Below are 57,671 nucleotides of genomic sequence, written 5' to 3'. Positions count from 1 at the left end.
GACATCACTCCCGGACAATCTGCACCTTTCGTCGGATTTCATTTCCGAAGCTGTCCACTACAGTAATCCAATGGAACCCGCTAGTGGCGTTAACCGGCATTTCATGGAACGTTTTGGTTTTCCCTACATAGACTTCATCCAAATACCAGAAAAGTTCCGTCTCCCTTTGGGAATGCGCTACTTTTAAAATCACCGGCTGAATCTCGCTGTTGAAATTTTTGGTCAGGTAGATTTTGGTATTCGTTTTCGGGTAAATAAAATCCATATAGGTAGATTGCGAAGCCTGACAATCACTGCGGAAAGGAGGCAAAGTCTTATAGTCGATATGCTGGTTTTTGTAGTACCATTCCATTACCGGAGGCAATACAAACCAGCTGTGTGTAGCAATATTTTCGATGTTTTCGCAGCTGCTGTTCACACGGAATTGTCCGGTTTTGTCCAAATGCACCGTTTTATGGTATGGGCAAACCGAACTCGATTTTCCTTTCAAAGCCACCAGTTGCTTCACTTTCGGGCATTCGTTTTTGGCCAGATGACCGCTTAGCCTGCACACCTCTACTTTCTCTAAATCGCGCTCCGGTGTGGCAAACCATTGGGTTCTGGGTAACAGGTTAAACACGTCGAAAAGGATAGGAGCAGCGGTAGAAACCCCGGTCAGTTCCGGTCTTCCTTCACCAGTCGCATTGCCAACCCAAATTCCAACCACATACCGCGAATTGGTTCCGATGGCCCAGGCATCCCGGTTCCCGAAACTGGTTCCGGTTTTCCAGGCTATTTTCAGGGAACTGTCGTAAAACTTCCAGGCTTCGTCGCCTTCCGGTCGGTTTACTTCTTCCATCGCGTTATACGTTAACCAAATGGAACCGGCCCCTAAAATGGTTTTCTGGTTGCTTTCTTTACCAAAATCGGGGGTAAAACCCTGTTCGTAATTCAGTTCGGTAAATTCTTTGGTTCGGTACTTTCCTTTGCTGGTATTGAAATAATTAACCGTTGACGACATCCCGGCATATGTTCGGCACAAATCCCACAGGTTGCTTTCCGCGCCACCAAGAATCAAGGATAAACCATAATGATCAGGTGGTCTGGAAATGTCTCTCAGTTTGAATTTCTGCAATTCTTCGTAAAATTTGTTCACGCCAAAATCCTTAAGCATCAAAACCGATGGGATATTAAGGGAACGCGACAATGCCCGGTGTGCCGGAACAGCTCCGTCATACGTCAGGTTAAAGTTTTGAGGCGTGTAACCTGATATTTGAGTTGGGACATCTGCAACCAGCGTATTGGGCAGCAATTCACCTTCGTCCAACATGCCGGCATACAATAACGGTTTTAAAATACTTCCGGTGCTTCTCGGTGCGCTGATGATGTCCACGTCTTTCTGATGGTCCCTGTCAGTTGGCGCATTTCCCACATAACTCATCACGTTTCGGTTTTTTACATCGATAACCAATATCGCCAGATTGTTCACTTCATTCTGTTTGTACTGATTATGATAATACCCGGCAATCTGATTGATACGATGCTGTAAAGCAATGTCTAAAGTGGTTTTTACCCGAGTGCCTTCCTGCTTTTTGGCAACCCGTTGCAGTAAATGCGGTGCAATCTGCGGCAAATCATACGGTTTTTGTGGTAACGGTTCGGCAATGGCCAATTCATAGGTTTGGCTGTCGATAATGTTTTCGTTCTTCAATTTCAGCAAAAGAGTATTGCGTTTCTGAAGCAATCGCTGTTGGTTTTTCCCAGGATAAATCAAGCTCGGGGCATTTGGTAACACTGCTAAGGTTGCGCTTTCCGCCCACGACAACTGATGCGACTGCACGCCGAAATAGCGCCAGGAAGCCATTTCCAATCCCACTACATTTCTCCCGTAAGGCGCATGGGCAGCATACAATTCAAGGATTTTTTCTTTTGAATGTCTGAATTCCAAACGGGTAGCCAACACCATTTCGATGATTTTTTCGAAATAGGTTCTGTTTTTGCCTTTTCGCGATAAGCGGATAACCTGTTGGGTCAGCGTACTTCCCCCGCGCATGACTTTTCCGGCTTTGGCATTCTGCTTGGCCGCATTGAACATCGCCATCGGATTAAAGCCGGGATGGTTGTAAAAATACTGGTCTTCAAAATAAATAATACACTTTTGGAATTTGTAAGGCACGCTGTCCTGCGCCGGAAACCGCCATTGGCCGTCTTTGGCAATTTTAGCACCCAGCAGTTCACCTTCTTTGCTCTCAATAACAGTGGCATAAGGCTCCTGAAACAAAACGCGCGGCAACGAAAAATAGTAGACAACCAAAAGCAATACGCTGATGGCTGTCTTTTTTTTATTCCGTTTTACCCAATTGCAGACGCGTTGCCACATCTTTTTTATTCTTGCCTTCAAGGGAAAATTCCGTTTTAATTCTTTACAATCAGATTGTTATAGTTACTATTTTACAACTTGCACCCACATGCCTTTAGTACGGGCAAGGAAGGAATGGTCGTACATCGCCTCACATTGTAATCCCGGCAGATAGTAATTGCCTAAATAAGAAGCGTTTAACAGGATGCGGAATTTCTTCGTTTCGTTGGCCTTCATGCTGAAGTAGAAATTGGTTCTGTCGTCGCGAATGTCGATATAATCGGCTATGTTTTCCGTGGCGTTGCCGTAATCCGTGAAACGGGTGTTCACGATTTCAAAACCGGATGGTAAAATTTGGGTAAGTGCCACATTTTCCACTCTTTCGTTTCGTTGGTTTCTTAGTGTAACTTCTGCAATGAATTCGGTTCCCTGGGCAATTTTACTTATGTTAAGAATTTCACCTTTTCTGTTTGTGAATACCACATTAGCCGAAATATTACTTTGCAGCACCTGCTCTTTACCAACCGGAAGAATACCCGTATTCAGTACGCGCACAAAAACAGTATTGTTTCGGTTGTTTTTCAGGGTGATGCTGTTGTTTCCGTTTTTAATGCTCAAACTTCTTTCCACTAACGATTTTGATGTTTTAACCATTTGGTTTTTACCGCCGTTACTATAGTTTACATCGATTCCTTTTCCACCGTTAGATTGGGCAAATTTCGACATCGAATACAAACAGTAAGCGGTAGTTTGCGTACTCATCCACTGGTTGGCACTCATTTGTTTCGCCAGTTTTGTTGCCATGGTGAAGGCTTTCTGTTTCTGGCCTAAAAGAATCAGGGTTTCTAACGCCATGGCGCGGTTACGGTCACTCGAACCGTAATAGTAATACTGATAACGGTTGGCTTCTTCATCAATTTTGCTCTTCTGTAGTAAAGCCATACCAGCCGATTTTTGTCCTGCTAACACATAAGTCGCAGCCAAACGCAATTTGCTTTCATTGGAAATGCCGCTGGTTTCGCGCAAACGGTTCATCGACGGTAAATCAGGCGAACCTACCAAAGCCAAGGTGTACAAACGATAAGCCTGAGCCAGGTCGTTCCCATATTGTGGAAGGAAGCGCCATTTTTTGGCTTCTTTCTGCTGGTAGGAAATCCATTTTGTTTTGGCGTTGATAGGTAGTGCATAGCCTTTCTTTTCGGCTTCAATCAGGAAATGTCCAGCGTAGGAACTTCCCCAATCGTCAGCGATATTGTTGCCCGGCCAATAGGAGAAGCCTCCGTTGGACAATTGATAGCTTTCCAAACGTTTGATACCGGCAATTACATTGCGCTGGATGGACTGTTTTCGGGCAGCATCGATATCCACTACATCGTTCAAGAACAATTGTGGGAATACCGCCGAAGTGGTTTGTTCCACACAACCGTGTGGATAAGTGATAAGATATTGTAATCTTCCGCTGAAATCCATAGTCGGCATGGAGGAAACTTCAAGTGTGGCTTTATTACTGCCACTCACGCCAAAAGTCGACCAGGAAATCGTTTTGGAACTTTTCGGCTCTAAAACAATATCGGTATATGTACTTGTAATAGGATTAGGGTTCATTACGTCAATTTCCACATCATAAGAGGATTTTTCCTTGCCGGAAGTGGCGATTACCTGAATTTTTCCGATTCCGGTTGCAGCACCAACTTCAAGATTGAAATACACCATTTTTTCATCCGGTGATGTAAAGGATGCTTTTTGAACCGGTTGTCCGATTACGCGTATACCGTTACTCGTTTTCAGTTGTACGGTTACATTTTTGACATGTTTTTCCATAGCGAATACCGTTACCGGCACCGTTACTTTTTCAGATGGCGATATTTTTCTTGGTAAGGAAGCCAAGGTCATTAACGGACTTCTTACCGGCGTTGCTTTTTCGGCACTTCCGTAAGCACTTGCTTCACTGTTGGCTGCTACGACCATGGTGCGAACCGAACCGATGTATTTCGGTAATTTCAGCTGATGGGTTTTCGTCTGGCCTTTTTCCAGTTTGAAAGGGCCAAAGTATAACACTACAGGCTTGAAACGGTTGGCTTTTTTCGCTTTTCCGCCGCCTAAATCTTCGTCACCTCCAATGCTGAAAACCTGATTGACTTTTCCGCCGTACGCCCCGATTACATCATCATAAATGTCCCAGGTTCTTACGCCCAAGGCTTCACGAACGTAGAAATTGTCCCAGGCATTCGGGGTTTTGAAACGGGTTAAATCCAATAAGCCTTCGTCTACAACGGCAATAGTATAGGTCATTTCCCTTCCGGTGCTTTCGCTTACTTTTACATTGAAAGCCTGTTCCGGTTTTAAGACATCCGGCATTGAAATTTTAGGCTGCAGAATCGTGTTTTTGTCTACCACTTCAACCGGAACAATCCCGTACATACGTATCGGGGAATCGTTTTTGGTGGAGGCATGCGGTTGTAACAACGTGATATTAAAGTACACGTTCGGTGCCATTGCGGCAGTTATCGGGATCTGTACTTTTGTTTCACCTTTTTGGGTTTCCGCCCACACCGATTGCAATACTCTTGAACCGTTTTCGATGGAAATCAAAGCTCTTCCGCCTTCACTGGACGGGAACGAAATCTGTGCTTTTTCTCCCACGGCGTATTCTTTTTTGTCTGTGGAAAAAACAAGCATATTGGCTGTAGAAGCATCTGTGTTTTTTGTTTTTCCGGACCAGATTGGCCAATCGATATTTACCGTTAAGGAAGAAGCATGACCGTTTACAGGATCGATTACGCGAATCAGGTAGCGGCCCCAGTCTTCATCGGTTACCGTAAACTGTACAGCTGCTTTTCCGCTGGCATTGGTAGTAACACGATAAGCTTTGTATGCTGTTGTAGCACTCGACGAATTGTAATTGGACAAGTCATCCGATGCGGAATCCCACCACCAGCGCCATTCTACTTTGTAGACTTTTACTTCCAGATGCTGGTTGGCTTTCGGTCTTCCGTTTTCATCGACGGATACGATGTCGAATTTATTGCCCACTCTGGTTTCCAGCATTCCGTATTTGTTGGGCTCCGGTGCTTTTACACCCACATAAGCCATATAAGGTGAATAGGTTGTGGCCATCACATCGGTACTGAAATCACCGCCTTCTTCATATACTTTGGTGATGAAGGCTGCTTTCAGCATACCGGGCGACTGTCCGTCCAACTTTGGCTGAATGGTGGCTGTTGCGCTTCCGTTAGCATCGGTTCTTCCGGAAAATACATTGATTTCTTCGGTGCTGAACTGGCGCGCCAAATCATCAAAAGTATATTTCTCATAGTTTTTGAAGGTGGTTACCTGCTGTGAGAATTTCGCCTGCATGTCCACTTTCAGATTTTTGCCCACGGCACCGTGCAGCCAATTCACCTGCAAATTGCTGATGTTAGGCTGTGACGAGGACAACACCGGATTGCGGAAACTGTTTTTTATTTTTAAACGATTCGGTTTGATCGTTTCGATTTTTATGTTTTTATAAAATTTAGCGCCTCCTACGCTTACCATGGCTTCCCAACTGCCTGTCGGCGCATCGTAATTGGTCGGTACTTCGAAAGCGTAATGGTTCATCGCGTTCGATTTCTGAACGGTCTGATAATGGATTTTTCCGTTGGGATCCGTAAGTCGGAATTTGATCGGATGAGATTCCGGCAATTTGTTTGCGGCATCATTCAAAATAAAGGAGAGGTACAGATTGTCGCCCGGACGCCACACGCCGCGCTCGCCATAGATGAAGCCTTTTAAACCTTTCTGCAGGGTTTCGCCGGATACGTCAAAATTACTCACGGACAAAGCATTACCGTCGTCAAGTTTCACGTAAGTGGATTGCGTCCCCAAGGTTACTATGGCGAAATAGGCAAATTTGTCGAGCTTGAAATTCGCAATTCCTTCACTGCTGGTGGCTGCGGTTGCCAATTTCTGTTGCTGAAAACTGTACAAATCGATTCTGGCGTTCGAAACCGGTTCGGTGGAAACGATGTTGCTTACGGCAAAGAAATAAGATTTGTTTTCTCCGCGTTTGGCGATAACACCCAAATCCGTAGCTAAAATATTGGTCCCTATTTTGGTGTTGTAATAATAGGAATTGCTGCAGGGATCCTGGCTTTCACGCCACTCGTAATCGTCAAAATAATAATCGTCGTAATAATTGTCGCTGTAATTGACGTCGTTTTCATCCACTTCTTCCTCTTCCTGATCGGAATTTTCATCCGTTGAAGTTTCACATTCGTATAAAGAATAGGCTTTTTTGAAACTTAATTCCACACGGTAAATTGCACCCGGTTCCGGGGTGATGATTTTGGACAGATCCAGGGCAAACGTATTCCATTTGCTGTGTTCCGTCAGCGGATTTTCCTTTAAATCGATGGTGGTTTTAGCCACGGGCTGGGAAACCCTTTTCAGATTTTGGGTGCCGTTGAGTTCGTTGTCCTGCAGGAACTGAAGGATGTTGTTTTTATAAATCTTATATACTTTTACATCAACCGCTTTCAGGTTTACGGCTTCAAAATTCAGTTTCAGATTGTTGGAGCTCGGTAAAATGGTTCCGTTTTTAATAAAGCGGATGTTGGGTTTGATCGGTTCGAAGGAAACGGTCGAAACATAGTTTTTGGATAATTTCTGACCGTACTCGCTTTCGATTCCTTCAAAAAAATCGATGGTGATGCTGCCTTTTAAAACGCTTTCGACTACGGTTTTTTGTTCATCTTCTGCTTCATACTCCGGATCAACGGTTATTTCGTTATAAAGTGTTGTTGTATCCACTGCTACCGCAACGGAATCCACTGCAGCAGCGGCAGCTTCTACTACAGCAGCAGCCTCTTCTGTCGCATTTTTTGGTTCTTCTTCCGGCAAATCATTGTTAAAATAGACTTTCAACAGGTTGCCCTGAGCGGAAAATTTCAGGTTTTGGGCATTCTGAATGGATACCAGACCATTAAAATCCTGTCCTCTTCGTAAAGGTTCCGAAAAATTCACCAGCACCATTTGATTGTTGCCTTCCGGAACGGAAACTTTAACGATTTTAAAATGGTTTTTGGCCGGAACATTATAATTGATGGTGCCTTTCTGGTCGATATCGGCATCGTCACCGTCATAGGTGATTTCCAAAACGCTTTCCGTAGGATAACGCTGGATACTGTCGACGATGAAACGGAATTCGGTAGCCAGTTTCGCGGATTGTGTGAATTTTATTTTTACCGCTTTGTCTCTTTGTGTGGCGGAAATCAGTTTTTTAGCGGTTTCAAAATCAATTTTATCGGCTGTTTTAAGGGTTCCGTTTAAATATTGATAGTCGGGGCTGTAGGATTGGATGTCTTCCGTTTCCACTTTAAAATCTTGTTTAAAGGTTTTTATGGTAAAATTGAATTCTTCAAGCCCTTTTTTAGTGTTGATCAATTCGTTCAGTTTCAGGGTAACCTGATATTCGGTATCCTGATCCAGTTTGTCTTCCGGAATGAAGGCAATCGTGTTGTTGGAAAGCGCTACGACTTTACCATCCACATTAGGTGAAATGTTGAATAGACTTCTGTCCAGTTCCTGGTTGGCCTTCCATTCTTTTTTGTCGAAAGCCAGCACAACCCTTATGTCGGAATAGGACGAAACCATCCCGCCTGAAAAATTAGAAATGTAATCCTTGAATAATGAAAAATCAGAGTTAAAATCGGCAGCCGATTTTTTGGCACAAGATTGCAAAAGCAAGAACATAACAAACGCGTAAACCAATGTTTTCGTTTTCATTTTAAAAGAGGGATTAAAGGGTTATGAATATAAAAAGGATCAGTGTTGCCAATTAATGCCATAACTGTAAAACCCTATTTTATATTGTAGTAAAAATAGGGGATTTTGAAAATTATTTTAAGAAGAATTTTCAGAAACTTTCGGAAAGATTTTTTGGAGTGATTATTTTCTTCTTCGGGCGAAAAATTCTTTCATCAAAATCGAGCATTCGTTTTCCATCACCCCGCTAACAACAACGGTTTTCGGGTGTAACTGTGTGCCCATTTTCATAAAGCCGCGCTGTTCGTCCCGCGCGCCGAACACGATTTTGGAAATCTGTGCCCAGTAGAGTGCACCGGCGCACATCTGGCAAGGTTCTAAGGTTACATATAAAGTACAGTCTTTTAAATACTTTCCGCCTAAAAAATTTGCTGAGGAGGTAATTGCCTGCATTTCCGCATGTGCCGTTACATCGTTGAGCATTTCTGTGAGATTATGAGAGCGGGCAATCACCCTGTTGTCAATTACAACGACCGCACCCACGGGAATTTCGCCTTTTTCGTAAGCCGCTTCAGCTTCCTGCAGGGCTTTTTTCATGAAATATTCGTCGGTGAAAATGTTTTCCATAAAGCAAAAATACGATTTCAGACGTATCTTCGTTTTAGAAAGAAAACTATTTATGGAGAATTTTAAAATCAGCATTCCAAAACCCTGTCATGAGAATTGGGATAAGATGACTGAAAATGAAATAGGGCGTTTTTGTAACCAATGTGCTAAAAGTGTTGTTGATTTTTCAAGCATGAAAGCCGCTGAGATTCAAACGTATTTTACCCTTCATAAAGGTGAAAAAATATGCGGCCGTTTTAAAACCGAGCAGCTTGACACTATAATCATCCAGATTCCGCAGCAAACCCTTTTCTCCCAAACCAGGTTCCGGAAAATGTTTTTACTGGCAGTTTTAATCGCCATGGGGACAACCCTTTTAAGTTGTTCCGATGAAAACGGAAACAAGCAGAAAATAGATAAAGTGGAAATCGTCGAGGAAACACAGGAACTTACGGTTGGTAAACCGATATATTCAAACGACAGTACTGTTAAGGATCCTGAAGCGCCGAAAACAATTTCTAATCCGGTCAAATTTCCGCCTCCTTCCAAAATGGCCGAAAAAAAATGTTCCGTAGCGAAAAGCCAAACCATAGCCAGCGAAGGGCATCTTACCGGGGATGTTGAAATAGAACCGATTACAGATTCTCTGTCAAAATAAATATATTTAACGTAATTTTGTCGGAACACACACTGCTATGTCCGAAAAACTACTGCAAAACATTCAAAACCCGACCGATTTACGGAAACTTACTCCCGAACAATTACCTGTTGTAGCCAAAGAACTTCGCGACTTCATTATTGATATAGTTTCCCGAAAAGAAGGACATTTAGGGGCAAGTCTGGGTGTGATTGAACTGACAATTGCTTTGCATTATGTTTTCAATACTCCTGAAGATTTATTGGTTTGGGATGTGGGACATCAGGCGTACGGCCACAAAATCCTGACCGGCCGAAAAGAGGTTTTTCATACCAATCGTCAGTTGCACGGCATTTCCGGATTTCCCAAACGAAGCGAAAGCAAATACGATACGTTTGGCGTGGGGCATTCTTCTACGGCTATTTCTGCGGCTTTGGGCATGGCTTTGGCTTCCAATTTAAAAGGTGAAACCGAAAAGCAGCACATTGCGGTAATCGGTGACGCTTCGATTGCCTCCGGTATGGCTTTTGAAGGGTTGAATCACGCGGGGGTAACGGATGCCAACCTTTTGGTGATCCTAAACGACAATGCCATCGGAATAGATCCAAGCGTCGGAGCCCTGAAAGATTATCTCACTTCGGTGAAAGAAGGGAAGAACCCGAGGGACAACAACATGATCAAATCGCTCAATTTTGAGTATTTCGGTCCCATCGATGGCCACGATTTTGACGCGTTGCTGAAAGAGTTAAACCGATTAAAAAATAAAAAAGGACCCAAATTCCTTCACATTATAACTACCAAAGGGAAAGGAATGCAGCTGGCGGAAGAGGATCAGGTAAAGTACCATGCCCCCGGGAAATTTAATCCGGAGACTGGTGAAATCCTGCCGAAATCCGAAGAAAACCTGCCACCGAAATTTCAGGATGTTTTTGGTTTGACTTTGGTAGAATTGGCTAAGCAGAACCAAAAAATCATTGGGATTACCCCAGCCATGCCGACCGGATCTTCCATGAAATTTATGATGGACGCCATGCCGGATCGTGCTTTCGATGTCGGTATCGCTGAACAGCACGCGGTAACACTGGCCGCCGGAATGGCAACGCAGGGTATGACTGTTTTTTGCAATATTTATTCCACGTTTCTGCAAAGGGCTTACGATCAGGTGATTCACGATGTGGCATTGCAGCATTTGTCTGTGGTGTTCTGTCTTGACCGTGCCGGATTGGTCGGGGAAGATGGCGCTACCCATCACGGTGTTTATGATCTGGCTTATTTAAGTTGTATACCGGATCTGATTATCTGCGCGCCTAAAGATGAAATCGAATTGCGTAACATCATGTATACTGCACAGCTTGGCCTGAACCATCCGATCGCCATCCGATACCCAAGAGGAAGAGGCGTTACCGTAGATTGGCAGCAGCCGTTTGAACCACTGGAAATCGGTAAAGCTGTTGCACTGAAAAAAGGTACTGAAGTTGCCGTTTTGTCGACCGGTTTTATCGGTAATAATGTTACGGCAGCATTCGGTGATATTTCAAATTCCGATAAATTTTCACACTATCATTTTCCCTTCGTAAAGCCTTTGGATCTGGAAAGTCTTACTGAAATCTGTAACACGCACAAACATCTTATCACCCTTGAAGATGGAACCATAACCGGCGGTTTTGGAAGTGCGGTTGCTTCTTTTGTTACGGAGCATAATTTTTCCGTTTCTGTAAAAAAACTCGGAATTCCCGATGCGTTTATTGAGCAGGGTACCGTGGCGGAGCAACAACAAATTTGTGGTATTGACGTTAATACTTTGAAAAAAATTTTTTCAACTTATTGAAAATGTTGATTTTTGCACCGAATTTAACCTAACTACTATTATGGATTGCTTTAAAAAATGTCTTTTTGGGCTTTTTTGTGTATTGTTTTTTCAACAGGGATTTTCACAGGATGTTGTCAGAACCGCAGTGCCCGATACCATTAAATACTGGGAAAGTAAAAATGTCGTAGGACTTGATTTGACACAGGTTTCTTTTGTGAACTGGAATGCCGGTGGAGAGAATTCCGTTTCAGGGATTTTAAAAGGCGCTTTTATGCGGAAATATACCAAAAAGCGTTTTCTTTGGCACAATGAATTGATTGCCCGTTACGGGTTGAACAAACAGGACGGGATTCCGGCACGAAAAACGGATGATATGGTGCAGCTGAATTCTTCGGCAGGCTTTAAAACCGATTCAATTTCCAACTGGTATTATTCGGCGAAATTCAATTTCAGTACCCAATTTACCAATGGATATGCCTATCCCAATACTGATTTTGCAATTTCCAAACCTTTTGCCCCGGCTTATATTTTCCTTGGGGTGGGAGCGGAATACATCAATAAGGATGAAGGCTTTAAGGCTTATTTTTCACCGTTAACACAGAAAACAACATTGGTGTTGGATCAGCGATTGGCGGATCAGGGGGCTTTTGGAGTCGACAAAGCAACCTATGATATAGACGGAAACATGATTTCCCACGGGAACAAATCGAGAACAGAATTAGGTATTTTGATTACCAATCAGTATAAGAAAGAAGTGTTTAAAAACATAACGGTAGACCACCGTTTGGCGTTGTACAGTGATTATATCAATAAATTCGGGAATATTGATGTGGATTGGCAACTGCAGTTAGATATGGTGGTGAACCAATATGTCCGCGCCAGTGTGATGACCCATATGATTTATGATGACGATATAAAAACCAAAGAAGATTTTGAAGGGGCACAGGTAATACGAGGTCCAAAACTTCAGCTGAAACAGATTTTAGGTGTCGGCTTGAGTTATACGTTTAAATAAAAAAAACCGGAATCACTGATTCCGGTTTTTTTATGTCATTTTTTTAAAGGTAATCTGCATGGTGGTGCCTTTGCCGACTTCCGACTGTGCTACTTTAATGCGTCCGTCGTGGTATTCTTCCACAATTCTTTTTGTTAGCGATAGCCCAAGTCCCCAGCCTCGTTTTTTGGTGGTGAAACCCGGTTCGAAAACACTTTTGAACTGGTTTTTAGGAATCCCGCTCCCGGTGTCGCTTACTTTGATTTTTACAAAACGATCCGTCTCTTCTATGGATACGGCCAACTTGCCTTTGCCTTTCATGGCGTCGATGGCATTTTTTACCAGGTTTTCAATGGTCCAGCTGTGCAAAATAGGGTTCAGGTTGATGAAAATGGCATGCTGCGGTGCGGTAAACGAAAATTCCACCTGCTTGGACGTTCTGGATTTCAGGTAGTCGAAGGATTGTTCCGTTTCCCGGATCAGGTCGCGGTTTTCCAGTATCGGTTCCGAACCAATTTTGGAGAAACGGTCGGTGATGGTTTGCAGGCGGTGAATGTCTTTTTCGATTTCGTTGATGGTGCTTTCCTCCACGTTTTCCGATTTTAAGATTTCGAGCCAGCCAATTAAGGAAGAAAGCGGCGTTCCGATCTGATGCGCGGTTTCTTTGGCCATACCCGCCCACAATCGGTTTTGCGTGGCCATTTTGCTGGCGCGGTAAAAGTTGAAGATCATCCCGCTGAAAAACAGGGCAATCAGTACCAGGGCCAAGGGGTAATATTTCAGTTTGGTCAGCAAGGAGGAGTTGCCGTAATAATATAAGTGGACCTTTCCGCCAATGTTCATCACGATAGGTTGGTTTTCCGATTTCAGCCGGTTGAAAAAAGCCAGGGTTTTGCGTTTGTCTTTGCTGATTTCCTCTTCGACGTTGGTCATGTTCAGGATACTGTCATTTTCCGTGGTCTGGATGATGGGAATAGTGGTGTTGTTGCTCAGGATCTGAAAGGGCAATTCCACATCGGTATTTTCGTCGGCATTGTTAAGGGTTTTGGAAGCGGCGGCCCAAAGCTCCATTTTCAAGCGTTCTTCGTTTTTGAAAGTTTGGAAAAAAGTATAGGTGTTCCACAGAATCAGCACCAATAAGTTAAAGGCGGCGAGTATGATTACCCAGCGGACCAGATTGCGTCTGTCGGAAGAAAAATTCATATTTGATTTTGAATGGCACGGTTACTATGTAGCTAAGTTACTAAGTTTCCCGGTATGTCCCAAGTTTATTTTTAGCCCGGGTAGGAGCAGCATCCTTTTTACTCTTGCCGAAAGAGGAAAAAGATATCGCGGATGACCGGAAAATGGCTTCCAAAAACGCCGAAAGTTTGCTCCAAAAAAGTATCTTTGTCAAAATTTTTACAACATGATCAGTGTTAATCCTAAAGAGGTTACTCCGGTAAAATTACAAGCGTATCTGCAAGGCGCGATTGGCCCGAGACCGATTGCTTTTGCCAGTACTTTAGACGAAAACGGCAACCCGAATTTATCGCCGTTCAGTTTTTTCAACGTGTTCAGTTCCAATCCACCGATCCTGGTGTTTTCACCGGCGCGTCGTGTGCGGGACAATACGATTAAGCATACATTAATTAATGCGGAAAAAACGCGTGAAGTGGTAATTAATGTTGTGAATTACGATATCGTACAACAAGCTTCACTCTCCAGTACGGAATATGGCGACGGGGTGAACGAGTTTATCAAATCAGGATTGACCATGGTGCCCTCGGATATCGTAAAACCATTCCGTGTAGCGGAAAGCCCGGTGCAATTCGAATGCAAAGTGAACGAAATCATCGCTTTGGGAACTGAAGGCGGTGCCGGAAACCTAATCATCTGTGAAGTGGTAAAACTGCACATCAGTGAAGAGATTTTAGATGCCAACGGAACGATTGACCAGCACAAAATCGACTTGGTAGCACGTATGGGCGGCAACTGGTATTCAAGAGCGAATCAAGGTTTGTTTGAGGTGGAAAAACCACTAACGACTTTAGGAATCGGGGTAGACGCCATTCCGGATTTCGTAAAAGAAAGCCCGATTTTCGACGGAAACGACTTAGGCAAACTAGGAAACGTAGAAGCCTTACCAACAGACGAAGAAATTGCTATATTTGTAAAAGAAGATTTCGCCATTAAAGCCGTTTTAAGTGCCGACGACATCGAGAAACAATTTATAAAAGCCAAAGAACATTTAGACAACAACGAAGTGACCACCGCCTGGAAGGTCCTTCTAGCAAAACAGTAAACAGTATGGAAGTTACAGGAAAAATTAAAGTGATTAACCCGGCGCAACAAGTAAGCGCGAGTTTTAAAAAGAGAGAAGTGGTAGTAACTACCGAGGAGCAGTATCCGCAGCACATCATGATTGAGTTCACTCAGGATAAATGTGATTTGCTGGACAACTACCGTGCAGGAGAAGCTGTAAAAGTTTCCATCAACTTAAGAGGAAGAGAGTGGGTAAACCCTCAGGGCGAAACCAAATATTTTAACTCGATCCAGGGTTGGAGAATCGAGAAAATGCAGGCAGAAGCTCCGGCGGCACCACAAATGCCACCAATGCCTGCAAGCCAGGCGTTCGAACCGGCTACGAACTTCAACGAAGAAGAGCACGACGATTTACCGTTCTAATTTCAGAGCAAAAATAGAAAAGAAGTCAGAAGTTTAAGGATCCTTGAATTTCTGGCTTTTTTTTTGGAGCGAAGGGTTTGGGCTTTTTTTGGAGGCCTTGTTCCCGCTTTCCGCTCTATCTTTTTCCGGTGGCTTCGAGAGTCTCAGCCACCGGAAAAAGGATGCCGCTGCAATCGGGGCTATTGGAGAAACTTTTCGCATCTTTGCATACTTAATTAAAATTCGTGACTAAAAAAATTTATTTGTTAACTGAGGAACTTTGGTTTCCACCCGTTTCCGAAACCCATGATTCGGGGATACTTGCCGTGGGTGGTGATTTGTCCACGGAACGTTTGCTGTTAGCCTATAATTCCGGGATTTTTCCTTGGTTTGAAGACGGTGAACCCATTACCTGGTGGTCACCCGATTGGCGTATGGTTTTGTTTTTAGACGATCTGAAAATCTCCAAAAGCATGCGGAAGATTCTCAACCGGAATATCTTCAAAGTTACCTTCAATCAGCATTTTAAAGAAGTGATTTCCAGTTGCCAGTCCGTGAAACGCGAAGGCCAAAACGGCACCTGGATTACCGATGACATGATTGACGCTTATTGCAAACTCCACGAACTCGGGCATGCAAAATCGGTAGAAATCTGGCAAAACGACGAATTGGTGGGCGGTTTGTACGGTATTGATTTAGGTCATGTTTTCTGTGGGGAAAGTATGTTTTCTAAAGTGTCCAACGCCAGTAAAGTGGCGTTTATTTACTTGGTTGAATATCTGAAGGCAAATAAGTATTTACTGCTTGACTGTCAGGTATACAACGAACACCTGGAAAGTTTAGGCTGTGTGGAAATCGAGCGGGAGGACTTTATGATGATTTTAAATCATCAAAAAAATAATTAACGGTCGTTTAATTTCGGAAGGGTTTTGATGTACAATTCTTCCACCTTTTTTCGGGCCCAATCTGTTTTTCGTAAAAACGACAGACTTGATTTTACCGACGGGTTTACTTTAAAACAGTTGATTGGGATCAGTTCCTCCAAGGTGTCAAACCCGTAATAGTCCACCAGTGTTTCCACTATGGTTTTTAGCGTAATGCCGTGTAAAGGATCGTTGCTCATTTGTTGTTTTTAATTCGTTTTAGAGGATGGAATGTTTCTTTTCATTCTAAGTTTTCTTCGGGTGTAATTATAATAAAAAATCAGATTGTCCATAAGTAAAGCAATGACAATCAGCAGGGAAGCTACAAGTAGTGTTTTGATACCAATCTGGAAAAACAACAACGTGCCTGAAATACACCCCGTAAAAAAGAAAATGATAATAGAAAGTTTTAAGTATATGTTTTTTTTCAGTTTGCCGGCATCCGGATGCTTTCGGTAAAAAAAGAACTGGGAGGTTTCAATCCCTAAATCGGTGAAAAGCCCGGTCAGGTGGGTGGTGCGAACCGTTGATTGTGATATTTTGGTCACCAGGGCATTTTGTAACCCCATGGAAAATAAAAGAATATAAGCAATTTGGTTGGCATTTTCAGTTTCGCTGAAATTCCACTCGTTCCAGAAACCAACCACTACGAGCAGGAATAGTTCTAAAAACATTGGAGCCGTGTGGATGTATTTCTTCTTTTTGATAGCGGCGATTTCAATAAAAAAATTCGAAACAAAAGCCCCTAAAAAGAAAAAGAAAATGTAAAGAAGAAACGGAATGGCTTTGGCAAATTCTCCGACAATCAATTCTTCTGAAAAATAGGCAAAATGACCGGTTACATTAGTGGTTAACGTACTGATAGCCAAAACGCCAACACTGTTGACAATACCGGCAACCAATGACAGATTGGAAGCGAGACGCAGGTTGTGTCGAAACGTTCTGTTTTTGCCTTGGTGTCTAAACATTTACAAACTGGGAATTTAGTGCTTCCATTTCCAGATATAAAAGTACTAAAATTTAAGCTTGGTGAACTGCCAGTTTAAAGTGGAGAATAAAATAAATTCGTTGTGTAAAACCGGTAAATCCATAAGCAGTTTCAGGGTTTCCTGTGCCATCATAGTGCCAATAATGCCAGGCAATGTTCCCAAAACCCCATTCAGGCTACAATTCGGGACATCTTCCGGATTGGGTGGTTCGGGAAACAAATCACGCAGGTTTTTAGAGCCGTTATGGTTGAAAACACCCATTTGGCCGTTAAAACCAAGGATACTTCCCGATACCAACGGTTTTTTTAAAGCTACGCAAGTATCGTTTACCAGATAACGTGTGGCGAAATTGTCACAACCGTCCACAATCACATCAAAGCCTGAGAGTAGCTCTTCAGCATTTTCAGGGGTCAATTTTTCTTCGAAAACTATATAATTGCTATTTGGGTTGAGGTTTTTCAAAACAGTTTTCGCGCAATGTACTTTCGGTAAGCCAATCTGCGCTTCGGTATATAAAATCTGTCGGTGCAGGTTGTGCAGTTCGACTTTGTCAAAATCAATCAGGCCAATTGTTCCAACACCGGAAGTTGCCAAATATTGCAGGATCGGACAGCCTAAACCGCCCGTTCCAATTACGAGCACTTTTGCCTGTTTGAGTTTGAGTTGCCCCTTTTCCCCGACTTCTGGTAAGAGCATCGGTTTTCCGTAGCGGAGGTAATCTTGTATCGTAATCATTGTTGTGTTATTTGTTTCCCCTCCTTTGGAGGGGTGGCCGAAGGTCGGGGTGGTTTATTGTTGTTGTCAGTTATTTTACTGTAAAACTTTTATCCCAATCTTTCCAAACCGGTTCATAGCCTTTTTCGGAAATGATTCTTGAAATTGCTGCCGCAGAACGTTCGTCGCTGGTTTCAAATTGTTCCAGTGATTCGACATCCACCACATAACCGCCCGGATTGGTTTTGGAACCGGCACTCATACTGGTTACGCCAATCGGGATGATGTTGTCGCGGAACTTTTCATTTTCTCTGGTGGAGATGGAGATTTCCAAATCTTCATTCCAAAGTCGGTAAGCGCAAATCAGTTGCAGTAAATCTTTGTCTTCCATGATGAAATTCGGTTCAATGATGCCTTCCGCCGGACGCAATCTCGGGAACGAAACCGAATATTTGCTCTGCCAATACGTTTTTTGTAAATAATAGATGTGTAAGGCGTTGAAAAAACTGTCGGTGCGCCAATCTTCCAAGCCTAACAATACGCCCAAACCGATTTTGTGAATGCCTGCTTTTCCGATGCGATCCGGAGTTTCCAGACGGAAATCGAAATTGGATTTTTTACCTTTCGGATGGTACTGTTTGTAGACTTCCCGATGATAGGTCTCCTGATATACCAAGACCGTATGCACGCCTGCTTGGTGTAACTGTTCATATTCTTCCTGGGAAAGCGGTTGTACTTCCACGGAAATATTCGCAAAATCCTTTTTGATCTGTGCAACAGCTTTAAGAAAATAATTGATGTTTACCGTATAATTTGCTTCTCCTGTTACCAGTAAAACATGGTCGAAACCGGCTTTTTTGAGCTCGGCTACTTCCAGTTCGATTTCACTTTCGGTAAGTGTTTTTCTTTTGATTTTGTTGTCGAGGCTAAAACCGCAGTAAGTGCAAATGTTCTGGCATTCGTTACTTAAGTACATCGGCGCGTACATCTGGATGGTTTTACCGAAACGCTTTTTGGTCAGCTGATGGCTGCGTTGTGCCATTTGTTCCAGATACTGTTGTGCGGCAGGTGAAATCAGGGCCAGAAAATCATCCAGATTTCTTTTGTTTTTGGACAAGGCGATTTCAACCTCTTTGGCTGAGGTCTGGTAGATTTTGGCTTGCACCGAATCCCAATCGTACGCTTCAAAAACGGATGTGAAAGTATTCATGTTTACTCGTATAAAAAGGCTGTCAAAGGGCTTGAAGCTACTGCTTTGTTAACGGTTTGTGCTAATTGGGCTTCGTAAGCTTTTCGTCCGGCGATAACGGCTTCTTTAAAGGCTTCGGCCATTAGTTTCGGATTTCCGGCTACTGCGATGGCTGTGTTGACCAAAACGGCATCGGCACCCATTTCCATAGCTTTGGCTGCATGCGAAGGCGCTCCGATTCCGGCATCCACAATCACCGGGACTTTGCTTTGTTCGATAATGATTTCCAAAAAGTCATCGGTTTTTAAGCCTTTATTGCTTCCGATGGGTGATCCTAAAGGCATAACGGCTGCTGTTCCCACATCTTCCAGACGCTTGCACAATACAGGGTCCGCATGGATATAAGGCAGGATGATGAAGCCTAATTTGGCCAGCTCTTCCGTAGCTTTTAAGGTTTCTATCGGATCGGGTAACAAGTATTTCGGATCGGGATGGATTTCGAGTTTCAGCCAATTGGTTTCCAGGGCTTCTCGGGCTAATTGTGCGGCAAAAACGGCTTCTTTGGCATTGCGGGCGCCGGAAGTATTTGGTAATAAGTTGATGTGCGGATGGTTGATGTGCGATAAAATCGCATCAGTTTCCGTTTCTAAATCCACGCGTTTCAGGGCTACGGTTACCAATTCACTTTCCGAGGCAAGAATCGCTTCTTCCATCTGTACATTGGAACCGAATTTTCCGGTGCCTAAAAACAGGCGTGAGGTAAAGGTTTTGTCGGCTATTTTAAAGGTTGACATATAATTTATCGTTGAGTTGTGCAATCAGTTCGGGTTGTTGGGTGAGGATACCGGAAACGGCAATTCCGTGCAGGCCGACTTCCAGCAAAGGTTTGATATCGTCTGCTTGAATTCCGCCAATGGCATAAATTGGAGTTTTTCTGTTTTGCTCCGTCATTTTGTTTAGGATAACGCGATAACCCTCTAAACCCAATATTGGGCTCAGGGCTTCTTTGGTAGTGGTAAAACGGAAGGGCCCCAATCCGATGTAGTCGCATTTTTCGTCTATGCGCTTTAGTACATCTTCTAAAGTGTTGGCGGTGCCACCGATGATTTTCCGGTCACCGAGAATTTTCCGGGCATCTTCAACTTTCATATCGGTTAAGCCTAAATGAACTCCGTCGGCATTGACTTCCTGTGTTAAATACACTTTGTCGTTGATGATGAAAGTAGCTAAATATTCCTCACATAAAATTTTAACGGCTTCGGCCAATACAAAATCGTTGTGAAGGTTGCCGTTTTTGAAACGAAGCTGGATCCAGTCGCAGCCGTGGTCAAGCGCTTTGTGGATGTTGTAGAGTTGCTGTTCTACCGTATCGCCTTGCGAAATGTACTGTAATTTGCTAAACATAATGGTATCCTAATTTAGTGTGGTTAGAGTTCAAATAGTGTTCAATGTAAAGCTTGGCCTTTTTGCAGGACACAACCAGACTGTGGTTCATGGCCAGATTTGCGGTAATAGCCGAGGACAGCACACAACCCGAACCGTGTTTTTCGAAAATGCGATTAGCGGTCGGATGGAGTTTGGTGATCTTGTCTTCGGTAAACAGGTAATCGGTTCCTTTTTCCTGCGGATGATGGCCGCCTTTGAGCAGTACGGCACAGTAACGCGACAGTTCTTTGGCAACGGTCTCGGCTGAGGTTTCTTTAAGGTCGAATTTTAGTATTTCCTGATAATTCGGTGTAATCAAATCGATTTGCTTCAGGATTTCCAGGAGGTCGGCTTGGTTTTCGAGGGTGGTGAATTCAAATTCCGTGGTCGATTTCAAAACCGGATCCCAAACGATTCTGGTTTTTGGCGACAATCGTTTGATTTCGGAAACGATTTCTTTTAAATAAGGCAACGAAGGCACAATGCCGATTTTTACGGCTTCGATTTTGTAATGGTCAAATAATGTTCGGATCGATTGCAATACAAAATCCAACTCGGTCCATTGCAGACCGATAAACTTGTTTTCCGTCTGAAGGGTGTTGCCGGTTGTAATAGCCAAACCATACACCTGATGCTGCTCAAAGGTTTTGACATCCGCCAAAACTCCTGCACCGCCTGAAGGATCAAATCCCGCAATAGTTACAACGAAAGAACGCTCTGCTGACATTTTTTAAAAGTTTCTAAAGGATTATTGCTTTGCCAGATAGTGCCCAATAGAGCAACATCGTCAAAACCACTTTCTAAGGCTGTCGGAATGTTCTCGGGATGCAATCCGCCTAAAGCAATCAGTTTTGTTTTGAAATTGGTTCGCTTCTTGATTTCGCTGACGATATCGATTTCCGGCAAGTATTCCGATTTTGAAATGCTTTGGAATACCGGGCTGATAAACGCATAATCATAGCAGTCCGCTAATGCATTGAAGTTCTCTATGGCGTGTACTGAAGTAGATTTTTTTGCGTCACCGCAGATTTTAAAATGCGGCCGGTCTTTTTCAGGGAAATGAATGCGCTCGATACCCAAATCTTCTGCCAAATGATGGTAATGATGTAAAACTAGTTTCGACCGAAATTCCCATCCGATTTGCGAGACAAAAGCCTGCAGTTCTGCAACCGTAAACTCCGGCTTACGGATATGCAAAAGCTCAAGCCCTTCCCCGAACAGGGAATGAACAAGCTGGATTTCGCTTTCCACAGGTTTTGGATAGGTGATTACGATCATTGCTGTCTGTATAAAAGAGACAAGAAACAAGAGATTGGTTTTTTATCTTTTTTACTTGCTTCTTAGGTCATTGATTTTTATAAATAAATTTCTTTGCCGCTTTCCACAAATTCTTCCGATTTGGCTTTCATGCCTTCTTCTGCTGCAGCCACATCACGGATTTCCTGTGAAATTTTCATGGAACAGAATTTCGGGCCACACATCGAACAGAAATGCGCCACTTTCGCACCATCTGCCGGAAGGGTTTCATCGTGGAATTCCCTAGCCGTATCCGGATCTAAAGCCAAATTAAACTGGTCTTCCCAACGGAATTCGAATCGCGCTTTGCTCAGTGCATTGTCCCGGTATTGCGCTCCCGGGTGTCCTTTGGCTAAATCGGCGGCATGGGCTGCAATTTTATAGGTGATTACGCCGTCTTTTACATCTTTTTTGTTGGGTAAGCCTAAGTGTTCTTTCGGTGTTACATAACAAAGCATAGCACAGCCGTACCAGCCAATCATTGCGGCTCCGATGGCAGAGGTGATATGATCATAACCCGGTGCAATGTCTGTGGTTAGTGGGCCTAACGTATAGAAAGGTGCTTCCGAACAATGCTCCAATTGCTTGTCCATATTTTCTTTGATCATGTGCATCGGAACGTGTCCCGGACCTTCGATGAAAACCTGTACATCGTGTTTCCAGGCGATTTTGGTCAATTCACCTAAAGTTTCCAATTCAGCAAATTGTGCGGCATCGTTGGCATCGGCAATAGAGCCCGGACGTAAACCGTCTCCAAGAGAAAAAGCGACATCGTATTGTTTCATGATTTCGCAGATTTCCTCAAAATGAGTGTACAGGAAATTTTCTTTGTGATGAAATAAACACCATTTGGCCATAATTGAACCGCCACGGGAAACAATTCCGGTAACGCGGTTAGCTGTTAAGTGGATGTAACGCAATAAAACTCCTGCGTGGATAGTGAAATAGGAAACCCCTTGTTCCGCCTGTTCGATTAAGGTGTCACGGAAAATTTCCCAGGTCAAATCTTCGGCAACCCCTTTTACTTTTTCCAAAGCCTGATAAATCGGAACGGTTCCGATGGGTACCGGTGAATTTCTAATGATCCATTCACGGGTTTCATGGATGTTTTTTCCGGTGGACAAATCCATGATAGTGTCTGCTCCCCAACGACACGCCCAAACCGCTTTTTCCACTTCTTCTTCGATGGAGGACGTTACGGCGCTGTTCCCGATGTTGGCGTTGATTTTTACCAAAAAGTTGCGCCCGACAATCATGGGTTCGCTTTCCGGATGGTTGATGTTGTTGGGGATGATGGCACGTCCGGCTGCTACTTCACTGCGCACAAACTCTGGCGTGATTTTGTTTTTAGGGGTGTTCGCTCCAAAACTATGACCAACGTGCTGGCACTGCATCGCTTTTTGAGCCGTTTCCAATTGTTCGATGCGTTGGTTTTCACGGATGGCGATGTATTCCATTTCGGGGGTGATGATGCCTTTTTTTGCGTAGTGCAGTTGGGATACATTGACTCCTTTTTTGGCACGCATCGGTTTGTGTAAGTATTCGAAACGCAAATGGTCTAGTTTTTCATCATTAAGACGTTCTTTTCCGTAGTCGGAGGAGATTTCGGTTAGTTCTTCCACGTCGTTTCGGTCCAGAATCCATTGTTCACGAATTCTGGGTAAACCTTTGCGAACATCGATTGCAATGTTGGGATCGGTGTAAGGTCCTGAAGTGTCGTAAACGGTTACCGGCGGATTGTGTTCGGTGCCGCCACTGGCCAGTTTGGTATCGTGTAAACTGATTTCGCGCATGGCGACTTTAATGGGATGGATTTCACCGTCGATGTATACCTTTTTGGAATTTTGGAACGGTTTTCTTGATATTTTTTCTTCGTTATTCATGAGATTTATGAGTTTGTAAATTTTCGTGTTATGAATTGATGCCTGCCAGGGATGGAAGCGGAAAGCCCGTAAAGGCAAAAACTGTTAAAAACAAGTGCTGTGAGTAGCGACCGGCGGAAGCTGCTTGCAGGGCTGTGTTTTTTTAGCTTTTGACTGCGGACTTAGAGCGGACAGCCCGACCGTGCAGCCAATTATCCTCCCTGTGTGGCTGTAATGATTAGAATTTCGTCGGCTTCGGATAGGGGTGTAGTTGCCCAGTCGGTTTTGGGAATGACGGAGTTGTTGATGGCGAACGCGAGGCCGTTTTGTTTGTTCGGAAATTCAAGATCGAGCAAGGCCTGAACGGAAAGCGTTTCGGCTGCGAACTGTTTGTGCTGGTTGTTGATTTTTAGTTCCATTCCTGTTGGTTTAGTATAAAAAAATACTTTAGGAATGGCTGCAATACGTGCGTGAAAGCACTCGAATGAAGTCATCTTACTTTTCCCTACGCTGGTATTAACCAGATCAGGTTCAGAGGGTAAAATCTCAGCCTGCGTGTTGCAGACACCCCTAAAGTGAGACAAATGTATTAAAAATTATGAATTATGAGTTATAAATTATGAATTATAAGTTATACCCTGTGACTGCGACTGAAAACTGTTTACTTCTTCTTCGTCCAGCAATCCTCTATATGGTCATTCACCATGCCTGTTGCCTGCATATGGGCGTACACGACGGTAGAACCTACGAATTTAAACCCGCGCTTTTTTAAATCTTTACTGAGTTTATCAGAGATTTCGGTAGTGGCGGGAACTTCTTTTAGGGTTTTGCAGTTGTTGTCAATGGGTTTTCCGTTTACGAAGCCCCAAATGTAGTTGGAAAAAGTGCCGAATTCTTGCTGGACTTCCATAAAGGCAATGGCATTGGTCACGGCGGCTTTGATTTTCAGGCCGTTGCGGATGATGCCGGCATCTTGTTTTAAGGCTTCAATCTTAGCTTCGGAATACTTTGCTACTTTTTTGTAATCGAAATTATCGAAGGCTTTACGGAAGTTTTCGCGCTTGGCCAAAACCGTGTACCAGCTCAATCCGGCCTGGAAGGTTTCCAAAGTCAGGAATTCAAAAATTTTTTGATCGTCGTAAACGGGAACGCCCCATTCGGTATCGTGGTAGTTGCGGTACAGATCGTCTTTTTCGCACCAGGCGCAGCGGATTTTAGAGGGCATCGGCTTCGGTTTTGTTTTCGTGTAAATATTTTTCAATCAGGTAATGTCCCAAATAAATCAAAGGCGTAAGTAAAACTGCTAGGATCAGTTTGAAAGTATAACCTGTAAATGACATGTTGAGGTATTGGCTGGTGGTGATTTTTCCGGTCATCCAAAAGGCAATTCCGGAGACGATAAAACTGTCGATCAGCTGCGAAATAATCGTAGATCCCGTACTGCGGAGCCAAATCATTTTTTTACCGGTTTTGTTTCGTAAAAACCAGAAAATAGATACGTCAATCAGTTGGGAGACTAGAAAGGCAATGATGCTGGCCACCATGATAAACAAACCTTGTCCGAATACCGCATAAAACTGCTCGTCGTTCACGGTTTCACCCGTTTCAAAAGCCGGTATTTTGGTGCCGATGAAAAGGATCAGTATGCAATAAGCAATCAGTCCGGCAGTGATGAAGGAGAGTTTTTTTACCCCGTCACGTCCGAAATGTTCGTTGATGATGTCCGTAGTGATGAATACAATCGGCCAGGGCAAAATCCCGATGCTCATGATGAACGGCCCGATCTCGATGAGTTTTCCTCCGGTCAGTTCGGCTACGATGGCATTGGTGATGAAGATTCCGGCTAGTATGATGTAGACGATGTCTTTTTTGGTTTGAAACATAAGGTGTTTTCTTATTTCTCAAATTTATGCAATTATGCGCTACGATTTTTGATTACATTTGATAAAACACATACGGATAATGAAAAAATTAATTTTAACCTTACTCATGAGTACTCCAGTTTTTGTTGCCAATGCTCAGAACAATCCCAATCCTTTTTTGAATAAATGGACGGGGCCTTATGGTGGTGTGCCGGCCTTTTCCCAGTATCAGTTAAAAGATTTGAAACCGGCTATTGAGGCGGCGATTCAGGAAAAACTGTACGAATACGATAAAATTGCCAATAATCCGAAGCCACCGACTTTTGCTAACACCATCGCAGCGATGGAAAAAGCGGGTAAGCTCCAAAGTCAGGTAAAAGCTGTTTTTGATGTCTACAGTTCGAATTTGAACGGCCCCGACTTTGAACCGATTGAAACCGAAATGACACCGAAATTTTCGGAAGCCCGTAACAAAATTTATCAAAACGCGAAGCTATTTAAACGTATTGAAGCAATATATAAGTCGCCTGCTAACAGTAAACTGACCGCCGAACAACAGCGCTTGGTGTGGCATCATTATTCCGATTTTATCCGCGAAGGTGCTAAAGCTGATGCTAAAAGCAAAACACGAATAGCTCAAATCAACCAGGAATTGGCTGGGCTTTTTACCAAATTCAGTCAAAACCAATTGGCGGATGAGAACGATTATTTACTGGCACTGCAAACAGAAGCAGATTTTGACGGATTGCCGAATGAAATCAAAAATGCCGCCATGGCGGAAGCCAAAGAGCGAAAACTATCCGTGTTGGGTTGTATCGCCAATACGCGTTCCTCCATCGAGCCTTTTTTAACGTTTTCCAATAAAAGGGAGTTGCGTGAAAAGGCCTTTCAGATTTTTACAAGCCGTGGCGATAATGCCAATGCGAGCAACAACAATGTGATTTTAGTGCAGATTTTGAAACTACGTGCTGAAAAAGCCAAACTTTTAGGGTTTAAGACTTTTGCCGATTGGAGTCTTTCCAATACCATGGCCCAAAAACCTGAGAAAACCTTAACGTTGATGGAATCCGTATGGAATCCGGCCGTGGAAAAAGTGCATCAGGATGTGGCCGAGATGCAGAAAATGGTCGACGCAGAAGGCGGAAACTTTAAAATAGCCCCTTGGGATTATCGCTATTATGCGGAAAAAGTCCGAAAAGCAAAATACGATGTGGATGCGAATCAAATCAAACCTTATTTACAGCTGGAAAAGCTACGTGAAGGGATGTTTTGGGTGGCCGGTGAGATTTTTAACCTGAGTTTTAAACAAGTGACGAATGTGCCGGTGTTTCAATCGGATGTGCGTGTTTTTGAAGTTACCAATAAAACAACCGGAAAAGTAATTGGTTTGTGGTATTTTGATCCGTATGCGAGAAAAGGAAAGCGTTCCGGTGCCTGGATGACGTCTTACAGAGAGCAAAGCCGCGTGAACGGTGAAGTACTTACTTTGGTGTCCAACAATTGTAACTTCATCAAAGGAAATGAGAATGAACCGATACTGATTTCCTGGGATGATGCCAATACGCTGTTCCATGAGTTTGGGCATGCGTTGCACGGATTGTGTTCCAATGTTACCTATCCGTCTTTGTCGGGAACCAATACGCCAAGAGATTATGTGGAATTTCCGTCTCAGATTTTAGAGCGTTGGTTGTCGACTCCTGAAGTGCTGAATAAATTTGCGTTGCATTATAAAACAGGGGAGCCAATGCCGATGTCGCTGGTGGAACGTATCGAAAAAGCATCCACTTTCAACGAAGGGTTTTCTACGGTTGAAACGCTTTCCAGTGCTTTGGTAGATATGAAGCTACACTTGCTAGAGAACCCGAATATTGATCCGAAGCAATTTGAGAAAGAAACGCTGGCGAAACTGAACATGCCATCAGAAATTGTAATGCGCCACCGTATTCCACAATTTGGGCATATTTTCTCAGGTGATGATTATGCGGCGGGGTATTACGGTTATTTGTGGGCCGATGTAATCAGTGCTGATGCCACGGAAGCGTTTACTGTTGATGGTAAAGGTTTGTATGATAAAGAAGTGGCAAAACGTTTGTTGCAGAACGTGTTCAGTATTGGGAATACTGTGGATCCTGAAATTGCCTATAAAAAGTTTAGAGGCAAAGCGGCAACTTCAGATGCGTTGATGCGTGCGAGAAACTTTCCGATAGTGAAGAAAAAATAGCTTTGTGCTGCTAAGGCATAAAAAAACCCAATCGATGAGATTGGGTTTTTTGTTTATTGTAAAAAAACTATTTCACTATTGGCTTGTGGATACCATACGTTGTTTCGTAATTCACATCCATATTGCCTTTTGTAATCGTGATTTTGCAGAGGTTGTTCTTCATTCGGATAAGCGAAACATGATCGCCCAAAAACTGGCGGTTGGCGATTTCTCCTTCTTTGTTGCCGCCGATGGTGATTTTGTCGTTCCAGTAGTTAACGAACAAATCGATAATCAGGTTGGTGGTGCCTACTATTTCCACGGAATCTATTATTCTTACCTTTTTGGAGCTGTGAAGTCCTTGTATGTTTTCTTTTATCGTTGTATGATAGCTTACTTTCAGGGATTCGTTTTTTGAAGAAGCTTTAGGGATGTACGTTTCGGTAACCAGCGTAGCACTTGTGGTGTAATCTTTTGAAGCTAATCTCATTTCTTCCTGCAAGTACCAGCTAAAAGCCGTGTTGGCAAAATTGTAATCAATATTTCTAAATACGGTAAAATTAGGATTTTTCGAGATGCCCAAAAGCGACCGTCTTAAAATGTCGTAAGGTTCCTCTTTGCTTGTATTGCCATCGTTTTTGTTTTGGCTTTCTTCATTCTTTTTTTGCTTATCAGCCAGCAGTTTGTCTCTTTTGGATTTCTGGCTTTCCCATCTTTTTTCAAAATAGGAAAAGGAAAGAACTTTGTTGATTTTTTTTTGTTCTTTTTCGGATAATTTTAAGAGTTCCTCTTTAGCTTCTGAAATTGCAGGGTCTTCTATATCTACTTCATTTATTGCTAGCTTTTTTGAATTACGAAATAAAACTAAGTCTACATTTTCCATTTTTCTAGCATATCCTGAATTTATATCTCTGATATCATCAAATAGTTTATTAACATCAAACGAATCCTGCGCACTCATACTGAAAGAAACCAGCAGCAGTAATAAGGCAATTTTTTTCATGGCTCTTATTTTTTAAATTTTTTTTTCAAAAGTAGCTATTTTGCAATAAATATCTTATTTTTTTATTTGAATACAAATGAATTTATAAGTGCTTGAATTTTAGAAAAGAGCATAAAAAAACCCCAATCTTGCGATTGAGGTTTGTATATTCTGAGTGTAGAATGATTATCCTAAAGCCACACGTTTGAAACCAGCAACAGTTAAACCACCGTCAACAGTTTTAACGTAAGCAGAAACGCTCATGGAACCGTCTTTGATGTAGTCTTGGTTTACCAAAGTATTGTCTTTGTAGAAACGTTGGATTTTACCTTTAGCGATGTTGTCTAACATAGCCTCTGGTTTTCCTTCTGCACGCAATTGCTCTTTTGCAATTTCCACTTCTTTCTCGATGATAGAAGCATCAACACCCGCCTCGTCTAAAGCGATTGGGTTCATTGCAGCCGCTTGCATTGCTACGTTTTTAGCAGCCTCGTCAGCTCCAGCAACATTAGCAGATAAAGCAACTAAAGTAGCGATTTTACCAGAGTGAACATAAGAACCAACGAAAGCACCTTCTAAACGCTCAAATTGACCTACTTCAATTTTCTCACCGATTACACCAGTTTGCTCGATTAGTTTCTCAGCAACAGTAATTCCACCGAAGTCAGAAGCTAAAAGTTCTTCTTTAGTAGCGTAGTTCAATGCTTGGTTAGCTAAATCAGTAGCTAATTTTACGAAACCTTCATTTTTACCTACGAAGTCAGTTTCACAGTTTAATGTGATAGCTACCGCAGCAGTGTTGTCAGCATTTACAACAGCGATTGCAGCACCTTCTGTAGATTCTCTGTCAGAACGGTTAGCAGCTACTTTTTGACCTTTTTTACGTAAGTTCTCGATTGCTAAATCGAAATCTCCATCAGCTTCCACTAATGCTTTTTTACAATCCATCATACCAGCTCCGGTGATGGTTCTCAATTTATTTACGTCTGCAGCAGTTATTGTTGCCATAGTTTTTTAAATTTTAATTGTGTTAAAAATAGAAATTCCAAATCCCAAATCCCAAATTCCAATGTTTTAAAATCATGAACGAAACGTTATAGATTTTGTTTGGAGTTTGGAATTTAAAATTTGGAATTTAATGTTATTTATTCTTCAGTTGAAGTAGTTGCTTCTGCTTTTGCTTCAGCTACTTCTCCAGCCGGTTGCTCGTCTTTGTCAGATTTTCTGTCAGAAAGTCCTTCAACGATTGCACCAGAAACTAAAGATAAAACTTTTTCGATCGATTTAGAAGCATCGTCGTTTGCCGGGATAACGAAATCAACCTGACGTGGATCAGAGTTGGTATCTACCATAGCGAAAACTGGAATGTTTAACTTTTGAGCTTCTTTAACAGCGATGTGCTCTGCTTTGATATCTACAACGAATAACGCAGCCGGAAGGCGAGTCATGTCAGCAATTGAACCTAAGTTTTTCTCTAACTTAGCACGTAGACGATCAATTTGTAATTTTTCTTTTTTAGATAAAGTATCGAAAGTACCATCTTTCTTCATTTTATCGATAGAAGCCATTTTCTTAACAGCTTTACGGATAGTAACGAAGTTAGTTAGCATACCACCTGGCCATCTTTCAGTGATGTACGGCATGTTTGCTGCTGCAGCTTTTTCTGCAACGATATCTTTTGCTTGTTTTTTGGTAGCTACGAAAAGTACTTTTCTACCAGATGCAGCGATTTTTTTCAAAGCTTCGTTAGCTTCTTCGATTTTAGCTGCAGTTTTATATAGATTGATAATGTGAATACCATTACGCTCCATATAGATGTAAGGAGCCATGTTTGGATCCCATTTTCTAGTCATGTGTCCGAAGTGAACACCTGCTTCTAGTAATTCTTTAACTTCTACTTTGTTTGCCATTTTGTAATAGTTTACGTTCTTGTGTATTAGCAATGATTAAGTAGCGATTTCTCAGGTCTTAACCATTTAGATGCTAAACTAATTCCCACCTCAATGGGAGAGCAACAAAAACTTAGTGTTTTTAAATAATAATAAATATTAACGTTTAGAGAACTGGAATCTCTTACGAGCTTTCTTCTGACCGAATTTCTTACGCTCAACCATACGAGGGTCACGCGTTAAAAGTCCTTCTGGTTTTAAGATGCTTCTGTTTTCAGCTTCTACTTCACACATTGCTCTTGCGATAGCCATACGAACAGCCTCAGCTTGTCCTGTAGTACCACCACCGTATACATTAACTTTTACGTCAAAGTTTGATGCGTTCTCAGTCATAGAAAGAGGTTGCATTACTTTGTACTGTAATGTAGCAGTTGGGAAGTAAGTTGCGAAATCTTTTTTGTTTACGGTAATGTTTCCTGAACCTTCAGTAACATAAACACGTGCTACTGCACATTTTCTTCTACCGATTTTGTGAATAACTCCCATTACTTAAGATCGTTTAAGTTTACAGTTTTTGGTTGCTGTGCAGCGTGTTTGTGCTCAGAACCAACATTTACACTCAAATTACGGAATAACTCAGCTCCTAATTTGTTTTTAGGAAGCATTCCTTTTACAGCTTTCTCTACTAATAATGCAGGATTTTTTTGTTGCATTACTTTAGCAGTTAAACTTCTTTGTCCACCTGGGTAGCCAGTGTGACGGATATACGTTTTATCCTCCAACTTGTTACCTGTTAGGTTGATTTTCTCTGCGTTAATAACGATTACGTTATCTCCACAGTCCACATGCGGTGTATAACTTGGCTTGTATTTACCTCTTAATAGCATAGCTACTTTTGAAGCAAAACGTCCTAAGTTATGACCTTCAGCGTCTACAACAATCCACTGTTTGTCTGCAGTAGCTTTGTTAGCTGAAACTGTCTTGTAGCTTAAATTGTCCACGTTTTTTTATTTAAATTAAACATTCCATTCCCAATTAAGGGAGTGCAAAAGTACAATTATTTCTTTACAATGCAAACTCTTGAAACAATATTTTGTATTCTGATTATCAGTCAAGTGATTGATTTGCTGATGAAAAACTAGTCTTTAATGAACTTAAATTCCATACCGCCTTGCTTTAATAACATGGTTTTATCGCCAAAAATCATGTTCAGGCCGGCCGAATCGAAAGTGAATTCGGTATTGCTGATGGCGTTCAGCGGAAACGGGCTCTGTCCGGTGGCTTGTGCGATGAGTTCGCCTTTTTCGATTTTGACCGTGATTTTCAGTGGTAGGTCTTTGGATGAATACACCCCGGTGTAGTTTTTCAGTATGTTTTCGTCTATTTTCAAGGAAGTCAGATTCGGAAACGGATAAGGCATCTTGTAATAAATACTGAGAATTCCGATCATGATGTCGTTGCGGTTGTAGTTGTCGCCGTTTACAAGTAGGGAAATCCCCATTTTTTCTTTCGGATAATACCCAACGACTGATTTGTACCCTTCAATTTCGCCGTTGTGGCCGTAAAATTTGCGTTCCCCAAAGGAAAAAGTGATCAAACCGATTCCATAACTCTGGTTCAGTTGAATCATTTCGTCTATGGAAGGTTGTTTTAACAGTTTTCCGTTAAAGATCCCGTTCAGCAAAGCAGTCAGATCATTCGCGTTGGAAGTTATTCCGCCGGCAGCATACGCCATGGACATGTTCCATTCCGGAATCTGGTTCCATTTTGTCCCGTCATATATATAGGAATAAGCTTCGTTGCGGGCAAGGTCGATTTTATCCGCCAAATAAGTATCCTGAAGCTTCAGACGGTTGACAATACGGTTTTTTAAGTTGGTTTTGTAGTCGGTTTTCGTAATATTCTCGATGATACAGCCTAATAAATAATAATTCGAGTTGCTGTATTCGGCTTTGGAATTGGGTTCGAAAACCGGTTGGTAGCCAGCAATTCGGGCAATCATCTCTTTTTGGGATACTGGCGTCATTCCATTTGTGGCAGCATCCACATTGAGATAATCGCGAATTCCTGAACGATGGCGTAACAGATCGTTAATTGTTATTTTGCTGGCGTTGGGGATTTTAGGGTAAAAGCGAGCCAGTTTGGAGTCAAGTTTCAGTTTTCTTTCTTCCACCAGCTGTAGGATCATCACTGCGGTAAAGGTTTTGGTGACCGAACCGATTTTGTATTTAGTATAACCGTCTGGTTTTACCTTGCTTTTTGGCAATCCGTAGGCGCGCGAGAAAACCACGTTATCGCCTTCGCGGATGCTTACTTGTCCCATGAATTTATTATTGTTGTTCAGATAGGTGAGCAAACTGTCTATTTTACGGAAACGTGTGTTTTCCTGGGCAAAGCCAGATAAAGCAATCGATAAAATTAAAAGTAAGCCTGTTTTTTTCATCGTATTAAAAGGTATAAGGGAATGATGGGTTTTTGTATTTTCTCAAGGCATCAAACGAAACCGGAAACGGTTCTTCACAGCTTCGAGCGGCGCGGTAAAAGTAAGGCGTAAATTCGATCCCGTCTGCAGTGAAATGCCACGAGACAAAATTCCAGAATTCTAAATTGGTATAATCGCAGCCGTCTTCTTCGGAATCTGCGGGTTTTTTAAAATGCTGTGTTGCATTGATCAGTTCGAAGAGTTTCGGTGCAAAATACTTCGTTCGGTATTCGGAATAGGCGCTGAAGTTGTTGTCTTTATCGTAAGTTACGCTTTTATCGAATGCGATAATTTCGTCGAGCTGGTAACTTTTGCCGGTATTGAAATCCAAAAGATAGCCTTGGCCGCCAAAATCAGGATGAGCTCCACCACAGTCCCAGGAGCGGAACATCTCAAAACCCAGTAAATCTTTGTTCAGAAAACCAATTTTGACGGTGTATTCGATGCCGTTTCCCTCGCTGTAATTATAGCGGGTGGAACAATTCAGTTGGGAAAGCACTTCCTCCAGATGGATGGTGTTTAACTGCGGGTTTATTTTTTCACGACTGGCTGCGGCAAAATCATCTGAAAGCCTGAAAAATGGAACTTTACAGTGTTTTTCTGAATACCAATCAATCTTTTTGTGATTGTATAGCGAAGTAGAATCTTTACTGAATTTTATAAATTGAAGTTTGATTACATCTAAAGGATCATCTTCTTTTTTTACAATCGGATTGGTTTTAAATTTTGAGAAATCAATGGGTTTTAGCTCCAAAGCGGTTTTTTTAGCGGCTTGGTTGCTCCAAAATCCTTTGAAACGGTTGTTGGGTAAACGGGTCAGTTCAAATTTTTCGAAGATTTTATCCGTAGCGTAGTCTTTGAAAAAAAGCTCAAATTTTCCGTTTACGAGCGTCCCTTCCAAAACAATGTCTTTCAAAGAACTTTCATAAAAATATCGGGCCTGTACAGCATTTTCTTCCGTATCATAGACCTCTAAATACATGTAAATTTTGCTTTTCCCTAATTTTCCTTCCAGATAATAGTTGTTTTGCCCGAAGATCAGGAAAGAATAAAGAAGGGTGCAAAGAAGCAACGTCTTTTTAATCATTTGAATGGGTTGGTATTGTTAGCTTATTGTCTTTCTCAATTTGGTAAATAAAATTCACTTCTCTAAAAACGGTTTTTTTCAAAATACATTTTAGATGGAGTTTGTTTTTTTGCGCGATTGTTGAAATCTGATCGATCTGACAGTCTTCGGAAAGAATCATGTACGTTTTTTTGTTATCGGTACTGATGAACTCCGGGAGCTGCTGAAACAACTTTTCGAAATATTCGAAATTTTCACCGCAAAACCAAGCATTTTCGGCTATGGAATTCGGGTTTTTGGGATAATACGGCGGATTGATGATGATGTAATCAAACGTTCTTTCTTTAAGGTTTTCAAATAAATCCGAATAACAGATTTCTAAGGAAACAGCATTGTCCGCAGCATTTCTCTTCAAAGCTTCCAAAGCAGTTTCATTGATATCACTTGCGGTAACCACAGCGCCTTTTTGTTTTGCTGAAATCGAAATGATTCCACAGCCGCAGCCCAATTCCAAAAAGGTTTTGCCTTTTAAGTCAAGCGTTTCGATAAATTCCAAGAGCAATTTGGTACTGATGGTGATAAACGGCGGAAAAACGCCCGGCTGAACCCAAACCGAAATGTTCTTATAACTGTATTTTCTGGCTTTGGTAAGGTAAACAGCACTGGCTTTTTGCAAAAAAGGACTGAGTATTTTTTTTAAAATCGCTCTCATCATTCAGAATAAAAACCTTCAATCTCGGGTTGTCGGTATTTCCATATTTTGTGTAACGCCTTGATTTCGTAGGGATAATGGTAGAAATTCGTTTTATAGCGCACTCCGGAAATCGTTTGCAAAAGCTGTTTTTTAAAACCCCTGATCCTGAAATCTGAAACAGTAGGATAATAACCGTTTAAAACCGTTTCAAAATTTTTGATGGTGTCGATCATGTAGGGTTTCAGCCAAGGTGTAAGCGGGTTTTTACGCAAATCGAAATTCTCCCAAGCCGGAGAAATCCAGTCTTCCAGTGTTTCCGGAAACGAAAAACCGGCCTCTAAAATCTGCTGGTACAATTCCGAACCTTCTGTAGGCACCGGGCTGAACAGATATATGATAATTTCCGCCTTCGGGTTGATCACCTTGATTTCCTTAATAAAGTTGATGTCCCACAAAATCTGGTCGTACACTTCTTTTTCGGTTTTGGCTGGCATTCCTAAGACGAAGGAAAGTTCGGGGATGATGTCGGCATTTTTCATCCGAAGCACAAAATCTTTGATCATTTGACCGGATTGGGTTCCGCCTTTGTTCATTTGTTTCAGTACGGCATCGTTACCGGTTTCAGCACCCAAAAATATCATTTTGCAACCGGCTTTGCGCATGAGTTTCAAATCCTCATCACTGTACATATTGATGGTGTCGATGCGTCCTTCACCCCAATAACTGATGTTGTCGTTTAGGATCAGCTCGGAGAATTCCAAGACGCGTTTTTTCGAAGTGAAAAAGTTGTTGTCGTGGAACTCAATGGCATCGATATTGTGTTTTTCTTTGAAATGCTTCACATCTTCATAGATTCTTGCGGCAGACATACCTTTCCATTTTGCATTATAAATCGGAACGACCGCGCAAAAGGAGCACGAAAACGGACAGCCCATACTGGAATGATAGGACAGCGTTTTGTGACCCATGAAGGTTTTGGCCAGATAGTTTTTTACCGGATAAAAAGAATTGAGGTAATCATAAGGGAACCTGGGCAGGGTGTCTTGATCGAGCAAGGCTTCTACTGCGGTTTTGATAATTTCACCGTTTTCTTTTTTGTAAATCAGGTTTTTGATTAAAGGTAAATTTCCCGTTGTGTTGGCCTCGATGGTAGTGACCAATTCCGGAAATGTATTGTCGCCCGGTCCGTTGATGATGTAATCCACGTAACCTGAGTTAAGGGCGACTTTATATTGGTTCGAAGCAAAATATCCGCCCCAAACTACCGTAATATCTGGAAATTCTTCTTTTATTTTTTTGGTAAACGGAATCGCTTGTCGAAGCTGCGGTCCGGGCATCACCGTTGAACCGAAATATTTGAACTCACCCGATTTCAGATAGGTTTCAATGGTTGCCCACGAATCTTTTTCCAGATTTCCGTCCACAAAAACATAATCGTATTTACCGTGAATGGAAGCGCCCACCTGCAAGATCGAATTGGGGATGCGGTGTTTCCCGTTAGCACTTTTCGGGTTGAATAATATGATTTTGTTTTTACTCAAGCAGATAATTTTAACTTCAGGAATAGCAACAACGACTTCAAACCGTGGTAATTCCATAAGTAGGAACGATAACTGTTCCGGTAATTTTCCTTAGCCAGGCTGAAATTCTTTTGCTTGTGATAAATGTACGCAATTTTGGCATAGGTTTTCCCTTTTAACACTTTATGGGTTTTGCGGGAAATGTGCTGTTCCTTTTCGAGTTTTTCCAGCGATTTGAAATAATCTTCGTAGTGGGTAAGGTTTGTCTTTGCTGAAATGTTCCCCGGATGTTTTACCATAACGGTCAACTTTCGACAGCTATAATAAAATTGCAATTCAGCGGCAGCTCTTAGATACAAATCATGTTGCCCGTCCAGCAGTTTTTCGTCCAATAAACCGATTTTATCCAACGCTTCTTTTCGGATGCTGAACGTTGGAAAGGGTAGAATGATATCGTTCAAAACGTCGTTCAAAACAAAACCTTTGAAATCGCTTTGGAACTTAGGGAAGATTTTTTCTGTAACGGCATCAGAAGGATGAAACTCGATGTTGTGAATGACGAATGAAACCTCCGGATGCTGTTCAAAAATAGTATTGATGGTTTCCAGTTTGTCACTTGTCCACAGGTCGTCAGAATCTAAAATGCAGCAAACATCGCCCGTTGCTTTTCGGAGGCCTTCGTTTCTCAGATAACTCCGTTTCTCGATTTTCGGGTATGGGAAGTATTTGATTCTTGGGTCGTTGAAGCTTTTAATGACTTCTTCGGTAGTATCGGTAGAACCATCGTCGATAATTAAGTGTTCGTATTCTGCATGCGATTGGTTCAAAACACTTTGAATCGTTTTGCCAATCAAATGAGCACGGTTGTGGGTAATGGTGACGATGCTAAACTTCATGAAGGCTGCCTTTTTTGAATTCGAAGGTTTTATCGCAAAACGTAAGCACCTTTTGGTCGTGGGAGATTAAAAGTACCGTCAGATTTTCGTCATCACTCAGTTTTTTAAGGTAGGAAAGGATTTTTTCCTCGTTTTCCCGATCCAGTTGATTGGTCGCTTCGTCCAAAATCAAAAGTTCCGGTTGGTTGTACAAAGCACGGATCAGGGCCAGTTTTTGTTTTTGCCCGCCAGAGAGTTTTTTGCCGCTGTGTCCGGTTGAAGCTTGCCATCCTTCTTTAAAAGTATGAATGACATCATCAAAACCGAATTGCAGACTAAGTTCGTTTATTCTGTAGTAATCGATTTCGTTTTCCTGTTGTCCGATGGCGATGTTTTCCAAAAGTGTTCCGTTAAATACATAAGGCTCCTGCGTAACGTATCCGGCCAAAGAAAGGAAGCTGTTTTTGTTTTCTTCCGTGATTTCGTTGCCGTCTAAAGCGATTTTGCCCAAATCGGGTTCGATTAAATTCAGCAGGATGTTCAGCAAAGTGGTTTTTCCGCTACCGGATCGGCCAAAAATACCCACGATTTCACCTTTGAAAATCTTAAGGGAAGTGTTTTCAATTAATGGATGGTCTTGTTGGTAACTAAAGCTGATGTTCTCCAGTGTGAGGTTGTTTTTAAAAGAAACTTCGGTCGTTTTGGTTGCCGGTTTTTCTTTTTTTAACGTGTTTTTCTGTATTGCGTTTATCGTGTATTCGAAGGATTTGATGCTCGAAGAAGCTACAACCAATCGGTTTAGGGAAGGAATCAATTTAAAGAAAACCGAGGCGAAGAACGAGAGTAGTACTACATTTTCCGTAGTTTTTTCGGAATAATTCACCAGATAAAAAACGATCACGCAGATAATCACGATGATCACTATTTCCAGATACTTGGCGTTTGAGTTTTTAAGAGTCGTTAAAAAAGAATAGGTTTTGTTGAGTTTTCGGTTGGATGCGTTGAATTTGTCCAGAAAAGCGTCTTCCTTTCCGGCGCTTTTTATTTCGAAAAACCCGTTGATCAAATCTAAAAGGGAATTCACGTTTTGCTGATAATCTTCCGAGAGGCTTTTGCGTACTTTTTTAAACCTTCTAAAGGTGTAAATAAGGGAAAAAGCAAGCAGAAAAAGAACAAGGCCGATGCTGGTGAGTGCCGGAAATAAAAACAAACCTATGCCGGTAATGACAAGAATAATACAGCCTTCACTAAGGATCGTGTTAAGGGAAAGCAAAACATGGTTGGCGAAATTGTTCGGAACTTCGATGGTGTTTTTAAGAATCGAACCTTTGTCCTGATTTTGATAAAACAGGTAATCGCTGTGGATGAAATTCTCGGTGTATTTTTTTGAAATTTCGGAAGAAACCGCATAAATCAACCGGTTTTGGTAATTGATGAACCAGATGCTAAGTGCGTTTTTGATAATGAAAAACCCAATAAGCAACAGTAAACTGTAAACAAGATGTTCCCTTTGGAAAAGTAAGTCAAGATACCTGTTCTGGAACTGTTTTTTAGTGTCAAGGGCCAAAACCAAAAAGGGCAGCAGGTAGGCCACAGACAACAATTCGAGCAGTACGTTTACCATTGAAAACCCAAAAAACGGCAACAGCTTCCTTTTGTATCTTTTAGGGACACAGTCAAGTATGGATTGTATTTTGGTTTTAGTCAGCATACCGTTTTAAATAGCGTTCCACCGTTTTGGTTATTAGGAATGGGTTAGGAGTAACCTCTGAAAAAGGCTTGTCCAGCAAAGTAAGGCAAGCTTCAATCATTTCTTCTTTGGAAGTTGCGGTAACCCAATTTTCGGTTTCAAAGGTACAGCCTGTTTTTTCCGAAACAATTAAAGTCTTGCTTTGTAAAGCTTCTGCAAAAACGAGTCCGAAACTTTCATAAGTACTGGTATGGAGTAAGATTTTGGCCTTCGAAAGCAGTTTCAGGGTTTCGAGATACGGTAATTCCCCTTTTAACTGAAGCGTAGTTTCAAGATTTAGTTCTCGTATTTTTTGATCCAGTTTATCTTTTAAAATACCATCACCAACCAAGACGGCGTTTATCGGTCTGATTTTAGAAAGTTCACCAACCACATCCATAAAAAGAGCATGATTTTTTATAGGAATCAATGAGCCAATGCCAATGATGTCAATGCTTTTTTCAGTCGCTTGTGGGAAATCCTCTGCCGCAATCCCCCAGGGAATGATTTCTGTGGTTACTTTGTGATTTTGGTAAAACACTTGCTGATGAAATCCGGAAAGCGTAACCAGCTTCATTTTTTTGATCGGCAGGATTTTAGCGTAGCCGTTTTGCTTCAAAGCATCTTGTCCCATTAAAGTCGTTAGATGCCTGATGTTTTTTTTTCGGGCAAACCAATTTCCGATAAGCGCACATTCACCCAACCAAAAACTGTGCAGTACTGAAATCCTCTTTTGCTGATGGAGTTGTTTCAAAACCTCTGAAGCTCTTTTCCAAAGCAGGAGTTTTGACAAACGGGAACTTCCACCCAAAGCGATTACCGGTATTTGGTTCCAGTGATACTTCGTTTTTTTATCCGGATAATGAAAACTGATTATCGTTATCTCGAAATCCGAAAGTTGTTGCAAGGCCTTTACATAAAGCTGCAACGCTGGAATACAAGTTGTATCCGATTCGTTTTCCGGAAATCCGGGTGTTAAAATCACGATATGTTTATTTTTTGTTGCCAATGCGGTAAAGGTTGAAATCGCCTTCGAAAGCGTTTATTTTTTCAAGTTCGTATTGCTTTTGGAGCGCGTTCCAATTGAGCAACGGATTTTTGTCTTTCCATTGCTTTTCGAGCTGCTTTTCGTTTACTAAAAGTAAGGCATTTTTATCAAATTCGTGCAGTTTTTCCTTCCAGATGCTTTTGTAGTTGAAGTGCAGTTGTCGTCCTTTTAAGGCGATGTCAATATCAAAAGCGTAGAGCGTATTGTGCTCGTATGGTTTCATTTCTTTGGCGATGTTTTGTTCGAGTTGGTTTCTTTGGTAAAACGAATTGCCATAATAGGTGCCGATGGAAAGCTGTGTCAAAACGACAAGAAAAACAACTGCTTTTTGATTTTTGAATTGCAGCAATACCGGTTCAATTAAAGGAAAAAGAAGGGCAATTACCAAAGGAAAAGACAGTAACAAAAAGCGTTTGTTCTGAAATGGGATGCCGCCTAAAAATAACGCATACAGTACTATGGCAACCAGCAGCAGTTTTTGATATTTCGTAAACGAGTATATTCTTTTTTTTAGTAAAAAGCCCAAAAGCAACAATCCGAAAACTAAAAACACCGGATGGTAAAACGAAAAGAAAATATAAATCAGGTTGATGAAACGGTACTGCATCGAACCGTCAACTGTTGTGAAACCACTTTGGAACAGATGGTAAAACTCCCAGTTTTGCAGCCATTGGTGCGATAAAAACTGCAAACTGTTCTGTGAACGGATCACCAAATGAGGAACCGCAATCAAAGCTGTAAGAACAACCGAAAAAAGCAAAACCCAAAACTTTTTAAGGCTGACCATCTGATAAAAAGCTACCAAGCAAAACGGAAGCAAAATGACAATTGAAGCATATCGGGTCAACATAGCCAAAGCCACAAAAATGCTACCGAGAATAAAACTTCTGGCCTCCGCTTTTTCAATACAGTGGAGGAGTTGATAGACCGCCAAGGTTGTAAAACAGCAAGCAAGCATGTCCGACATGGCCAAAACACTGTGTACTAAGACAATGGGTGAAAGGGTGAAAAACAAAACCGGAATCAAGCCAACACTTTCCTTCTTGTAAATCAATTGAATGATTTTTTTAAGATAAATTCCCGATACCATTAACGAACCGACAGCAATCAATTGCAGGGAAAGCGCTGTTGAAGGTAAAATAAAGCTGAGCATACTTCCCAAAATAGGATAATAAACGCCCCAAAAATAGTCACCGGGAGGAGTTTCGTTTTCAAAATAAGTTTTCAGGGCTTCGGTATAGCGCAGGTATTCGTAGGCATCTTGTCCGTATAAACCATCAAAGGAAAATGCGAAATAAACCACGGTCCAGCATAATAGCGGGACCAGATAATACCAATATTTTGGCTCAACTGTCAAGAGTTATTTGTTTAGGAGCATTAACGAACTCGCCAGGAACGATTTAACCTTGAGTTTCAGCATCCGGACTTTGTCGCTGTTGTGTTTTAGGCGCTCTTTGTGGAATTCCACTTCGCTTACCACTTTGGAAACGGCAAAATCATAGTATTTACGGGAATACGTTCTTTTGAAATCGATTTGACGGTCGGTTGAGGTTTGCCAATCCGGTTTCACGGTAATAGCGTTTTCCACTTCGTTGTAAAGCGAAGTGCCTTTAATCGGATATGCTACCGTAATGGTATAATATGTTGGATTGGCTTCTTTTAAATAGTGGATGGTTTGTGAAATATCGTTGTCATTTTCACCGGGATAGCCTACCATGATGAACGTTCCGGTTTCAATTCCCAATGCGTTGGTGTTCTGGATCATTTTCTTGACATGGTTCACATCCACACGACGGTCCATGGCATCGATGATTTTCTGCGAACCGCTTTCCGCACCAATCCAGATTCGGAAACAACCGGCTTCTTTTAACAGTTTCAGGATTTCGTCGTTCAAACGTTCGGCACGGGTAATGCATTCAAAACGGATTTGAGCATTTTGTTTCACCACTTCCTCGTGAAAAGCCGTAAGCCATTTGTGACTGATGGTAAACACATCGTCTACAAACCAAAGCGCATCGGGATTGTAGGTTTCTTTGAGCATTTTCATTTCCTGAGCGACCAAATGTGCCGGTCTTCTGCGGTAACTTTGCCCGTAGACAGCTGTGCTGCACCATTTACAGGTGTAAGGACAACCGCGCTGGGTGGAAATGGTCATGGAGCTTTCCCCGTGATTTTCCTTCCAGGTTTTTAAGTATTTTTCCATCGGGATGGCTTCGCGATTCGGTAGCGGTAATTGATCAAGTTCCCTGAATTTGGTGCGTTCGGGCGTTTTGACCGCGATTCCCTTATCTAAAAAAGCAATACCATAGATCGTTGTGAAATCTTGATCGTTGCAAATGGCGTTGTACAATTCAAAAGTGGTTTCTTCGCCTTCCCCGATAACCAGAAAATCGGCTCCGGCCTCAAGGTAGTTTTCAATGTTATAGGTAACGTCCGGTCCGCCAAGAATAATTTTTGGAAATTGGTACGTTTCGGTTTTGAGGATTTTGATGAGCCTGACCACCTCTATTTTAGTCATCAGGTTGGTATAAATGGCAATGACTTTCGGGTTTTTGCTTCGGATGAACTGCAGCTGTTCTTCCCGAGAAGAAAAAGTGCTGTCGAAAACATCGTTGGGTATGTTTTTGCTTAACAGGTAGCCGGACACATAAAGCAAACCCAGCGGCGGGTAGGGCTTCATGATTTTCTGTTCCTTCGGATCGTCGGACAGGTAGTAGGCATGGGTTAGCAAAAGACTCATTTTTTCTGTAATTCGATTAAATAATGATCGGCATATCTGGCTAAAAACGATTGGTTTTTAATGCTTTTTTCCAAACGATTTAATATTGAAATTAAGGTTGGCTTGCTTCTGAAAAATGGTTCCAGGTAGGAAGGTGGTACAAAAAAGCCGATCGGTTTTGCCTGGTTCAGTCTAAACGAATCGTTGCTTACTTTTACCAGTTCTTTCGGATTGTGATAATATGTTTTTACGTTTTCGCCCGCTACATTCGCTAAAACAACTTCTTTTTTTCTTCGCAACGCGTTTTTCAAATTCCCTTTCAAAAGGAAATACAATTGTTCCCAAAGCGTATTTTTCGGCATTACAACCAAAACCACGCGGCCGTTTTCGGTTAATAATTCGGTTGCCGATATAAAAAATGCTTTCAATTCGGTTTTAGAAAGACAGTTCAACCCTCCGAAATTGGAAAAAATCAAATCGAATTTCACGTGCGGAAAGATTTCAGACAACTGATTGATGTCTGCTTGTTGAAAGTTGAGGTTTTTTAAATCCGCTTTGTTTTTAGCCACCGCAATCATTTCAGGGGAAATATCCGTGGCGATTACTTTAAAATGCTGTTTTGCTAGCCAAATAGCGTCTTCACCGGTGCCACAATTGATTTCTAAAATCGCTTCCGGCTTGTTTTTCAGTATTTCCGATAAATGTCCGTACACCAAATCGCGCTGTAATTTGCCTATTACCGTGTGGGTAAAAGCAGTATCGTAATGTTGCGCGGCGATGTCGAAACTAGCGTTCATGGTCGAGTCGTTTTAAATAGAGCGAATCCAGAAACGCGCTCGGGATATAGTAACCTAATTTCATTACGGATTTTAATTGTTCCGAGGAAAGTCCGAGTGGGTTTTTCAGTGCTGATTTCAAATGGTACAATCCCTGGCTTTTTCGGTATTCTTTGTGGACAAAACGCTGCAGTTTGCGGTAATACTCCGAGCGGTACGTTCCGTTGAAAAGCATTTCGAAATCGTCGGAATCTTTCCAATTGGCTTTTTCTTTCAAATCGGCTTTTACTTTATCGTAAAATACCGTTCCCGGCAATGGATAAGAAACCGAAATGCCAATATTGTCCGGCATCAGTTTTTTTACCATGGCGATGGTTTGTCGGATATCGTTTTGGTTTTCGCTCAAATAGCCGAACTGCAGGAAAAAAGCAACTCTTATGTTTTTGGCTTTCAGGAGTTTTGTGGCTTGATGGATCTGTTCTACAGTGGTGCCTTTGTCCATCGCATCAAGGATTTTTTGGGACGCGCTTTCGGCTCCTACCCATACTTCTTCCAAACCGGAGGCGGCCAAAGCATCGATAGTGTCTTCTTTTAGCAATAAATCGACACGGCTTTGGATATAATAACGGATTTTCAGCTTTTCCTGTTGTAATAATTTATTGAACTCCTGCACCCAATTCGGTTTTAACCCAAAAATATCGTCACACATCCAAAAACGGGTCACTCCAAAAGTTTCGGAAAGGAATTTTATATGGTTTACGATGTATTCCGGGGAATGTGCATTGTAGCGGTTCCCGTAAATAGGTTTCGCGCACCAATTGCATTTATACGGGCAACCACGTGTGGTGGCAATGTTCAATGAGAATACCTGATTACTTTGCTTCCAGATGTTTCGGTACTGTTCGATATCTATTAAATCCCAAGCGGGCAACGGTAATTCATCTAAATTTTGAAGAACATTTCGTTTGGGATTGATTTTTATATTTCCTTCTTTTTGGTAAACAAGACCTGAAATAACGTTTGTAATCTCATTGTTTTTCAATGTATTTATGAGCTCTAAAAGCGTGAGTTCACCTTCGCCCTGAATAATGAAATCAGCTCCTTTTTCCAGATATTTTTCGTAGTGATCGGTTGAGTCGGAACTGCAAACGATTACGGTACAACCTTGTTTTTTGCTGAGTCGGATCATTTCAAAACAGGCTTCCCGCATGTTGGTCAGGCACATTTTGGTCAGGTAGTTGAAACCGTCGTCGTAAATGATCAGGTATTTTGGTTTTTTGGTTTCAAGAATGGGGGCAATTGCCGAAGGATTGTCGCGTAAATTTGTATCGAACAAATCCACGGAATAGCCACTCTTCCGCAATAAGGAAGCGGCATATAGAGTTCCTAACGGAGGAAAAGGTGTTTTGTTTTTCCACTGTTTCGGATCGAGTTTGTAATAATAGGAATGCGAAAAAAGAATATCAAGCATGTTCTTCCTGTAGTTCGATGTTGTATTGTTTGTTGAATTCGCGGTACTTTTCATTTAAAGCTACAATTACGCGCTTCTGAAAATTGGACGGATGGTGTTTCGAAATGTTTTTGGTGGATTTTAGTGCAATTTTAAAATCCTCAAGTTGCATTGTTTTGAATTTCGATTTCCATTTTAATAAGGTCAGTTTGCGTAATCCGTTATCCAAAGTACTCCAAAAAGGGATTCGTAAAAGGGATTCGATTCCTAGAATAATGATGGGTTTGTCGATTTCGGTTATTTCGTTGGATTTGAAATTTTCTTCCCTGAAATAATGGTTGGTCCAATTGTTTTCTTTGTAAAAATCTTCAAAAACCGTTATTCCTTTTACGGGAATCAGGGTGCGGATTTCGGTTGCGGTAAATCGGTTTTGCTCTTCTATAACCATGTTTTCTGTGGAAATAAAATAGTTGATGCAGAAATATTTTCGAGAGTTCAACAGGAAAACCTTCTTGTAAAGCATCAAAAAAGTGCGCGTAAACCAGAGGCGGTTCGGTTCGGTGATGATGAAAAAATCCACATCGCTTTTATGGTCGAAATAGCCTTTTGAAAGTGAACCTGAAATACCCACTGCCTTCACGAAGGGAAATTTAGAAATGAAATCAGCCTTGTTTTTGGCAAGCTCCATGATCTTCTGGGCGCCTAGATTTCCGTTTAATCTTTTGGTAACACATTCCAAATCATTGCCGTACAGGTAAAAATCGTCTATTTTTTGCAGGATTTTTTCCTGAAGCAAAAAATTGATTTCGTCCTCGGTCTCCGAAAGAGTTTCGTGCGTGGTATAACGATGTATTTCCTCAATCTTTAACGGATAGCGGAAAATAGAAAAATACAATATGGTTTTTAAGGCTTCCAAAAAAGGGGTTTTAGAAGTCTAAATATAGTGAAAAATATTATTAGTGCGCCTCAAGCCAATCTTTTCCGGTGCCCAAATCGACTTCTAATGGAACCGCGAGTTTAAAGGCGTTCTCCATTTCGTGTTTGATCATCGGTTTGATTTTCTCCAGTTCCGAATTGTGCACGTCGAACACAAGCTCATCGTGTACCTGTAACAACATTTTGGATTTCCAGTTTTCGGAGGTTAGTTTTTTATGGATATTGATCATCGCAATTTTGATGATATCGGCCGCACTTCCCTGAATCGGAGCGTTCACGGCATTTCGTTCCGCAGCACCACGTACCACGGCATTGGCGGAATTAATATCTTTCAGGTAACGACGGCGTCCGGAAACGGTTTGTACGTAGCCATGATCACGGGCAAAAGCCACCTGCTCCTGAATATAGGCACGCAAACGCGGATAGGTGTTGTAATACGCGTCGATCAATGCGGCACTTTCACTTCGCGATAAATTCGTCTGGTTGCTTAAACCGAAAGCAGAAACCCCGTAAATGATTCCGAAGTTTACCGTTTTGGCATTACTACGTTGTTCTTTGGTTACCTCTTCCAGCGCCACATTAAATACTTTTGCGGCCGTAGAACGGTGAATGTCCTCTCCGTGCTGGAAGGCTTTGATCATGTTTTCTTCGCCGCTCATCGCTGCAATCACGCGCAATTCAATTTGCGAGTAATCGGCAGAGAGTAAGGTGTGATTTTCGTCTCTTGCAATGAACGCTTTTCGGATCAATCGTCCTCGTTCGGTTCGGATCGGGATGTTTTGTAGGTTCGGGTTGTTCGAGCTCAAACGGCCGGTCGCTGCAACAGTCTGCATATAATCGGTATGCACGCGGTTGCTGCCTTGATCCACCTGTTCCGGTAAGGAAATGATGTAAGTGCTTTGCAGTTTTACCATTTGACGCCAATCGAGAATTTGCTGTACAATTTCATGTTCGTTGGCCAAATAACTCAAGACTTCTTCACCGGTAGCGTATTGTCCGGTTTTGGTTTTCTTTTGTTTTGCTCCTCCGATTTTCAGTTTTTCGAACAAGATATCGCCCAACTGTTTTGGAGATGCCAGGTTGAATTTTTCGCCGGCGGTTTCGTAAATTTTCTGTTCTAATGCTTTGATTTCAACGTCCATATCTTTGGACATGGCTTTCAGATAGTCTACGTCCAAACGGATGCCTTCGCGCTCCATATCAGCCAACACCTGAATCAAAGGGATTTCAATTTCCTCGAATAATTTTTTGGTTCCCGCGCTGTCGAGTTTCGGATCGAACACTTCTTTTAGTTGTAACGTGATATCAGCATCTTCAGCGGCGTATTCTTTGATGTCTTCCAAAGCTACATCACGCATCGATTTTTGGTTTTTCCCTTTTTTTCCGATAAGCGTTTCGATGGATTTTGGAGAATATTTCAGATAGGTTTCCGATAATACATCCATGTTGTGGCGCATGTCCGGATTGATCAGATAATGTGCAATCATGGTGTCAAACAGTTTTCCTTTAACTGTAACGCCATAATTGGCCAATATTTTTAAATCGTATTTAATGTTCTGGCCGATTTTGATAATGGCTTCATTTTCGAAAAACGGTTTGAATTTGTCCACCATTTCCTGAGCTTCCTCGCGGCTTTCCGGAACCGGAACGTAAAACGCTTTGCCTTTTTCAAAGGAGAACGACATGCCTACCAGTTCGGCATTGTTGGCGTCGATGCCTGTGGTTTCGGTATCAAAGCATACTTCTTGCTGTTGCAAAAGCGTCTGCAGTAATAATTTTACGCCCAGATTGCCCTGACTTACTTCGTAATGGTGCGGTGTGTTTTCTAAAGTGTTGTAATAGCTGTGTTGGCCAACTTCGGCTTCACTGTCACCGGTTTCGAATAAAGAGAACTGGTCTTCATTCTTGGCAGTTTTTTTAGCGGATTTTGGAGCGCTATCGCCATTGCTGGTATCGATTTCATCGTATTCTTTCCCGCTGCCGAACAATTTATCGAACTGGGTTTTCAACTGACGGAATTCCAGTTCCATGAACAGGGCTTCGGTTTTCTCCACATCCGGTTTGGATAGTTCGTAGTCGGTTTCATCAAAAGTAACCGGACAATCCAGTAGAATTGTAGCCAGTTTTTTAGAAAGGATCCCTTGTTCTTTGTTGGCTTCGATTTTGTCTTTTAACGCGCCTTTCAGTTTATCGGTGTTGGCCAAAAGTTTTTCCATCGAACCGAATTCGGCCAGTAATTTCTTCGCGGTTTTTTCTCCAACACCCGGTAAGCCCGGAATGTTATCCACGGCATCACCCATCATCCCCAAGAAATCAATAACTTGTAACGGATCTTCAATTTCGAATTTCGCTTTTACTTCTTCAACACCCCAAATTTCAATGTCATTACCCAAACGGGCCGGTCGGTACATAAAAATATTCTCTGAAACCAATTGTCCAAAATCCTTATCGGGCGTCACCATGAAAACCTGATAGCCTTGTTTTTCGGCTTGTTTGGCCAAAGTCCCGATCAAGTCGTCGGCTTCGTAACCGGCTTCTTCGATAATCGGAATGTGCATGGCGCTCAGAAATTCCTGAATGTAGGGAACGGCTATTTTGATGGCTTCCGGGGTTTCGTCACGGTTGGCTTTGTAGGCGGAAAACATTTCACTGCGAACGGCGCTTCCTCCTTTATCGAAGGCTACGGCCAAATGATCCGGTTTTTCACGTTTGATCACATCAATCAGCGAGTTCATGAATCCTAAAATGGCTGAAGTGTCCATTCCTTTGGAGTTGATTCTCGGGTTTTTGATGAAGGCGTAATATCCGCGGAAAATCAGCGCATAAGCATCTAAAAGAAAAAGGCGTTTCTGTGACATGGTTTCGAAAAATTAGAACGTAAAAATAAACAAAGTGGCAAGATTATGCCACAACTTGGAAAGTAAATCGTTGCTTTAGTTAAATTTAATTTAAGATAGCGTCGCTAAGCGTTTCATTCTTCGTTACTTTGCTTATCAAAAACAGATTATGACCATGCGTTTACTTTTTATAGGCGTCATTCTTTTGCTGGTGGAGCTTTATGCATATCAGGCGGTAAAAACCATTACCCGGGAACGATGGATTCTCATTATATATCAGGTAGTCAGTTTGTTGGCTTTTGCTTATATACTTTACGGTTTCAGCCAGTTTGACCGTAAGGTGGGACAAAATACACAGTCACTTTTTACCATGGGCTTGTTATTGCTGATGCTGATCCCGAAACTGATTGTGGCGGTTATTCTTTTAGGGGAAGATATCTTCAGGATGTTTGCTACCGTAATCAACTATTTTACACAGGCCGATAACATCAAGGAGGCGATACCGGAACGTCGCAAATTCATCAGTCAGATCGCTTTGGGGATTGCGGCTATTCCTTTTACGTCGTTGTTGTATGGAATGACTAAGGGGAAATATAATTTTAAAGTAATTCGCCAGACGTTGTTCTTTCCGGATCTTCCGGAGAGTTTTGACGGGATGACCATTACCCAGTTTTCCGATGTGCATAGCGGTAGTTTTGACAATCCTGAAAAAATACAATATGCGGTGGATCTGATCAATGAGCAGAAATCCGATATCATTCTTTTTACCGGCGACATCGTCAATACGCATGCAAAAGAAATGCATCCCTGGATTGATACGTTTAAGAAAATCGAAACCCCGAAATTTGGTAAATATTCCGTTTTAGGCAACCATGATTACGGGGAATACGTTGATTGGCCTTCGCAAACCGCTAAAAATGAAAATTTTGAAGCCATTAAGGACCTGCATCGCCAGATTGATTTCAAGTTGCTGCTGAATGAAAACATAAAGCTGCAAAACAACGGAGATGAAATCGCATTGGTAGGCGTAGAGAATTGGGGTGTAAAATTTAAACAGGCGGGCGATTTGGCAAAAGCTTCCCAAGGCCTGTCCAAAGAAGATTTCAAAATATTGATGAGCCACGATCCTTCCCATTGGGATGCCGAGGTGCAGCATCACGAAAATAATTACCATTTAACACTGTCCGGGCATACGCACGGTTTACAGTTCGGTATTGAAATTCCGGGGATTATCAAGTGGAGTCCGGTGCAGTATGTGTACAGGTGCTGGGCGGGCTTGTACGAAAATACGGGGCGTTACATCTATGTAAACCGCGGTTTTGGCTTTCATGCGTATCCGGGAAGGGTAGGTATTTGGCCGGAAATAACGGTAATTCAACTAAAAAAAGGTGAAAGAGTAGCATAAATGCTTTAAAATGCTATATTTGTATACTATTTATTTAAGAACAACAGTTTTTAATTAATCTAATTTTCTCGCTTATGTCAAAATTTGGAGAACTTATTAATACACAAGTACCCGTTCTGATCGACTTCTATACGGATTGGAATGAGTCTTCCGTTTCCATGCATCCTGTAATCAGGGATGTGGCCGCCGCACTTGGTGATAGGGCTAAAGTGATTAAAATTGACGTGGATAAAAATCAGGAACTGGCAGAAGCCTTGCGCATCAAGGGATTACCGACTTTAATGATTTACAAAGCCGGTCAGATGGTTTGGAGACAATCCGGAGAACTGGATGCCAATACTTTAATCACGCTGGTCCAGGAAAACGTTTAAGCAAGCGTATCGAATACAAATCCTTTTTCTTTTAAGATTGCTATGGCTTTGGGCAGCGTATATTCTAAATTAGGAAATGCCTTTTCGCTGTCGTGAAGTACTATAATGCTGCCTTGTGCCGTGTTTTTAATGATGTTTTCCAGACATTTTTCTTTAGGTATTGAAGTGTCAAAATCCGCACTCAATACGTCCCACATGATAATTTTGTAGCCTTGTTTTCGCAATTTGGCCGATTGTGACAGTTTTATCTTTCCGTAAGGCGGTCGGAAGAGTTTTGTGGTAAGGGTTTCCTTTGTTGCTCTTTGCGGTATGTTTTCTGAATACTGTTTTTTTATTTCTTCTTCACACAACTGAATGTTGTCAAAATAGACTTTGTTGTGGGTTTTCCATCCCTGTAAATGATTGAAAGTGTGATTGCCAAAGCTGTGTCCTTCAGCAAGTACTTTTTGGAAGATTTCCGGATGCTTTTTGATATTGTCGCCGATGCAGAAGAAAGTTGCCTTTACGTTGTGATCTTTCAGGACGGACAGTACCCATTCGGTTACTTTTACCGTTGGGCCGTCGTCAAAGGTCAGGTATATTTTGTTTTGTGTGTTCGGAAGGTCCCACACCTGATTGGAAAAGATCCTTTTGACGATTCGGTTAGTTTTTATCCAGTAGAAATCCATAGTATAAAAATAAAGCTTTCAAAGTAATAAACCTTGAAAGCCCTGTTTTATTTTGAATAAGGTGGTTATTCCATGTCGCGGCCGTAGCGTTCGAACAATTTGTTGTAGTTGTTGAACTTGGCTTTACTCTGATTGTAGAATTCCATATCACCTCGGTCTTTCATGATTTCCAATAGGCTTCTGTAGCGTTCAATATCTGTGACAATGTCCACATACAGTTCGTTTTGTTCTGACGGGTTCATGCCGGCATAGTATGTTAGATTCTCATGATATTTCTGTATCAGTTTGTATAGAACAGCACGTGCTTTGGCTTTTTCACCCACTTCGTAATAGCCGCCAGCAAATGGTTCCACAAAAGTATAATATCCGAAATAGTCAATCGGCATTTCCTTCATGGCCAGTTCAATGATTTTTTTGGCTTTGTCTTTTTTGCCTTCATTGATTAAAGCCTCCATCAGACGGGCAAGGTTGGTGCGATACGTAATACTGTTTTTACGGGTTTCCGGATCATGATAGATTTTCGGACTGCTGCTGTTGCCCCAATCCCATTTGGTTACAATATTGTACATTTTTTCCGTATCGATGCTACCCATGTCTAAAGGACTGGCTTGTTTAGCCAATGGGGTTTTGATTGGAACCAATTTGTAGACCATTCCGTCCAGTTGCAGGTAGTCTTTCATCCAGATGAAGTCTTCGTCGGCAAAAGCACCGCCGGTAAAATAAATCGGACGTTTCCAGTTGTTGTTGGCCACGATGTCAAGCATCATCAGACGGTTGATGTAAATCGGGTCGCCTTTTAAGTCGATGTCGATGTTGGAAACAATCGAATCGTTTAGATGAGCGGAAACCACTTTGTTTCGGATGACTGTATTTTTGTCAACCGGAATTCGGATTTTATCTGTCGGATAGAAATGTACTTTGTGTCCGTTGCGCATTTCCATAGTCGTACGGTCATCATCGGAAGCAATAAACTGAATCAGGTCTTCTAATAACATGCCGTTTTCGGTTAACGGTTTGTGGACTACATAATCCAGCTTTCCGCCTACATATTGATTGTGTGTAAAACGAATCGGCACCGGATCGGATTTGTAGGCTTTCATTTTCATCTGATCAATATACCAATCGGTGGCGAATAAACTGGTACAGACAATACGGACATCGGTTCGGTGTCCTTCTATTTCCTGAGCATACCATAACGGGAAGGTGTCGTTGTCCCCGATGGTAAACAGGATGGCGTTTGGTTCGCAGGAGTCAAGATAGGCTTTTGCCATGGCAATAGCGGTGTATTTCCCGGAGCGGTCATGATCGTCCCAGTTTTCTTTGGCCAATAGCACAGGGCCAGCTAAAATAGCGGCTCCGATAATAACGGGAGCGGCAATTTTTGGCTGTAAATATTTTTTGAAGGCATCATAAAGGGCGTATACCCCAAAACCAACCCAAATTGCAAAAACATAGAAGGAGCCTACTACGGCATAATCCCTTTCACGGGGTTCAAATGGACGCTCGTTAAGGAAAACCTTAAGGGCAAAACTGTTGAATAGGAATAAAACCAATAAGATGTAAAAGCTCTTTTTGTCTTTAGAGGCATGGAAAATCAAGCCTAAAACGCCTAAGATAAAAGGAAGGAAATAATAAGTGTTTCTTGCTTTGTTGTTGGCTACATCAGATGGTAAGTTCTTTTGTGTGCCTAAATGGGAGTCGTCCAATAAGCCGATTCCGCTTAGCCAGTTACCGTTTTGAGTATCGTATTTGCCCTGAACGTCATTTTGACGGCCTACGAAATTCCAAAGCAAGTAGCGCCAGTACATGTAACCGAATTGGTATTCGAACATGAATTTCATGTTGTCTGTGAACGATGGTTTTTCCACAATAAGGTAATCGCCATAATTTTTCAGGAATTTGTCATAATCTTCCAGGTCAACTTTTCCCTGTGCATGAGCGGAACGGAATTCTGAAACAAGTTCGGTCATCTGGCTCATTTCGTCTTCCATCATGTTGCCTTCTTCGTCGATAAAGGCATTGGTGTCAATCTTGAAATCTAACGGTTTTGTGAAAGTCATATAGTTAACCGCATGATCAGTACTCCACATTCTTGGCAGGAAACCTTTGTGGTTGTTATCGGTATTGCTCTTGGCGTTTTTGTAGTTGTTTACAATAACGTATTTTCCGGTTTTGTAATCTCTTTCGTAGTTGGGTTTGTCGTCCAGATAAGGTGTGTCGGCATCGAGACCGGAATAGCTTTCAGAATATAACGGTCCGTAAAACGTTTTTTGTTCCCCGTACTGTTCCCGGTTGTAATAAGCCAGAACCTCTGCAGCATCCGAAGGTTTGTTTTCGTTGATCACTACATTGGCGTTGGCACGGATCGGTAGCATCATCCAGGTGGAGAAGCCAATCAGTACGAAAAGGATGCAAAGCAATACCGTGTTCAGGAAAGGTTTTTCTTTTTTACGGGTGTAGCTTAAGCCGTAGTAAAAGAAAGCGACAATCAGTAAAAAGGCGAAAATAGTTCCGGAATTAAACGGTAAGCCGATGCTGTTTACCATAAAGATTTCGGTTTTTCCGAAAAAGGCAAGCGTATAAGGTAAAAGGAATTTGAAGAAAAAGAATAAAACGGCCACCATCAATACATTGGCAATGATGAAGTTTTTGATCGTAATTTTTTCGTAATTCTTAAAGTAGTACAGTAAACCAAGGGAAGGGATTGTCAATAAAGCCATGAAGTGTACCCCGAAAGAAAGTCCGATCATTAAGGAGATCAGTAACAACCAGCGGTTTCCTTTTGGTTTGTGCATGTCTTCTTCCCAGCGAAGTCCCAGCCAGAAGATAATGGCGATAAATAAAGTAGCCATGGAATATACTTCGGCTTCAACAGCGTTGAACCAGAAACTGTCGGTAAAAGTAAAGGCGGTGGCACCAACAAAGGAGCTTCCCAATACCATAACGGCACTGTTATTATTGAATTCCGTAAAGGAAGAAACAATTTTTCGCAACATAATAGTGCTGGACCAAAACATGAAAAGTATGGTAAAAGCACTGGAGAAAACCGACATCATATTTACCATCAGAGCAACTTTGTCCGGGCTGAAAGCAAACATGGCAAAAAAGGCTCCGATCATCTGGAAAAGTGGTGCGCCCGGTGGGTGACCAACCTCCAGTTTGGCAGAAGTGGCGATGTATTCTCCACAATCCCAAAAACTTAGTGTGGGTTCAACCGTGAGCGAGAAGGTGATTAAGGCTATGGTAAAAGAAGCCCAGCCTAAAATGGTATTCCATTTTTTGAAGTCGAAAGTTGCCATTTATGAATGTTTGTCGATTGTTGGTTTAAATTCTACCACAAAGAAACTCTTTTTTTGTATATAGAAACGCACAAAATATTTTTTTAATATTTTTTTATCTAAAAATTTGGATTGAAAAAAATATGTGTTACATTTGCACCCGCAATCAGCAATGAGAGCAGGTTTAATGGTCCATGGTGTAATGGTAACACTACTGATTTTGGTTCAGTCATTCTAGGTTCGAGTCCTAGTGGACCAACAAAAAAGCCCCGAGATTCTCGGGGCTTTTTTTATGCAGTATTGTAATTAGATTTTAAAAGTAACAACCGGGCGAATCGCGTGGTTTACCAAATCTTCGCTGATGCTTCCGTTGAAGAAGTGTGCAAGGCCTTTTCTGCCGTGTGTGCTCATTCCGATCAGGTCTGCATCGATGCTGTTTGAGAAATTCAAAATCCCTTTTTCCACGTTTACATCGTTATAGATGTGGGTGGAATAGTTGTTGATTTGGAAATTCGAGATAAAATCACTCATGATTTTTTCAGAAACCGCTGTCGATTTGAAATTGTTCGGGGTGTTGATGGATACTAAATGCAGGTGCGCTCCGAATTTGTTGGAAAACGCTACGGCTTTTGAGAAAGTTCCTTTTACTTCGTCGGAGAAATCAGAAGCGAAAACGAATTTGTTTACATCAAAATCGTTTGTTTCTTTTTTGATAACCAAAACCGGTACTTCAGAGGTTCTAACCACTTTTTCCGTATTGGAACCGATGATCATTTCTTTGAATCCGTTGGAACCGTGAGATCCCATTACGATCAAGTCGATATCGTTTTTCTTGCTGATGTCCATAATTCCTTCGAAAGTGCCTTCGATTTTTATGATTTCAGATACTTCGATTCCGTCCAGGTAAGCAGCTTCTGTAAGTTCATCCAGCTTTTCTTCCGCTCTCTTTTTGAAATACATAATTTCCGGAATGTCGTGTCCATGATGGAAAGGGTCGTTGGCTTCATGTGGTAATTCCAACATATGCAAGATGTAAATTTCACCATCATTTTTTTTGGCAATTTGTGCGGCTACCTTCAAAGCATATTCGGCATGGTTTGAGAAATCGGTAGGTACTAAGATACGTTTCATAATATTAGTTGTGGTAATTTTGTGTTAAAAATCTTTTTTATAAAGGTATAAATATATTTAGAATAAACAATGATTTTCAATATTTAAAAAAAATTGTATATTTGCATCGTTATTTATTACGGAACTAAATAATGAGGGAAGCTGGGCTTCCCTCTTTTTATACAGATTATGGCGTTTAAAGAAAAAGTAAGTGAACTTCTTGAGAGTGTTTTGGCGGAACGACCGTCGCTTTTTCTTATCGATTTCGCAATTACGGACGCGTATAAAATTATCGTAACTTTAGATGGCGATAATGGCGTGAACCTGCAGGATTGCATCGATGTGAGCAGGGCTATTGAAAATAACCTTGACAGGGGAGAGCAGGATTTTTCATTGGAAGTGGCTTCAGCCGGAGCGACCAGCCCTTTGAAGATGCCGAGACAGTTCAAAAAGAATATCGGGCGAAAGCTGAAAGTAACCACGGCCGACGAGAAAATCGAAGCGGAAATTACCGAAGCCAATGATGCCTTTATCGTTTTGGAATGGAGTGCAAGAGAGCCAAAGCAAATCGGAAAAGGAAAAGAAACTGTTCAGAAAAGGGCAGAAATCAAATACGAAGACATTAAAGAAGCAGTTGTTATAATAACATTTTAAATTTTAGAGTTAACATGGAGAATATTGCATTAATCGAGTCGTTTTCAGAATTTAAAGACGATAAACTAATCGATAGAGTTACCTTAATGGCGATTTTAGAAGATGTGTTCAGAAATGCATTGAAGAAAAAATACGGTTCTGATGACAATTTCGATATCATTATCAATCCTGACAAAGGGGATATGGAAATCTGGAGAAACCGTGTGGTGGTGGCAGATGGTGAGGTGGAAGATCCAAACTCTGAAATCTCTTTGTCGGAAGCTAGAAAAATAGAGCCTGATTTTGAAGTAGGTGAGGATGTTTCCGAGGAAGTGAAGTTAATTCAGTTGGGAAGAAGAGCGATTTTGGCGTTACGTCAGAACCTGATTTCCAAAATCCATGAGCATGACAATACGAATCTTTACAAACAGTTTAAAGATCTAATTGGTGAAATATATACGGCCGAAGTACACCACGTACGTCCAAAAGCCGTAATTTTGGTAGACGACGAAGGAAACGAAATCGTGTTGCCGAAAGAAAAACAGATCCCGTCGGATTTCTTCCGTAAAGGAGATAACGTGCGCGGAATCATTGAAAGTGTTGAATTGAAAGGGAACAAGCCGCAGATCCTAATGTCAAGAACGTCTGAGAAATTCCTTGAGAAATTGTTCGAACAGGAAATTCCGGAGGTATTCGACGGTTTGATCATGATCAAAAAAGTGGTACGTATCCCGGGTGAGAAAGCGAAAGTGGCGGTAGATTCTTATGATGACAGAATCGATCCGGTTGGAGCTTGTGTGGGAATGAAAGGTTCCCGTATCCACGGTATCGTTCGTGAGTTGGGGAATGAGAACATTGATGTGATCAACTATACCACCAACGCGCAATTGTTTATTACAAGAGCGTTGAGTCCGGCAAAAGTTTCTTCGGTGAAAATCGACGAAGACAAAAAAGCGGCAGAAGTTTTCCTTAAATTGGAGGAAGTTTCCAAAGCGATCGGACGCAGCGGGCACAATATTAAATTGGCAGGTTTACTAACAGGTTACGAATTGGATGTAATCCGCGAAGGCAACCTTGCTGAAGAAGAGGATGATGTAGAATTAACAGAGTTCTCCGACGAAATCGACGGATGGGTAATCGACGAGTTGGCTAAAATCGGATTGGATACCGCAAGAAGCGTACTGAAACAAGACGTTGCGGATTTGGTAAGAAGAACCGATCTTGAAGAAGAGACCATCTTAGATGTAATGCGAATCTTAAAAGAAGAATTCGAAGACTAAGAATAGTTGCTATTTTTAGTTAGACACACAACACAACACGCATTAAGGTAATAATAAAAAGATTTATGTCTGAAGAAAGAGTAATAAGAATTAACAAGGTTTTAAGGGAATTAAATATTTCTCTGGACAGAGCTGTGGACTATTTAAAGGAAAAGGGTCATACCATTGAGTACAGTCCGAACGCCAAGATTTCCAACGAGGAATATACCGTCTTGTGCAATCAGTTCTCTGCCGATAAAGGAAAAAAAGTGGCTTCCCTGGAAGTAGGTGAAGAAAAGAAAAAGGAGAAAGAAGCCCTTCGAATCGAGCGTGAGAAAGAACTGGAAGAAAAGCGCAAGGAAGAAGAAAAGCAGCGTCTGGACGTGATCAAGGCGAAAGCTTCCCTTAGCGGCCCTAAGGCGGTTGGTAAAATCGAATTAGATCCCAAAAAACCGGAAGTTGTTGCTGAAAAACCTGCTTCAGAAGTTGTGGAAAAAGAAGTGGTAGCTGAGCCTGAAGTGAAAGTTCAGGAGGAAAAACAACCGGAAGCTCCTAAAGAAAATCCGGAAGTTGTAAAAGCGGAACCTAAACCAAAAGTGGAAGCACCGGCTGAGGAAGCGGTTGCCGATGAAAAAATCGAAACGCAATACCAGAAATTATCCGGAGCGACTTTTACAGGGCAAACAATTGATTTATCGCAATTCAATA

Annotated in this window: 49 protein-coding genes, 1 tRNA gene and 1 riboswitch (1 of these 51 cut by a window edge); of the genes, 13 read left to right on the top strand and 37 right to left on the bottom strand. The window is 41.9% G+C overall.

The features are described 5' to 3' along the window. Positions 1-4: 4 nt before the first annotated feature. The 3 genes from pbpC to ACWPKD_RS06330 form a co-directional block, all read right to left on the bottom strand. Positions 5-2,359 (bottom strand): penicillin-binding protein 1C, encoded by a 2,355-nt coding sequence (gene pbpC / locus ACWPKD_RS06340; RefSeq protein ID WP_455411964.1) that lies wholly within the window; start codon positions 2,357-2,359, stop codon positions 5-7. A 66-nt stretch (positions 2,360-2,425) separates the two neighbouring features. Continuing rightward, on the bottom strand, positions 2,426-8,104 hold the full coding sequence (locus tag ACWPKD_RS06335; RefSeq protein WP_455411827.1) for an alpha-2-macroglobulin family protein: 5,679 nt from the start codon (positions 8,102-8,104) through the stop codon (positions 2,426-2,428). Positions 8,105-8,266: 162 nt separating this feature from the next. Next, positions 8,267-8,710, bottom strand: a complete 444-nt coding sequence (locus ACWPKD_RS06330) for a nucleoside deaminase (protein WP_455411826.1) — start codon at positions 8,708-8,710, stop codon at positions 8,267-8,269. A 52-nt stretch (positions 8,711-8,762) separates the two neighbouring features. Here ACWPKD_RS06330 and ACWPKD_RS06325 point away from each other — a divergent pair, with 52 nt between their 5' ends. Genes ACWPKD_RS06325 through ACWPKD_RS06315 form a run of 3 tightly spaced genes read left to right on the top strand, consistent with a single transcriptional unit; the run spans position 8,763 to position 12,151 of the window. Beyond that, positions 8,763-9,347, top strand: coding sequence for a hypothetical protein (locus ACWPKD_RS06325; protein ID WP_455411825.1), 585 nt, complete (start codon positions 8,763-8,765; stop codon positions 9,345-9,347). A gap of 37 nt (positions 9,348-9,384) precedes the next feature. Beyond that, entirely contained in the window at positions 9,385-11,154 is a 1,770-nt protein-coding gene (locus tag ACWPKD_RS06320) for a 1-deoxy-D-xylulose-5-phosphate synthase (RefSeq protein WP_455411824.1), read from the top strand. 40 nt (positions 11,155-11,194) lie between these two features. Then, positions 11,195-12,151 (top strand): DUF3078 domain-containing protein, encoded by a 957-nt coding sequence (locus ACWPKD_RS06315; protein ID WP_455411823.1) that lies wholly within the window; start codon positions 11,195-11,197, stop codon positions 12,149-12,151. Positions 12,152-12,181: 30 nt separating this feature from the next. On the opposite strand, the gene ACWPKD_RS06310 is transcribed toward ACWPKD_RS06315, so the two are convergent. Then, complete coding sequence (locus tag ACWPKD_RS06310) at positions 12,182-13,333, bottom strand: sensor histidine kinase (RefSeq protein WP_455411822.1); 1,152 nt, start codon at positions 13,331-13,333, stop codon at positions 12,182-12,184. A gap of 205 nt (positions 13,334-13,538) precedes the next feature. Between ACWPKD_RS06310 and ACWPKD_RS06305 the strand changes: the two genes are divergently transcribed. The 3 genes from ACWPKD_RS06305 (at position 13,539) to aat (ending at position 15,681) form a co-directional block, all read left to right on the top strand. Further along, positions 13,539-14,414 carry a flavin reductase family protein gene (locus tag ACWPKD_RS06305; RefSeq protein ID WP_455411821.1) on the top strand — a complete coding sequence of 292 codons (876 nt, stop codon included), beginning with the start codon at positions 13,539-13,541 and terminating at the stop codon, positions 14,412-14,414. Positions 14,415-14,419: 5 nt separating this feature from the next. Beyond that, the gene (locus ACWPKD_RS06300; protein WP_455411820.1) at positions 14,420-14,797 is read left to right on the top strand and encodes a DUF3127 domain-containing protein; all 378 of its coding nucleotides are present in this window, start codon (positions 14,420-14,422) and stop codon (positions 14,795-14,797) included. A gap of 236 nt (positions 14,798-15,033) precedes the next feature. Beyond that, a complete protein-coding gene (gene aat, locus ACWPKD_RS06295; RefSeq protein WP_455411963.1) occupies positions 15,034-15,681 on the top strand; it encodes a leucyl/phenylalanyl-tRNA--protein transferase in 648 nt (215 codons plus the stop codon). Here the strand turns inward: aat and ACWPKD_RS06290 are convergent. The 12 genes from ACWPKD_RS06290 to ACWPKD_RS06235 form a co-directional block, all read right to left on the bottom strand. Beyond that, entirely contained in the window at positions 15,678-15,899 is a 222-nt protein-coding gene (locus ACWPKD_RS06290; protein WP_455411819.1) for a VF530 family protein, read from the bottom strand. The genes aat and ACWPKD_RS06290 overlap by 4 nt on opposite strands. A 9-nt stretch (positions 15,900-15,908) precedes the next feature. After that, on the bottom strand, positions 15,909-16,667 hold the full coding sequence (locus ACWPKD_RS06285; protein ID WP_455411818.1) for a YoaK family protein: 759 nt from the start codon (positions 16,665-16,667) through the stop codon (positions 15,909-15,911). Between the two features lie 45 nt (positions 16,668-16,712). Then, complete coding sequence (locus tag ACWPKD_RS06280) at positions 16,713-17,423, bottom strand: HesA/MoeB/ThiF family protein (RefSeq protein ID WP_455411817.1); 711 nt, start codon at positions 17,421-17,423, stop codon at positions 16,713-16,715. 70 nt (positions 17,424-17,493) lie between these two features. Next, positions 17,494-18,612, bottom strand: coding sequence for a 2-iminoacetate synthase ThiH (gene thiH / locus ACWPKD_RS06275; protein ID WP_455411816.1), 1,119 nt, complete (start codon positions 18,610-18,612; stop codon positions 17,494-17,496). A gap of 2 nt (positions 18,613-18,614) precedes the next feature. After that, entirely contained in the window at positions 18,615-19,385 is a 771-nt protein-coding gene (locus tag ACWPKD_RS06270; RefSeq protein WP_455411815.1) for a HisA/HisF-related TIM barrel protein, read from the bottom strand. After that, positions 19,372-19,995: a thiamine phosphate synthase gene (locus ACWPKD_RS06265; protein ID WP_455411814.1), complete on the bottom strand. Its 624-nt coding sequence runs from the start codon at positions 19,993-19,995 to the stop codon at positions 19,372-19,374. The genes ACWPKD_RS06270 and ACWPKD_RS06265 overlap by 14 nt, the downstream gene beginning before the upstream one ends. Further along, positions 19,988-20,743 (bottom strand): hydroxymethylpyrimidine/phosphomethylpyrimidine kinase, encoded by a 756-nt coding sequence (locus ACWPKD_RS06260; protein ID WP_455411813.1) that lies wholly within the window; start codon positions 20,741-20,743, stop codon positions 19,988-19,990. Before ACWPKD_RS06260 ends, ACWPKD_RS06265 begins: the two co-directional genes overlap by 8 nt. Then, on the bottom strand, positions 20,716-21,294 hold the full coding sequence (locus tag ACWPKD_RS06255) for a thiamine phosphate synthase (RefSeq protein WP_455411812.1): 579 nt from the start codon (positions 21,292-21,294) through the stop codon (positions 20,716-20,718). Before ACWPKD_RS06255 ends, ACWPKD_RS06260 begins: the two co-directional genes overlap by 28 nt. A 77-nt stretch (positions 21,295-21,371) precedes the next feature. Further along, positions 21,372-23,195, bottom strand: a complete 1,824-nt coding sequence (gene thiC / locus ACWPKD_RS06250; protein WP_455411811.1) for a phosphomethylpyrimidine synthase ThiC — start codon at positions 23,193-23,195, stop codon at positions 21,372-21,374. Between the two features lie 191 nt (positions 23,196-23,386). Continuing rightward, complete coding sequence (thiS, locus tag ACWPKD_RS06245) at positions 23,387-23,593, bottom strand: sulfur carrier protein ThiS (RefSeq protein ID WP_455411810.1); 207 nt, start codon at positions 23,591-23,593, stop codon at positions 23,387-23,389. A 66-nt stretch (positions 23,594-23,659) separates the two neighbouring features. Continuing rightward, positions 23,660-23,756, bottom strand: a riboswitch (TPP riboswitch). A gap of 79 nt (positions 23,757-23,835) precedes the next feature. Further along, positions 23,836-24,399 carry a DNA-3-methyladenine glycosylase I gene (locus ACWPKD_RS06240; protein WP_455411809.1) on the bottom strand — a complete coding sequence of 188 codons (564 nt, stop codon included), beginning with the start codon at positions 24,397-24,399 and terminating at the stop codon, positions 23,836-23,838. Next, positions 24,389-25,057 (bottom strand): queuosine precursor transporter, encoded by a 669-nt coding sequence (locus ACWPKD_RS06235; protein ID WP_455411808.1) that lies wholly within the window; start codon positions 25,055-25,057, stop codon positions 24,389-24,391. Before ACWPKD_RS06235 ends, ACWPKD_RS06240 begins: the two co-directional genes overlap by 11 nt. A 79-nt stretch (positions 25,058-25,136) precedes the next feature. Here ACWPKD_RS06235 and ACWPKD_RS06230 point away from each other — a divergent pair, with 79 nt between their 5' ends. Continuing rightward, positions 25,137-27,257: a M3 family metallopeptidase gene (locus ACWPKD_RS06230; RefSeq protein WP_455411807.1), complete on the top strand. Its 2,121-nt coding sequence runs from the start codon at positions 25,137-25,139 to the stop codon at positions 27,255-27,257. A gap of 67 nt (positions 27,258-27,324) precedes the next feature. Here ACWPKD_RS06230 and ACWPKD_RS06225 read toward each other — a convergent pair whose 3' ends face one another. From ACWPKD_RS06225 to polA, 18 genes are all read right to left on the bottom strand, one after another. Further along, positions 27,325-28,239 carry a hypothetical protein gene (locus ACWPKD_RS06225; RefSeq protein ID WP_455411806.1) on the bottom strand — a complete coding sequence of 305 codons (915 nt, stop codon included), beginning with the start codon at positions 28,237-28,239 and terminating at the stop codon, positions 27,325-27,327. 165 nt (positions 28,240-28,404) lie between these two features. Next, entirely contained in the window at positions 28,405-29,226 is an 822-nt protein-coding gene (tsf, locus tag ACWPKD_RS06220) for a translation elongation factor Ts (protein ID WP_455411805.1), read from the bottom strand. A 137-nt stretch (positions 29,227-29,363) separates the two neighbouring features. Continuing rightward, entirely contained in the window at positions 29,364-30,128 is a 765-nt protein-coding gene (gene rpsB, locus ACWPKD_RS06215; RefSeq protein ID WP_237789594.1) for a 30S ribosomal protein S2, read from the bottom strand. 138 nt (positions 30,129-30,266) lie between these two features. After that, complete coding sequence (rpsI, locus tag ACWPKD_RS06210) at positions 30,267-30,653, bottom strand: 30S ribosomal protein S9 (protein WP_455411804.1); 387 nt, start codon at positions 30,651-30,653, stop codon at positions 30,267-30,269. Next, positions 30,653-31,108, bottom strand: a complete 456-nt coding sequence (gene rplM / locus ACWPKD_RS06205; protein WP_026980260.1) for a 50S ribosomal protein L13 — start codon at positions 31,106-31,108, stop codon at positions 30,653-30,655. The genes rpsI and rplM overlap by 1 nt, the downstream gene beginning before the upstream one ends. A gap of 137 nt (positions 31,109-31,245) precedes the next feature. After that, positions 31,246-32,550, bottom strand: coding sequence for a serine hydrolase domain-containing protein (locus ACWPKD_RS06200; protein WP_455411803.1), 1,305 nt, complete (start codon positions 32,548-32,550; stop codon positions 31,246-31,248). 4 nt (positions 32,551-32,554) lie between these two features. Further along, positions 32,555-33,676, bottom strand: coding sequence for a hypothetical protein (locus ACWPKD_RS06195; RefSeq protein WP_455411802.1), 1,122 nt, complete (start codon positions 33,674-33,676; stop codon positions 32,555-32,557). Next, positions 33,669-34,331 (bottom strand): methyltransferase, encoded by a 663-nt coding sequence (locus tag ACWPKD_RS06190; RefSeq protein ID WP_455411801.1) that lies wholly within the window; start codon positions 34,329-34,331, stop codon positions 33,669-33,671. The genes ACWPKD_RS06195 and ACWPKD_RS06190 overlap by 8 nt, the downstream gene beginning before the upstream one ends. A 35-nt stretch (positions 34,332-34,366) precedes the next feature. Next, complete coding sequence (locus ACWPKD_RS06185; protein WP_455411800.1) at positions 34,367-35,890, bottom strand: B12-binding domain-containing radical SAM protein; 1,524 nt, start codon at positions 35,888-35,890, stop codon at positions 34,367-34,369. Next, positions 35,887-36,765, bottom strand: coding sequence for a glycosyltransferase family 2 protein (locus ACWPKD_RS06180; protein WP_455411799.1), 879 nt, complete (start codon positions 36,763-36,765; stop codon positions 35,887-35,889). Before ACWPKD_RS06180 ends, ACWPKD_RS06185 begins: the two co-directional genes overlap by 4 nt. Next, on the bottom strand, positions 36,755-38,455 hold the full coding sequence (locus ACWPKD_RS06175; RefSeq protein ID WP_455411798.1) for an ATP-binding cassette domain-containing protein: 1,701 nt from the start codon (positions 38,453-38,455) through the stop codon (positions 36,755-36,757). Before ACWPKD_RS06175 ends, ACWPKD_RS06180 begins: the two co-directional genes overlap by 11 nt. Next, the gene (locus ACWPKD_RS06170) at positions 38,445-39,458 is read right to left on the bottom strand and encodes a glycosyltransferase (protein WP_455411797.1); all 1,014 of its coding nucleotides are present in this window, start codon (positions 39,456-39,458) and stop codon (positions 38,445-38,447) included. The genes ACWPKD_RS06175 and ACWPKD_RS06170 overlap by 11 nt, the downstream gene beginning before the upstream one ends. Positions 39,459-39,465: 7 nt before the next feature. Further along, a complete protein-coding gene (locus ACWPKD_RS06165) occupies positions 39,466-40,878 on the bottom strand; it encodes an ArnT family glycosyltransferase (RefSeq protein ID WP_455411796.1) in 1,413 nt (470 codons plus the stop codon). A 3-nt stretch (positions 40,879-40,881) separates the two neighbouring features. Beyond that, a complete protein-coding gene (locus ACWPKD_RS06160; RefSeq protein ID WP_455411795.1) occupies positions 40,882-42,261 on the bottom strand; it encodes a B12-binding domain-containing radical SAM protein in 1,380 nt (459 codons plus the stop codon). After that, positions 42,258-43,037, bottom strand: a complete 780-nt coding sequence (locus tag ACWPKD_RS06155; RefSeq protein WP_455411794.1) for a class I SAM-dependent DNA methyltransferase — start codon at positions 43,035-43,037, stop codon at positions 42,258-42,260. Before ACWPKD_RS06155 ends, ACWPKD_RS06160 begins: the two co-directional genes overlap by 4 nt. After that, positions 43,027-44,487 (bottom strand): B12-binding domain-containing radical SAM protein, encoded by a 1,461-nt coding sequence (locus tag ACWPKD_RS06150; RefSeq protein WP_455411793.1) that lies wholly within the window; start codon positions 44,485-44,487, stop codon positions 43,027-43,029. The genes ACWPKD_RS06155 and ACWPKD_RS06150 overlap by 11 nt, the downstream gene beginning before the upstream one ends. Next, positions 44,480-45,382, bottom strand: a complete 903-nt coding sequence (locus ACWPKD_RS06145; protein ID WP_455411792.1) for a nucleotidyltransferase domain-containing protein — start codon at positions 45,380-45,382, stop codon at positions 44,480-44,482. The genes ACWPKD_RS06150 and ACWPKD_RS06145 overlap by 8 nt, the downstream gene beginning before the upstream one ends. 40 nt (positions 45,383-45,422) lie before the next feature. Further along, positions 45,423-48,260 (bottom strand): DNA polymerase I, encoded by a 2,838-nt coding sequence (gene polA, locus ACWPKD_RS06140; protein WP_455411791.1) that lies wholly within the window; start codon positions 48,258-48,260, stop codon positions 45,423-45,425. Positions 48,261-48,408: 148 nt separating this feature from the next. On the opposite strand from polA, the gene ACWPKD_RS06135 reads away from it, so the two are divergent. Together ACWPKD_RS06135 and ACWPKD_RS06130 are read left to right on the top strand one after the other, a co-directional pair. After that, positions 48,409-49,644: a metallophosphoesterase gene (locus ACWPKD_RS06135; protein ID WP_455411790.1), complete on the top strand. Its 1,236-nt coding sequence runs from the start codon at positions 48,409-48,411 to the stop codon at positions 49,642-49,644. Positions 49,645-49,718: 74 nt separating this feature from the next. Then, the gene (locus ACWPKD_RS06130; RefSeq protein ID WP_455411789.1) at positions 49,719-50,015 is read left to right on the top strand and encodes a thioredoxin family protein; all 297 of its coding nucleotides are present in this window, start codon (positions 49,719-49,721) and stop codon (positions 50,013-50,015) included. Here the strand turns inward: ACWPKD_RS06130 and ACWPKD_RS06125 are convergent. Beyond that, on the bottom strand, positions 50,012-50,683 hold the full coding sequence (locus ACWPKD_RS06125; protein ID WP_455411788.1) for a polysaccharide deacetylase family protein: 672 nt from the start codon (positions 50,681-50,683) through the stop codon (positions 50,012-50,014). The genes ACWPKD_RS06130 and ACWPKD_RS06125 overlap by 4 nt on opposite strands. A 65-nt stretch (positions 50,684-50,748) precedes the next feature. Continuing rightward, positions 50,749-53,982: a glycosyltransferase family 117 protein gene (locus tag ACWPKD_RS06120; RefSeq protein WP_455411787.1), complete on the bottom strand. Its 3,234-nt coding sequence runs from the start codon at positions 53,980-53,982 to the stop codon at positions 50,749-50,751. A 167-nt stretch (positions 53,983-54,149) separates the two neighbouring features. On the opposite strand from ACWPKD_RS06120, the gene ACWPKD_RS06115 reads away from it, so the two are divergent. Continuing rightward, positions 54,150-54,220 (top strand) — tRNA-Gln (locus ACWPKD_RS06115). Positions 54,221-54,267: 47 nt separating this feature from the next. Here the strand turns inward: ACWPKD_RS06115 and ACWPKD_RS06110 are convergent. Further along, positions 54,268-55,092: a universal stress protein gene (locus ACWPKD_RS06110; protein WP_455411786.1), complete on the bottom strand. Its 825-nt coding sequence runs from the start codon at positions 55,090-55,092 to the stop codon at positions 54,268-54,270. A 168-nt stretch (positions 55,093-55,260) separates the two neighbouring features. Between ACWPKD_RS06110 and rimP the strand changes: the two genes are divergently transcribed. The 3 genes from rimP to infB all read left to right on the top strand — a co-directional run. Then, complete coding sequence (gene rimP / locus ACWPKD_RS06105) at positions 55,261-55,725, top strand: ribosome assembly cofactor RimP (RefSeq protein WP_455411785.1); 465 nt, start codon at positions 55,261-55,263, stop codon at positions 55,723-55,725. 14 nt (positions 55,726-55,739) lie between these two features. After that, positions 55,740-56,984, top strand: a complete 1,245-nt coding sequence (gene nusA / locus ACWPKD_RS06100; RefSeq protein ID WP_455411784.1) for a transcription termination factor NusA — start codon at positions 55,740-55,742, stop codon at positions 56,982-56,984. A 65-nt stretch (positions 56,985-57,049) separates the two neighbouring features. Continuing rightward, positions 57,050-57,671, top strand: partial view of a translation initiation factor IF-2 gene (gene infB / locus ACWPKD_RS06095; protein ID WP_455411783.1) — the 5' end (the start) only. The gene runs 2,174 nt beyond the window's last position; only the first 622 of its 2,796 coding nucleotides appear in the window; its start codon is at positions 57,050-57,052; the stop codon falls past the right edge of the window.

This window comes from Flavobacterium pedocola, from assembly GCF_053764385.1.
The sequence above is the reverse complement of the archived record's forward strand: the minus strand, read 5'-3'. Positions and strand labels throughout refer to the sequence as shown.

What these genes read in the sequence shown, in the direction of transcription:
- ACWPKD_RS06240 (WP_455411809.1), bottom strand. Translation starts at nt 24,399, where the DNA reads ATGCCCTCTAAAATCCGCTGCGCCTGGTGCGAAAAAGACGATCTGTAC.
- ACWPKD_RS06325 (WP_455411825.1), top strand. Translation starts at nt 8,763, where the DNA reads ATGGAGAATTTTAAAATCAGCATTCCAAAACCCTGTCATGAGAATTGG.
- ACWPKD_RS06125 (WP_455411788.1), bottom strand. Translation starts at nt 50,683, where the DNA reads ATGGATTTCTACTGGATAAAAACTAACCGAATCGTCAAAAGGATCTTT.
- ACWPKD_RS06265 (WP_455411814.1), bottom strand. Translation starts at nt 19,995, where the DNA reads ATGTTTAGCAAATTACAGTACATTTCGCAAGGCGATACGGTAGAACAG.
- ACWPKD_RS06305 (WP_455411821.1), top strand. Translation starts at nt 13,539, where the DNA reads ATGATCAGTGTTAATCCTAAAGAGGTTACTCCGGTAAAATTACAAGCG.
- thiH (WP_455411816.1), bottom strand. Translation starts at nt 18,612, where the DNA reads ATGAATACTTTCACATCCGTTTTTGAAGCGTACGATTGGGATTCGGTG.
- ACWPKD_RS06320 (WP_455411824.1), top strand. Translation starts at nt 9,385, where the DNA reads ATGTCCGAAAAACTACTGCAAAACATTCAAAACCCGACCGATTTACGG.
- ACWPKD_RS06260 (WP_455411813.1), bottom strand. Translation starts at nt 20,743, where the DNA reads ATGTCAGCAGAGCGTTCTTTCGTTGTAACTATTGCGGGATTTGATCCT.
- thiC (WP_455411811.1), bottom strand. Translation starts at nt 23,195, where the DNA reads ATGAATAACGAAGAAAAAATATCAAGAAAACCGTTCCAAAATTCCAAA.
- thiS (WP_455411810.1), bottom strand. Translation starts at nt 23,593, where the DNA reads ATGGAACTAAAAATCAACAACCAGCACAAACAGTTCGCAGCCGAAACG.
- ACWPKD_RS06310 (WP_455411822.1), bottom strand. Translation starts at nt 13,333, where the DNA reads ATGAATTTTTCTTCCGACAGACGCAATCTGGTCCGCTGGGTAATCATA.
- ACWPKD_RS06335 (WP_455411827.1), bottom strand. Translation starts at nt 8,104, where the DNA reads ATGAAAACGAAAACATTGGTTTACGCGTTTGTTATGTTCTTGCTTTTG.
- ACWPKD_RS06110 (WP_455411786.1), bottom strand. Translation starts at nt 55,092, where the DNA reads ATGAAACGTATCTTAGTACCTACCGATTTCTCAAACCATGCCGAATAT.
- ACWPKD_RS06330 (WP_455411826.1), bottom strand. Translation starts at nt 8,710, where the DNA reads ATGGAAAACATTTTCACCGACGAATATTTCATGAAAAAAGCCCTGCAG.
- ACWPKD_RS06285 (WP_455411818.1), bottom strand. Translation starts at nt 16,667, where the DNA reads ATGTTTAGACACCAAGGCAAAAACAGAACGTTTCGACACAACCTGCGT.
- ACWPKD_RS06160 (WP_455411795.1), bottom strand. Translation starts at nt 42,261, where the DNA reads ATGAGTCTTTTGCTAACCCATGCCTACTACCTGTCCGACGATCCGAAG.
- nusA (WP_455411784.1), top strand. Translation starts at nt 55,740, where the DNA reads ATGGAGAATATTGCATTAATCGAGTCGTTTTCAGAATTTAAAGACGAT.
- rpsI (WP_455411804.1), bottom strand. Translation starts at nt 30,653, where the DNA reads ATGGGAGTTATTCACAAAATCGGTAGAAGAAAATGTGCAGTAGCACGT.
- ACWPKD_RS06255 (WP_455411812.1), bottom strand. Translation starts at nt 21,294, where the DNA reads ATGATCGTAATCACCTATCCAAAACCTGTGGAAAGCGAAATCCAGCTT.
- ACWPKD_RS06155 (WP_455411794.1), bottom strand. Translation starts at nt 43,037, where the DNA reads ATGAACGCTAGTTTCGACATCGCCGCGCAACATTACGATACTGCTTTT.
- ACWPKD_RS06280 (WP_455411817.1), bottom strand. Translation starts at nt 17,423, where the DNA reads ATGATTACGATACAAGATTACCTCCGCTACGGAAAACCGATGCTCTTA.
- polA (WP_455411791.1), bottom strand. Translation starts at nt 48,260, where the DNA reads ATGTCACAGAAACGCCTTTTTCTTTTAGATGCTTATGCGCTGATTTTC.
- ACWPKD_RS06195 (WP_455411802.1), bottom strand. Translation starts at nt 33,676, where the DNA reads ATGATTAAAAAGACGTTGCTTCTTTGCACCCTTCTTTATTCTTTCCTG.
- ACWPKD_RS06225 (WP_455411806.1), bottom strand. Translation starts at nt 28,239, where the DNA reads ATGAAAAAAATTGCCTTATTACTGCTGCTGGTTTCTTTCAGTATGAGT.
- ACWPKD_RS06300 (WP_455411820.1), top strand. Translation starts at nt 14,420, where the DNA reads ATGGAAGTTACAGGAAAAATTAAAGTGATTAACCCGGCGCAACAAGTA.
- ACWPKD_RS06180 (WP_455411799.1), bottom strand. Translation starts at nt 36,765, where the DNA reads ATGAAGTTTAGCATCGTCACCATTACCCACAACCGTGCTCATTTGATT.
- tsf (WP_455411805.1), bottom strand. Translation starts at nt 29,226, where the DNA reads ATGGCAACAATAACTGCTGCAGACGTAAATAAATTGAGAACCATCACC.
- ACWPKD_RS06200 (WP_455411803.1), bottom strand. Translation starts at nt 32,550, where the DNA reads ATGAAAAAAACAGGCTTACTTTTAATTTTATCGATTGCTTTATCTGGC.
- ACWPKD_RS06270 (WP_455411815.1), bottom strand. Translation starts at nt 19,385, where the DNA reads ATGTCAACCTTTAAAATAGCCGACAAAACCTTTACCTCACGCCTGTTT.
- ACWPKD_RS06290 (WP_455411819.1), bottom strand. Translation starts at nt 15,899, where the DNA reads ATGAGCAACGATCCTTTACACGGCATTACGCTAAAAACCATAGTGGAA.
- pbpC (WP_455411964.1), bottom strand. Translation starts at nt 2,359, where the DNA reads ATGTGGCAACGCGTCTGCAATTGGGTAAAACGGAATAAAAAAAAGACA.
- ACWPKD_RS06130 (WP_455411789.1), top strand. Translation starts at nt 49,719, where the DNA reads ATGTCAAAATTTGGAGAACTTATTAATACACAAGTACCCGTTCTGATC.
- ACWPKD_RS06120 (WP_455411787.1), bottom strand. Translation starts at nt 53,982, where the DNA reads ATGGCAACTTTCGACTTCAAAAAATGGAATACCATTTTAGGCTGGGCT.
- ACWPKD_RS06150 (WP_455411793.1), bottom strand. Translation starts at nt 44,487, where the DNA reads ATGCTTGATATTCTTTTTTCGCATTCCTATTATTACAAACTCGATCCG.
- rpsB (WP_237789594.1), bottom strand. Translation starts at nt 30,128, where the DNA reads ATGGCAAACAAAGTAGAAGTTAAAGAATTACTAGAAGCAGGTGTTCAC.
- ACWPKD_RS06315 (WP_455411823.1), top strand. Translation starts at nt 11,195, where the DNA reads ATGGATTGCTTTAAAAAATGTCTTTTTGGGCTTTTTTGTGTATTGTTT.
- ACWPKD_RS06235 (WP_455411808.1), bottom strand. Translation starts at nt 25,057, where the DNA reads ATGTTTCAAACCAAAAAAGACATCGTCTACATCATACTAGCCGGAATC.
- ACWPKD_RS06175 (WP_455411798.1), bottom strand. Translation starts at nt 38,455, where the DNA reads ATGCTGACTAAAACCAAAATACAATCCATACTTGACTGTGTCCCTAAA.
- ACWPKD_RS06135 (WP_455411790.1), top strand. Translation starts at nt 48,409, where the DNA reads ATGACCATGCGTTTACTTTTTATAGGCGTCATTCTTTTGCTGGTGGAG.
- ACWPKD_RS06230 (WP_455411807.1), top strand. Translation starts at nt 25,137, where the DNA reads ATGAAAAAATTAATTTTAACCTTACTCATGAGTACTCCAGTTTTTGTT.
- rimP (WP_455411785.1), top strand. Translation starts at nt 55,261, where the DNA reads ATGGCGTTTAAAGAAAAAGTAAGTGAACTTCTTGAGAGTGTTTTGGCG.